The organism is Psychrobacillus sp. FJAT-21963, from assembly GCF_001420585.1.
In the GTDB taxonomy this organism is placed as follows: domain Bacteria; phylum Bacillota; class Bacilli; order Bacillales_A; family Planococcaceae; genus Psychrobacillus.
Genome location: NZ_LJIY01000001.1, coordinates 222,522 through 280,192 on the forward strand (window position 1 = coordinate 222,522; position 57,671 = coordinate 280,192).

The following is a 57,671-nucleotide window of genomic DNA, read 5'->3' on the forward strand; positions in this document are numbered from 1 at the left end:
ATAATTATTTTTTGAAAAGTATAGATGCATTATGACCACCAAAGCCTAAAGAATTGCTCATTGCGTATTGAATATTTGCTTCTCTAGCTTCATTTGGAACATAGTCTAAATCACATTCTGGATCAGGTGTTTCTAAATTCATCGTTGGTGGCAATATTCCTTCTTTTAAAGCTAACACAGTGAATATCGCTTCAACCCCACCAGCTGCCCCAAGCAAATGGCCTGTCATAGATTTAGTAGAACTCATTGCTAATTTGTATGCATGTTCACCGAAAACAGATTTCACAGCCATCGTTTCGAATTGATCATTATATGGTGTACTCGTTCCATGCGCATTAATATAATCAACTTGTTCAGGAGTAACTCCAGCATCTTCAAGTGCTTGTTGCATAGCACGAGCTGCCCCTTCTCCTTCTGGCGCTGGAGCAGTTATATGATGTGCATCACCAGTTGATCCATAACCAATAATTTCAGCATATATTTTTGCTCCGCGTGCTACTGCATGGTCATACTCTTCTAAAATGATAATCCCAGCACCTTCACCAATAACAAATCCATCACGGTTTGCATCAAATGGTCTAGAAGCAGTTTGTGGATCTGTATTTAATGTAAGTGCCGTGTTTGAACAAAATCCAGCTACAGACATATGTGTAATTGGGGATTCTGCACCGCCTGTTATCATTACATCTGCATCTCCACGTTCTATAACTTTAAATGCATCTCCAATGGAGTTTGTACCCGAAGCACACGCAGTTACAGTACAGGAATTAACAGCTTTAGCTCCAAAATGAATTGAAACTTGACCTGCTGCCATATCCGGAATCATCATAGGTACAAAAAACGGGCTAACACGTCGAGCACCTTTTTCTAAAAATACACGGAACTGTGCTTCGTATGTTTCCATACCACCAATACCAGAACCAATCCAAACCCCAGTTCGAAGGCCTAATTCCTCCGTAATTGTTAAATTAGCATCTTCTACAGCCATGATAGATGCTGCAAGCGCATAGTGTGTAAAGCGATCCATCTTACGTGCATCTTTTTTCTCAATATATTTCTCAATATCAAAGTCTTTTACTTCAGCTGCTACTTTTGCTGGGAACTGACTTGCGTCAAGTCGTGTAAGCATTCCTACACCCGATTTACCTTCTTTAATACCAGACCAAGTTGTTTCTATATCATTTCCAAGCGGAGTAACTGCCCCAATTCCTGTTACTACTACTCTACGTTTCGTCATGAATATTCATCCTTCCGAAGTTCATTTATTATTTTCCCCACTTTAATGTAATAGCACCCCAAGTTAATCCGCCACCAAAACCTACCATCACTATGATATCGTCATCTTTTATTTTCCCATTGTTAACTTCATCTTTTAATGACAGTGGAATAGATGCTGATGATGTATTTCCATACTTATGGATTGTTTTAGACATTTTTTCAACAGGGAGTCCTAATCTTTCTCTTGAAGCATCCATTATACGAATATTTGCTTGGTGTGGTATTAACATATCGATGTCTTCTTTTGTTAAACCGGCTTTCTCTGTTACATTAACTGCAGACTCACCCATTTGTCTAACGGCAAACTTATATACTTCTCTACCATTCATAGCAAGATAAGGTCCATCTTGGTATAAATGCTTACCACCACTACCATCTGCGCCAAGCTCGAATGACAAGATTCCTCGTCCTTCTGATACTTTACTCACAACTGCAGCTCCTGCTCCATCACCAAATAACACAGCTGTATTACGATCTTCCCAATCTGTTATCTTAGAAAGTTTTTCAACTCCTACTACTAACACATGTGAATATGCATTAGATTCTACGAATTGTTTTGCAGTAACCAACCCATATATAAATCCTGCACAAGCTGCAGACAGATCCATTGCCGCTGCATTTGTTGCACCTAGCTGATATTGCAACATGGAGGAAACACTTGGAAACGGTTGATCAGGTGTAACTGTTGCAACAAGAATAAGACCAATTTGCTCAGGAGATATTCCAGCATTCTCGATTGCTTCTTTTGCTGCTTTATACGCTAAATGAGAAGTGTTTTCTTCCTCTCCTGCAATTCTTCTTTCTTCTATACCAGTTCTAGTTCTAATCCATTCATCGGATGTATCTACTTTTTTCTCAAGGTCTGCATTAGTTAAAATATGCTCAGGTGAATAAGTTCCTAAACCAATTATTCCAGCATTCACGAAAGTTCCCCTTTTCTTATAATCTATTATTAGTACCTGGTAATAATAATACCGAATATATGAACATTTTTCAACAACATAGTTTGAAATCGTAAATATTCTTTTGAATTAGGAAGGGTTATGATATGATTAACGTAGTAAAAATAGCTTGAGGTGAATGAAATGAAATATATGATGACACTTGTATGGTCCGTAATACTAGTTTCTATGTTAAATTACGTAGTAAGCTCTGTACAAAACGTAGAATTTGATCTTAACAACGGCTTAATCATGTCAATCCCGGTTGCAATTTTGGTTATCCTTATTTCTGCAATCCTTCCAAATGAGCCAGTAGCAACACCAGAACATCATTAAGAAAAGCACAATAGTGCTTACCGTGTTTTTTAGAGGAGGCTCGTGACTATTTCACGAGCCTCCTCTTTTTTCGGTAGGTTTATGGCTATTGTCTATCCGTAACCCTCTTAAAAAACATAAGAATCAGTTAAAGGATATGAATTTCTATTTATTTTGTATGCTCCCGAAGATGCAAATTCGGAGCTATATTGCTACTAGACTATGGTGGTGTGAGGCAGCGCAATTCCAGGTTGTATGCGTTATAATGTCTTTAAACCAATAAAAACAGCTCCCAAAGTATGGGAGCTGTTTTCTTATTTAATCATTAATTGATTATCTTCAATGGTCGCTACAATTGTACTTCCTGGAAGAACCGTACCAGCGATTAATAATTTTGCAACAGCAGTTTCTAAATTTCTTTGTATAAAACGTTTCAAGGGTCTTGCTCCGAAAGCTGCGTCTGTACCTTCTTCCACGATCCACTTAATCACTTCATGATTTACTTGTAAATTGATCTCTTGTTCTTGAACACGATTTTGTAGCTGTTTTACATATTTTTCAGTGATTTTTTCAAAATGATGAATAGTTAAAGAATGGAACATGATAATGTCATCTAAGCGGTTTAATAACTCAGGTTTAAAATGGTCCCTTAAAGCTGCCATTACAAGACTTTCTTCTTCTTCCCCGATGACTCCAGTCGTATTTCCAAGATATTGTGAACCAATATTAGAAGTTAGGATAACTACCGTATTTGTAAAGTTAACTATTCTTCCTTGGCTATCTGTAATACGTCCATCATCCATTAGTTGTAATAATATATTAGCTACATCTGGATGAGCTTTTTCTATTTCATCTAATAGTACGACAGAGTATGGATTTCGACGAACTGCTTCAGTTAATTGGCCACCTTCTTCGTACCCAATATATCCTGGAGGTGCTCCAACTAAACGAGAAACACTATGTTTCTCCATATATTCAGACATATCGATACGTATAAAATGCTCTTCCGAATCAAACAGGTTCGCAGCCAACGATTTAGCAAGTTCCGTTTTCCCTACACCTGTTGGACCTAAAAATAAGAAGGAACCAATTGGCTTTTTAGGATCCTTTATCCCGGCTCTTGCACGCCAAACCGCTTCAGTTACTAATTGCACTGCTTGATCTTGTCCAACAACTCTTTCACCAAGTGTCTCTTTTAAACGAAGGAGTTTTTCTCTTTCTCCTTCGACCAATTTCGTTACTGGAATTCCTGTCCATCTTGATACAATAGAAGCAATTTCTTCTGAAGTGACTTCTTCACGTAACAAGCGAACATCAGATTGATCATTAATTTGTTGTTCATATTGTTGCAATTCTTTTTCTAATGAAGGTATTTTCCCATGCCGTAGCTCAGCTGCCTTGTTCAAATCATATTTATTTTCTGCTTCTTCCAGTTCTCTTCTAAATCGATCTAGTTCTTCTCTTTTTTGTTGAATGACCTGAATAGATTCTTTTTCCTCTTTCCATTTGTTTCGCATGTCACTTGTAGATTGTTCTAATTCTAATAGGTCTTGGCGTAACTGTTCAAGTCTTTTTTGACTTGCAGCATCTTTTTCTTTCATTAAGGCTTGTTCTTCAATTTGAAGCTGCATCATTTTTCGTGTCACTTCATCTAGCTCTTGGGGCATTGAATCAATTTCTGTTCGAATCATTGCACATGCTTCATCTACTAAATCGATTGCTTTGTCGGGTAAAAAACGTTCTGTAATGTATCTATTTGATAATTCCGCAGCAGCTACAATAGCTCTATCATGAATGCGCACACCATGATGTAATTCAAAGCGCTCTTTCAATCCACGTAAAATGGATACTGTATCTTCGACAGAAGGCTCTCGAACAAGCACTTGTTGAAATCTTCTTTCAAGTGCCGGATCCTTTTCAATATACAGGCGGTATTCATCTAAAGTGGTTGCTCCGATACAATGTAATTCTCCACGAGCAAGCATTGGTTTTAGCATGTTCCCCGCATCCATTGCACCGTCAGATTTTCCAGCACCTACTATTGTATGGATTTCATCTATAAATAATATAATTTGTCCATCACTTTCTTTAACTTGCTTTAAAACAGCTTGTAAACGCTCTTCAAATTCTCCACGATATTTTGCACCTGCTATTAAAGAACTCATATCTAGCTCAAAAATTTCTTTTTCTTTTAGTCCTTCCGGTACATCTTTTCGTACAATTCGTTGCGCCAAACCTTCCACAATTGCAGTTTTTCCAACACCTGGCTCTCCAATTAGGACAGGATTATTTTTTGTTTTTCTAGATAATATACGAATAACATCCCGTATTTCTTGATCTCTTCCGATAACAGGGTCCATTTTCCCTTCTTTTACTGCGGTAACTAAATTGCGTCCATAAGTTTCTAATGGACTTTTTTCATCCTGTTGTTTCATTTGCATACCCAACCATCTCCTTTTGAAATAGTTTGACCTTTTTTGACTAATGTAATTATAATATTTTCTTTTATTATTTGTAAAGAAAAGCGATTTTACCTATGTATATAGGGTTAATATGCTATTATTGTTATACAGTTGGAAAGGTTGTGATTATTAATGAGCGAGAATACTCCTTTGTTTGAAGGTATAAATTCATTATTTGACCAATTTGGTTCCATTATGAAAATTGAAAAGGATCGCCCTATTTTTAATGAAGGAGAAAGATCCGATGAAGTGTATTATATCGTTTCTGGATATGTTAGAATTACGAAGGATTCGGAGAGTGGGCGAATATTTACTTTAAAAATTACCGGACCTGAAAGTATTATCGGTGAAACATCCGTTTTTTGTGAAACTGTATATCATGCAGTATCTGCACACGCTATCGAGCCAACGCAAATATATGCTCTTTCAAGAACACAACTGGAAAATTTTTTAACGTCTTCCCCTCCCCTTATGAAAGAATGGATGAAAATTGTACAAATAAATCATTTAAAGAATGAAACGAGATTTAGAGATTTATTGTTACACGGAAAAAAAGGAGCACTCTTTTCTACTTTAATACGACTTTCCAATACGTATGGAATTCCTCAAAAAGATGGAAGTATCGTTATTGAACATCACTTAACTAATCAAGAATTAGCAAATTTTTGTGCAACTAGTCGAGAAGTTGTGAATCGAATGTTAAATGATTTAAAAAAATCAGGAATTGTTACTTTTAAAAAAGGTATTATAACCATTCACGATTTGGACTATTTACGTAAAGAAATTGAATGCGATAACTGTCCATTACATATATGCAGAATAGATTAAAATCAGCTGTCCAATAAGTCCCTAAAGTACTCCTGCGGGAAAGCGAGACAGTCCGAGACTCCGCATGGAGCGTAGTGAGGTCATTGAAAAAGTCTATAGAAATTTGACTTTACTAATTAATGTCGTCTGATAAATAAGAAAATCGTTGAAACGGCTCCCTTTCCGCGGGCGTTTCCTTAGCCTCCTCGCTGTGCTGCGGGGGCTTCGGCTAACGCTATTCCCGCAGGAGTGTCGCCTTTTTCAACGATTTTCAAAAAATACTAATTGAAAAAATTTAAGTGATAAAAATTTGCTATATTAATGGCATGATGGTTTTCTAATTGAAAAGCGGATAATAGTATTGATTGGAGTGGAAGGCGGCGACTCCAGCCGGAATAGCATGAGCTGAAGACCCTGGACTGAGTGTAGCGAGGGAAGCGGCTGAAGCCATGCCGGCGGAACGCGTCCGCCTGGAACGGAAATTAACGGGTCCAAAATAAAAATCGTGTAAGTGAACAACTTGTCGTTCACTTACTGTTATGAAATCTCATATAATATAACGCACTTTTTAAATATAAGCTCCAAAGAAAGAGGCTGCCCTTAAAAGTCATTATTATGACTTTCTGGACAGCTCCTTTTCTTATTATCTTATTCCCAATGCAATTTTAGCATATCGAGACATATTTTCTTTTGACCATGGTGGATTGAAAACTATATTTACTTCTGTTTCTTTTACTTCAGGTAATTCGCCAAGTGCTGTTTTCACTTGATCCACAATCATTGGACCCATTGGGCATCCAATGGAAGTAAGAGTCATTGTTACGGTTGCAAGCCCCTCATCTGTCAAATCAACGTCATATACTAAACCCAAATTGACAATATCAATACCGAGCTCAGGGTCAATAACGTTTTCTAGTGCACCCATCATACTGTCTTTCATATCTTGATCCATTTTTATAAAACCTCCCTGACACTTTATTTCATCATAACAAACTACGGTCTTTAAGCCAAATTGTTTGCTAGCCATTTCGTTACTTCAAGTAATCCTTTTCGGGTAACTGCATGCCCGGCTGATTTATCTTTTATAAATACTAAATTTTCATTTCCAAATTGTTTTACATAAGATTCAATAAAATATGCAGTCGGTTCAAAAGGAACCACCTGGTCTTTTACTCCGTGCCAAAAGAATAGGGGTTTATTTTCTAGATTCTTCATATGTATAGAAGCATCGAAAGTAGATAATGTTTGGAACATATTATCTTTTTCTTCCGAATTCAAAGGAATTTTAAATCCCTTTTGTTCAAATTGTTCGATTTGAGCCTTTGCTAATTGAACATATCCAGGTGTACCCATCATTATTGCTGCAGCATCAATCCATGGATAAGCTGTTAAGCATCCGAGTGTTGTAATACCTCCCATGGACGTGCCAGCAATCCCTATTTTTTGTTCGTTCCCATAGCCTCTATTATTTAATTCCTGTTTTAATTTTCCTACTTCTTCTATAGAAGTCAAAACAGTTTCCCAGAAGCGGAGACTTATTTCTACTTGATCTAAATTTTCATCTCTTTCGCCATGTAAATGTGCATCTGGCAATATCACTCGACAACCTGCATTTACTAGCTGGTAAGCATAATGTAAATTATGTTCCTTTGCACTTTCAAAACCATGTAAAAAGATTATAATTGGAGAATTAATCTTCGTCTGTTCGTTATATATATGAAGTAGAGTTATATTTCCCCAAGTTTCCGATTGTACAATCATTTAAGAACCGCCTCCCCTATTTAATATTATATTAACAAAGTAAATTGGAATTTACAAAAGAGCCGTTATTTCATTTTGACGTTTATTCATGAAAAGGATACACTTTACAATAGAAGGAAAGGAGAATTTTATATGCAACGTCACTTAATTGTGTTGGATCTAGATGGCACTTTACTAACAGATGAAAAAATAATATCAGATAAAACTAAAAAAACGATTTTACAAGCAAAAAACGAAGGTCATGAAGTAATGATTGCTACAGGTAGACCATATAGATCAAGTGAAATGTACTATAAAGAACTAGGATTAAATACTCCAATCGTTAATTTCAATGGTGCATTTGTTCATCATCCGATGGACACTTCTTGGAATACTGTACATAAACCAATTGATTTGAATGTTGTAAAAGAAGTAGTAGAGGCAGTTCAAAACTATTCGATAAAAAATATGCTGGCAGAAGTATTAGACGATGTATACTTACATCATCATGATGAAAAAATGATATCTGCGTTCGCTCTTGGTAATCCACATATTACAACGGGGGATTTACGTACCTTTTTAAAAACTGATCCTACAAGTTTATTGATTCACGCTGAAGACGATTCTGTCGACTTAGTACGTAAACATCTACAAGATGTACACGCAGAGGTAATCGATCAGCGTCGTTGGGGCGCACCTTGGGACGTTATTGAAATTATTCGTAACGGTTTAAACAAGGCTGTTGGATTAAAACATGTTTCTGAGTATTTAAATATTCCAAAAGAAAATATCATCGCATTTGGGGATGAGGACAATGATCTGGAAATGATTGAATATGCAGGGGTTGGTGTTGCGATGGGAAATGCTATATCCCCACTTCAGAATATTGCAAATGAAATTACATTAACGAATAATGAAGATGGTATCGCAGAATTTTTAAAAGATAGATTAAAATTAAATATCTAAAATTAGGGGGATGGAAATGAGATTATTTGCTGATAGTGCAAGTGACTTACCAAAATCTTTTTATGAGCTACATAATGTTGTATTAGCACCGCTTAGAGTGCATATTGATGATCAAGAATATGAAGATGTGATTGGTATTGATTCGAATGAGGTGTATGCAGCAATTCGCGCTGGGAAACAACCAAAAACCTCACAAGCCTCACCTGAACTTTTTCTAAGACTATTTGAAGAACTTGCAAAATCGGGTGAAGAAGGATTATACATTGCGTTCTCTTCAGAGTTATCTGGAACATATAGTACAGCAGTGATGATGCGTGAGCAGTTGTTAGAAACATATCCAGAGTTAAAATTAACTATTATTGACTCAAAATGTGCATCTCTCGGTTATGGACTCCTAGTAAAAGAAGCAGTGCGATTGAGAGATGAGGGCTTAGACCTATCAATGGTAGAAGAAAAAATTAGGTTTACAGCTAAACATATGGAGCATCTCTTTACAGTAGAAGACTTAGATTATATGGCACGAGGCGGAAGAGTTTCCAAAGCAAGTGCTTTTATTGGTGGGCTTCTTAATATTAAACCTCTTCTTCATGTGGAGGATGGTAAACTTGTACCAATTGAAAAAATTCGCGGACGTAAAAAAGTTATTAAGCGAATGATCGAAGTAATGGGTGAACGTGGTGAGACATTAGCTGCACAAACTATTGCAATTAGTCACTCAGATGACGAAGCAACAGCACTTGAACTAAAACAGTTAATAGAAGAACAGTTCCATCCAAAAAGTATTGAAATTCATCGCATTGGTTCTACTATTGGAGCTCATGTTGGTCCCGGTACATTGGCCTTATTCTTTTTAAACAAACTATCATAATAATTATTTTGACGAGATTCTAATTTATTTGGAATCTCGTCTTTTTCTTTCTTTCGAATAGTTTTGCTGATTCTTCACATAATAAATAAACGTGAAGAAATTCATGAATCTTTTTTCAATAAGGAGTGTAAAAATGGGTATTTTAAGTGGTAATCCTAAAGATGAACCATTACATTACGGTGAGGTATTCGGAATTTGGACAAATCTTGCTACCAACAACGGGTTAATAGCAGCCTACCAAACATTTTATAATCATACCGGTGATGATGACCTAAAAAAGTTAGTCGAAGAAGCTATTCAGGGTATGGAAGAGGAAAACAAGCAATTAGATAGAATACTAAAAGTAAATGCAATTGGTCTTCCCCCAGCTCCTCCAGCTCGCCCAGTTGCACGATTGGAAGACATTCCTGTAGGAGCTAGATTCAATGATCCAGAAATAAGTGCTTCATTAGCTATGAATGTTGCTGCTGGATTAGTTGCTTGTAGCCAGGCAATGGGAATGTCTATTAGAGAAGATATAGGAATGATGTATGGACAATTCCATGCAAATAAAGCTCAATTTGGAGCTAAAGTACTTAGACTAAACAAAAGTAGAGGTTGGTTAGTTCCACCTCCTTTACATGTAAACTTCCCAGAAAACAATTAAAGTAGTGAAATATAAAAGAAGTAGACATCATTAAATCTAGTCTACTTCTTTTTTTTATTTGCTATCCAATTTTCGTTGTTTTCCTTTTTTCCATACAATAACTAAAAACGCTATAAATAATAAATAGGCAATTGCCATAGCTATTATATAAGAAGTATTTAAACCTTTACGATCTGTTACTTGGTATAATTCCACAATTTCCCGATCCAGCACTAATCGATAATCCCCATTCTTAGCAGGACGAACTAAATCTTTCTCGAAGATACCTCGTAGCTCTACATTTTCTCCAACGACATCACTTGATAAATCAATTCGTTGAGTACTACTTGTATTGTTAACAACTACTATAAATGTTTCTTCATCTGAATATCGCTTAAATACTAAATAACCATCCTCATTTTTTAGTAGCTCTGTTTTTCCTGTCCGAAGTGTTTCTGACTTGTTCCGAATAGAGTTTATATCTTTGAAATACTCCATTATATCTTCATCCACGCGGAAATTCATAATTTGATGACTTTCTTGTTCAGTTTGACCGTTCATAGCGATTTCAGTACCATAGCTCATATATGGAACTCCAGGCATTGTAAGAATTGCCCCAATTGCTGTTTTAATACGAGTTGGCGGAAACATATTTTCAAGGGCACTATAATAAGTGAACCGTTCAGTGTTTAAGTGATCAATCATTAACAAATCGTTATACTCCGTAGAAGCAATTCCTTCTGACGGCATATCCGTATTTTTAAAAGCGTCTCTAAAGTTTATAAGTAAATCTTCCGAGTACTTTGTATCAAAATTTGCATCTGATTCTTCCAATGAAATAGCATAGATCGAACTATCAACTTCCTTTATTGCTGAAATCATATCGTTTATAAAAGAAGTAGGAGCACCATCTAATTGAGAAAACTTCACTCCATCAATATTATATTGTTGCGTAAAGTCTACAATCGTATCAATTAATGCCTTCTGAACTTCTGTATTGTTCAAGTCTACTTGCATAACGCCATCTTCTGCTTTTAGAATCCAATCCTTTTTAGCAGGGTCTGCATTCCAAATATGATTCTCACTGAAATTGTTTAAAGGAAATTCAATCATAATTTTCATTTCTTTTTTATGTGCTGACTTTATTAATTGTTGAAATTCCTCTTGGGTACCAAATCTTTGCTCAAGCTCATTGAAATCTAGTACACGCTTACCATCATATCTTTCCGTCGCAAAAACTGGACCAATTGAAATAATGGTAAAACCCATATCTTTAATATGGTCCATTTTTTCCATTACACCTAGAAAGTCTCCACCTGCAAAAGCATTTGGATCTTTTGGATTCACATTTAAATCATTTGTTGAAGTTTTATTAAAATAGCGATCCACATAAAGATCATAAATACTTTCATTATGTATAGAATTTGTTTCTTCAGCATTTATATTTTGAGATGTTGTTACCATTAAACCAAACATTAATATTCCGGTAACAAGCAACTTTTTAACATTCAAGTAAAGTCCTCCTCTGTTTAGAAAATCAGTAGACACCTTAAGCAGCAACTAGTATTCAAGATTTATTATTGCAATTTCTCACCAATGCTGTATTTAGCTCATTTGTATCTGAAGCTTGATGATTAAAATATATCAACGTTATTTTATCAAAGCTAAGTTTTAATCGCTATTGTTTATACGTATAAGTCCAAAATTTAAACAATAATTCGTCCAAACTGTGTCTTAAAATAGCAATAATTACTCTACACTCTCAAATTATGCTGTGGCATTTAAGGAAGAAATGATTCAGTAACCTAAATTCTGTTACGCTTATTATTCCTCCGCTTTCACAAATGTACAAGGGACGTGACTACGTCACGTCCCTCCCATTAAGTAATCTAGTTAATTACCACTAATAGCCACTACCAATATGTCATCTACTCTTTATTAACTAAATGAATAATACTTTCGTGAGTGTGATCTAATTCACTTCCTACTTTATCACCCATTTTTTGTTGTTTCGAGATAAAATAGGAAGCGATAACGAATAAAAGCATAAGTAGTATGACAAATAATAGTAAGGACATACCTAGCATTTTTCCGCCCACTTCCTTCTCTTTCATTACATTAAAAGGAGCTTCCTATATATGAAAGCTCCTTCTTTTTTATGCTAGAAAGTTTATGCCCATTGGTAATTTAAATCCTAGGAAAAGCGCGATGAAGAAAAATACAAAGACCAAGACAAGAAACGTTGTGTAAGGTTTTTCTTTTTTCTTTTTCGCTAATGTCATTTCCATCATTCCAATGACAAGTAACCCTGCTATAAATTTTAGTCCATACAGCATTCCTTGACCATAGTCCATACCTTTCATAAATAGCGCAATACCGGTTAATAAAATTAATAAATAATCTAAACGCAAAATCATTTGAACCACTTTTGGATTAGCTACTGCTAATGCAACGAAGAACAAGATTAGTGCTAGTACCCATGTTGTAATGTGTAAGTGTGTTGATGCTAAGAAATCCATTATTTCACCTCGACAATTTATTTACATTTCTATCTTACCATTTTTGCCGATTTTTTACTCGAATTTGTTTACTAGAGTTCCAATTCCTTCGATAGAAATTTTCACAATATCGCCTGATTTTAAAAATTTAGGAGGATTATAACCATTGCCAACCCCTGAAGGAGTTCCTGTTAAAATAATATCCCCTGGCTCTAGGGTAACTGTTTTAGAAATGTCAGAAATAATTTGTTCCACTGAATATACCATATCCGAGGTTTTTCCATTTTGACGAATTTCATCATTTACTTTCGTTACAACCGTTAGCTCTTGCGGATTTGGAATTTCATCTTTTGTTACAACATATGGTCCAATCGGGCATGAGCCTTCCAAACTTTTCCCCAAGAAATATTGTTGATGATTTTTTTGAATATCGCGTGCTGTAAGATCGTTGGCAATTGTATAACCAAATATATAATCAAATGCAAGCTTAGTCGGAATATCTTTTCCTTTTTTCCCAATGACAATAGCTAGCTCACCTTCGTAATCATAAGAGGAAGTTTTATCAGCATGTACAGAAAGAGTTTGTTCATCAGCAGCAATTGCCGTTGGAGCTTTAGTGAAAACAACAAACGTATTTGCTTCTCCACCCATTTCTTTTGCATGATCCGCATAGTTTTTACCAACTGCCATAATATTTTTTGGTGTCCGTGGAATAGGAGATAACCACTCGATTTCTGTAAATTGGCGTTTAAAGCCGTCTGGATTTTCACTTTGCATAGCTGCTTCTACTAGCTTTCTAATTTGTTCCATAAAATCTATCCCAAGACTAACACCTTCGACAATTGTCTTAGGGAAACTTGGTAACACTTGAAGGGTCTCTTGAATACTTAGTACATCCCAAACTGCTTCTTCTTTTTTTACTTTTGGTCCGAAGTAAATTTTATCATTTAATCGGTATGATAATAGTTTCATTATGTTGACACTCCTTCAAATAGTTTTGAATCATATTCCTAGTCTATTACAAATTTACTTTGTTTTCATCTTTTTGTGACAAATTATTTGGATAAGTCAGTTTTCTCCATAATGCTTCCACTGGACCTTGCTTATATTTCATAAACCATAGTTCGGCAAATACAAGCTGTAAGAGATATATGCCAATAGCCATCCAAGTACCTGTTTGAATGTCAATTCTTCCATATAAACCAAACCCATAAGAATAAAATATAGTTGTTGCAATGATCGATTGCATTAAATAGATGGTCATTGACATTCTACCTGCTTTGGCAAAAGGTGAGAATAACCTTTGCATTGCGGGAATTGTGCATAAAAGTGCAAGAATCCCACCATATGCAATTGCTTGCAATGGTCCGCCAAATGTATCTTGTACAGACATAGTAAACAGATTTGCCTCTTTCATAAAAGGTATCCATTTAATAACAGTACCACCTATCAGTGTTATAAGGATGGTCACAATCCAAAATACTTTCAATTCACGTGCACGTTCAATTAATTTTAGTTTTGCAGCGGCTGCCCCGATTAACAAAAACGGTACAATCGTAAAAAACATAACTAAAATGATTAATCCATATTGTGTCATATATAACCAATCTGCTAAACGTTGATCAAAAATTTCCAACCAAGAGCCTTGTGAGAACGCTTCTATAGAGGATTCAATTTCTTGAATTCCTGTAAAAATAATAAGACTATCCGAATCGAATTTTCCCATCCAATATAACAAACCATTTAATAAGCCATTCGGAATTATGAACAATACTGCACTGATGATAAATAACCAAATTGGCTTTAATCGAATTACCAATAAAAGGACAAATCCTGCAAGTGCGTAGGTGATTAATATATCCCCTGACCAAATAAGGAATGCGTGAATACATCCGATTAAAAGTAGCACAGACAGCCTACGAGCTGCTAACTTTGCAAAGGAAGTTCCACGTTCCTGTGATTTCATAAACTGCATGGATAGTCCGTAACCAAATAACATAGCAAATAACGGATATACACTGCCTTGCACAAAAATATCAATCCATTTATACGTTTCATAATCTCCAGGTAGATGAAACCAAGTATAAGGATTAATGTAGATATATGGAGAATGAAAGAACAACATATTCACAATGAAAATACCAAGTAGCGCAAACCCTCTCATTACATCAATCGAAATTACTCGTTCTTTCACTTCTGTTGGACGAATCAACAATTTTTTTCCCCCTATAAATTAACTGTTTTGTTTATATCAAATAAATAAAGTATTTTTTCCTTTATCTCTATTTTCATGATTGCTTCTATTGCTTGTGCATATAAAGATAATTGGATATTGTAACGATTTTTCATTTCTTCAAGTAGGACAGTATCATTAGATACTAAATGCTGGACACGATCTGTCTTATAATCTAATAACACCCAGCGTCCATCTTCTTCTTGAAAGAGACAGTCTACTACCCCTTGAATAATTTGACTATCGCCATCCTCATCTTCTAATGCATAAGTAAAAGGAAACTCGCGCATAATTTCTTTCGCATGTATTAATCTATTTGCTATTTCTGAGTGAAAGAATGGAACCATTTTCTTTGGATTGATGGCAGCTTGCTCAGCTCTTGTAAGAATTTCTCTTTGACCAAGTGTCTCCACAAATTCTTGTATTTGTTCTGCACTTTTTACATTGGTTAAATCTACATTTTGCATAAATGCGTGCACAGCTGTTCCTACTTCTGCTCCCGTCAATTTTTCTTCTTTTTGAAGGAAAAATGGTCTTTTTGCAACTCGATTCGTTTTGCCAAGTGTATGACCCATTTGGAAGTAATCTTCCTCTTCTCTTTCTTCTAACAGTTGTATCTTTTTAATTTCACTAACTGTTTGTTTAGAACGCTTATGTGTAGAAAGTTCAAAAGGATAAGCAGTTTCAAAACGATGCTGAATTGTCGGCAATATAGATGATATGTCTTTGTTCAAAAGTGTATCCAACGACACTTTTTCGGATGCTTCTACTTCTGAGCGAATCTTTAACTCATCTATACATTTAGTGACAAAGTTCCACTTTGAGTCACTTTCAACTATATTTACTTCATTTATGTCAGCAATTTGATTATAGTCCGCATGCCTTGCTACAGCAGGACCTATCCAGTCTAAATAACTTTTTGCCTTAGCCCGTATATATCCCGGTAGCATTTCTCCAGGTAAAATCGATTGAGCATCCTCCCATTTTGTTAGGGTCTTAGCCAAATCTTTTATAGTAGCAATTAGGAATAAATGCTCTTTAGCTCGAGTCATTGCTACATACAATACACGCATCTCTTCAGCTTTTAACTCCATTTGCTTCTTTTCTTTCATCGCCAAGAATGGTAATGAAGTAAAGGAAATACGTTTGTCAGGATCAATTGCTTTTACAGCGAGACCAAACGATTGATCAAATAAATAATTCTCATTAAAGTCCATCTGGTTAAAGGGTCTTCCCATTCCTCCTAAAAAGACAATTGGAAATTCTAATCCTTTTGAAGAATGAATCGTCATCATTCGAACGACATTCTCCTTTTCACTAATAGCTCGAGCTGCTCCTAAGTCATCTCCACGCTTCCTCATTCGATCGATAAAACGTAAAAATCGAAAGAGACCTCTAAATGAAGTCTTTTCATAATCCACTGCACGATCATGAAGGACACGCAAATTCGCTTGCCGCTGCTTTCCATTTGGCATGGAGCCAACAATTTCATAGTAATTGGTATCTAAATAAATGCGCCATATCAAGTCTGCTAGCGATCCTCTTCTACTTAAGTTTCTCCAATCTTCAAACTGGAGTAAAAATCGTTGTAGTTTCTCTTCTGTTTCAATAGAAATACCATCTTTCCCTGTTGACACAAAGACCTTTAGAGCTTCATAAAAAGGTTCTTTTGGAGCAGCCAACCGAATTAACGCAAGCTCTGTCTCCGTTAATCCTACAAATGGAGAACGAAGTACGGATGCTAGTGAAATATCTTGGTATGGATTATCAATCGTTCGAAGTGTATGTAACATTATCAGCACTTCTATTGCTTCAAAATAACCTTTGGAAAGCTCAGCATATAACGGAATTCCCGCTTCTTTGAATTGATCTGTTACTTCCTGTGACCATGTCATAGAACGCATTAAAATAACAATATCACTATATTGTACGGGACGATTTTTTTTCTTCCAAGGATCAAAAACAGTTGCACCAGAATCCATTAAATCATTAATTTTAGAGATAATATAACGTGCTTCAGCTTGCGATTTCTTTAAATCTTCTTCGGCAATCGCTACTTCGTCTTCTCCATCCTCCTCATCAACTTCCGCGCTTCCATCTTCTACTTCATACAGAAGAGCAAGTTCAACTGCAGCTTCTGCTTCATCATAAGGAGCCTGTGGTTTTAAAGAAGCTGAGTCATCATAATTGATCTCCCCAACACTTTCCCCCATAACTTGCTGGAAAATATAATTCGTTGCATGGAGTACTTCTTTTCTACTTCGGAAATTTGCATTTAAATCTATTTTTACTCCAGAATTAAGAGGAAGTGAATCAAAAGCTAAATATTTCCCTAAAAACAGCATTGGCTCTGCTAATCGGAAGCGGTAGATGGATTGTTTCACATCACCAACCATGAACATATTTCCCGTTTGCTCATTACCGCTTTTTACTAACTGTAAGATTGTTTCTTGAAGTCTATTTGTATCTTGATATTCATCTACCAATACTTCTTTAAAACGGGATTGATACTCTCTTGCAATTGCAGATGGCCCAATCTCCCCATTTTCTTGACGTTCGCTTAATATTTCTAAAGCATAATGCTCTAAATCGGAAAAATCGACAAGTCCTTTGTCATCTTTAGCTGCAGTGTAACGTTCTCCGTATGTGATTGCCAACTCAACGAGCGTTTTTAATTGAGGAGCCATCAATCTCATTTCATCTAATAAACGTTCAGGTGTTCTAGCGAAGTAATCTTCTTTTAAATCATTTACAATTTTCTTCACTTTATTTCGTTTTTCAGCGGCTTGTTTTTTTAATGCTTCGTCACAAGAATCTTTTCTGATAGTTGCAGCTTTTCCCCAGGAAATGTTTTGAAAATAGTAGTACACATCTTTCCATGAGCCAATTTTCATTAATGATATCGCTTCATTTATCATTCCTTGATCATTCATCGCTGTTTCAGCAAGAGGAGCAGGTCCATTTGGCAAATTCGCTAGTTTACGAATTTCTCCCGTTACAGCAATAGCCGATTCTAATTGATGAACAATGGAGAGCTTCAAAGGTTCAATAAAGGATAACTCATCTATCGTAATCAACTCATCTAATGTATATGCTTTTGGTATTTCTTGTAACCACTTTTTTGGTTCTGGATGTACTCTCGCATAGGTATATAACTTCTCAATCATTAATTCAATGGACTGGTCATCTCGATCAGATGTAAAGCTATCTGATAATCGATACATGGCTTCTGGATTGTCTACATGATATGCCTCTTCCAATACTTCCGCTAGAATGTCATCACGCATTAAGGCTGCTTCTGTTTCGTTAGCAATGCGAAAACCTGGATCAATATCTAGCATATAGGAATATTGACGTACTATATTTAAACAGAACGAATGAAGCGTTGAAATTTGGGCTTTATTTAATAGGCTAAGTTGTTTGCGCAAATGAGTCGATGATGGGTCTTCTGCAATAGCTTTTTCTAAAGCTTCTCCCATTCGATGACGCATTTCCGCAGCTGAAGCATTTGTAAAAGTCACAACAAGTAATTCGTCCACATTAATCGGGTTTTCTTTTGCAATCACTTTTTGAATAAGTCGGTCAATCAACACAGCTGTTTTCCCTGAACCTGCGGCAGCAGAGACAAGCACATCAGAACCACTAGCCCAAATAGCCTTCCATTGCTCAGGTGTCCATGTTAATTCTGCTGGCATATTAGGAATGTTCACTAGTCCCCATCTCCTCTCTAATTTTTTCAGCCACCACGTCAGGTTGCTCTACTTTAAGCAATCGTACTGGTTGTTCTGGATCTTGTGGGTCAAATTGACAAACACTCTGATACGAACAATATTGGCATGGCATTTTATCCTTGAGACGGTATGGATATACACGTGTATCCCCTGCATTCATACCATTTCCAGCCTGTTCATGTTTTTTACGCACAAATGATTGAAGTAGTTTCATATTTTCTGTATCTACTACTTTTGATGAGGATTTGGATAAGTTCCCATCTTTATTTATTCGAACTGGAATAACCTTTGAAAAGCCATCCATTTGCTCATCCATTTCCATAATGACTTCTGAATCGTCTATTAATAAGCCATTCATTTTATATGATTTATAAATTGCTTCTTCCAACTCAGCTTCTGCCATCTCTTTTTTAGATTGAATAAAAGGATTATGAAGATGTACATATAGCACTCCAGCAGGCTCAGCATCCTCTTGTAACCAACTTGGTGCATTCGCGATTGCAACATCTAAATAGGTTAACATCTGCAGTGATAAACCATGATACACTTCGTTCAAATCAATCCCTTTTTTAGAAGATTTATAATCGACAATTCGCACAAACATATTCCCATTTATGTTTGCAGCATCCACTCGGTCAATTCTGCCTCGTAATTGCATTTTTCGTCTATTTTTTAGTGGTATTTCTAATGCGGGCAATGCTTCTCCAGGACCGAATCCTGCTTCAACAGCTATAGGAACGAAGCTAGAAACATTCGAGTGTTTACTTAATGCAATAAGTGTAGAAGCTACAATTTGCTCTAATTTTCGTTGAATATATCGATATCGATTTGTACTTAACAAAAGCTGATGGACAAATACCGGTACGATGTGATCTACTGCTTGTTTAGCAAGCTTCATACATTGGGATTTTGATAAATCTCCCCACATAATATTTAAACGGTTTGTTTCATCTGATATCCATTTTAATGCCGCATGAAACAAATCACCCATTGCCGGCGGCTCCAAATGATATTCAGCCCGCTCCTCTAACTTCAATCCATATGATGCATAATGGGCAAATGGACAGCTGTAATATTTTTCTACTCTTGAAACGCTCGAAATAATTGTTTCTCCATAAAGAGCAGATGTCATATCCTGTGAAAGTCTTTCGGTTTTATTCCCATGTATCATAGGCCGTGTTATTCGTTTCATTAGTTTAGACCAATACGGATCATCCATATAATAGCTATACACTGCTTGCCAAACTTCCGATAACTTGCCTGTATTCAGTGCTTCACGCAACTGCATGACAACATACGGTAACGTAGTACGTGGATGACTAATGGTTGATAGATCAACAACAGCATTCGTTGAATCACTTGGATCCATAACTGCTAACTCTATCTCAAGATTATCAATCATTTGCTGAAGCTTCTTAATATACATGGAAGGAAGCAATGCCTTTCCTTCGCTATCTGCTATTGGATACGATACAAATAAATAGTTGGATGCTCCAGTAAAAGCTTTGTAGACTAAGTAATTTTCATCTAGCAAGCGCATTTTAGAACTTGGTGCAAGTTCAAATCCGATATGATTAAACCACTCCCGATCCATATCGGAAAGTAGTCCTTCATGATCCATACGTTTTGGATAGATCCCATCGTTTACACCGATAACAAAGGTAGCCTTCATATTCACAACTCGTCCTATGTCAACACTTGCAACGACTACTTGATCTAAGGTAGGAGGTATCCTTGAAAAGGCTAATTGATCAAAGCCTTCATCTAATATTTTGGAGGCCTCCTCCAGTGACATCTCTTTTTCTCCGAACATTAAAACGAATTGGTCTAACACATCCACCCATTCATTCCACGCCTGCTCATGTTCTGTAGCAAGCAATAATTGACCTTCTTCCTCTTCTGCCTGCTTTAATACTTGTAATTTATCGTAAACTTGTAATGTCTCCATAAAAGTATATAAAGCTGTAGCAATATCGATGCCGGTATTACTAACTGTCAATTGTTCGGAAAGAACCTTCAAAGGATTAACCACTATATCTCTCACAGCATGAATATCTGCTTGAGTACTTAATTCTTCATCTGTTTGTACTTTTGAATAAAATTCAAGACCTCGATACTTTTTATAAATCCAGCGTTTTTCATCAAACCATCTATCTCCGTATATTCCAAAAGATAAGACGAAATTCTCTAATCGATCTGCTCGCTCTCTCCATTCCCTTTTAGAAGCATTTAAAGGGAAAAATAAATCAGTTTTAATCGCTCTAAACATAGACTCATATTTCCAATCCGAGCGAATTATTTCCAAGGCAGATCTACTAAGTTCAATAAGTGGATGGTGTAGCATTGGTTTCTTACGACTAATAAAAACCGGAATATCATATTGAGCAAAAATAGTTTCTATTAGTCCCTCATAAGTTTCCGAATCTCTATGTAGAATAGCCATCTCTTTATATCGAACATCATTTTGCTGCATGAGAACACGAATATTCCTCGCAATGGCATGAACCTCTGCTCGTCGATTTGCAGCTTCTATTACATGAAGATTTCCTTCTGTCCCTATTACTTGTGGAGGAAGCTGGTCAAAATTTGCTTCTAAATGGGCTAATTCTACCGTTTCAAAACGTTTTTGTTCTGTTTGGTGCTCTGTCGGTTCAATTTCTACATTTTCTTTGTTTGCGATATCTAACAACTTTTGACAAGTATTAGCCGGTTGGAAAAACAAGGATTGCTCATCAAGAGCATCAGCTAGTGACTCCATTGGTAAAGCAATCGTAAGACGTTTTGTTTTTTTCATCAGCTCTTGGATTATTTCTAGTTCCCTAGGAGTAAACGAAGTGAATCCATCAATATAAATTTCGGAGGTTGCGAGAAGCGAAGAATCTTTAATTTTTTGCGCTAGCAACATCAAGTATCCTTCTCCGTCAATATAGCTCGTGCCTAACTTTTGCTCCATAAGTTCAAGCAACATGACTAGGTCTGATGATTTATCAATCAATGTTTGAGGTGCTTGTACATTTTCTAAATCATTTAACACATTAGACATTGTGTCATAATTTAAACAATAACGGTTGAATTCCTTTAAAAGCACCTCAATTTGATCGGTAAATCCTCTTTTTGTAGCTGCACGGTTAAACAACTTAAATTGTTCTTTATTTTCCTCTAGTAAACTGCGAATTAGCATACGATAACCAAATCCGCTAATTTCCTCTTTTGCGATTCCACCAGTTTCTTGTAGTACTCGCCAAGCTAATCGTTTAAAAGTCGTTACTTGTGCACGTATTAACCCTGGAAGTCCTGAATCAGCTGCAAGTGAATATTCACTAGAAAAAGACATTTGGTCCGGCACTATATAAAATAATGGTTCTCCGATAGAATCCTTTTGTAATATATCAATGATTTCTTGTTGCATAAACTTTGTTTTACCCGAACCAGTTCGTCCAGTTACAATTCGTAAAGACATAAGTGCACCTTCTTTCTTTAAATAAGGCTGTAGTTGTTAATGATTTATGATGTGCTAAATAGAATGTGTTTCAAAATCTTATATTGCAGAGACACGGATTGTACGCTTGCCGCACGCTACGCATGAGCCTCCGTAGGATGAGTTGCTCCTTCGTAGCTCCCACGTCCCTTACGGGGTCTCCTTCTTCGCGCTCCTGCGGCTTGTAAGGCGCACATCTTAAAAGTTTTTTCTAAACAGTAAGAAGTAATCAGGAGCTGCATTCAAAACAATTTATTATAGAATAGACTTCGACTTTTTCAATAGGGGTCACTGGCATTCACGCCTTGCCAGCCGCATGACGTGCCGTATGAGACAGATGTATGCGCCTTGAGCATACAGCGGCTCATGCGGACGTGCGGCCAGCGTGAATGCCAATAGTTGTTGATGTATCTGTTCAAAGATTTCAATTGGTTAAAAATAATCAGTAATTATTAACAGAGTCTAAAATAATAAAAAAAATTTCTTACCGCTTAGAAAATTAAAAAAACCGAATAATCTCTTACTACTATTGTACAAAACATACAGTAGAGTGTGAAATTATTCGGAGTCAAAATTTAAAGTTGCTCTGGAAAACGGCCAATATCTTATTTTTACTTCTCCAATGACTTCTTCTTGATCTATAAATTGGAAATAACGACTATCTAAACTGGATATCCGATTATCTCCTAACACAAATAACTTGTTTGAAGGAACTTTATTACTTCCAGTCAACTCTTCTAAATCGAAGTCTTCGGTAAAATTTTCTTCCGGATTCTGATATGCAGGATAAGACGCAAGAAATTTTTCTTCTACTTTTTTATTATTTACGTACAATTTATCATTTTCATACTTGATAGTATCACCTGGTAAACCAATGACACGTTTTACATAGTCTTCTTTTTGGTCGCTATGAAAGATCACAATATCCATGCGGTCTATATCAGAAAGCTTACTCACAAATACTTTATCTTTGTCATGAAGTGTAGGCATCATTGATTCCCCGACTACTTCATAGTTCGTTAAAATGAAAGAACGAACAATAAATACTACTAAAATTCCAATGAAAATGGCCACTAACCATTCCAGCAATTCTTTTTGTGTATTACTCAAATCTTTTCTCCTTTTTATTTCGTCTTTCATCGCGAATTGATTTAAAATCTGCATCTACTTTTTTATCAATTTTTTTCTCCACAGCTTTTCCAACAAACCATAGTATAACCATTATTCCAATCATTATTGCTGTTCTTAAGGGTTGTGTAATGAGCGCTTTAATATCGGAACCAATAAAGCTTACCACTAATATCATAATTAGTTTCCCTAAGACAACTGTCCATAAATACGTATTTTTTTTCATATTAGATAGACCCGCAACTATATTCACAAGTGCGGAGGGTGTAAATGGAAAACAAATAAGTAAAAATAATGGTCCGAAACCGTTTCTCTCTACCCATAATATTAATTTTTGAATCTTTTCATGCCTTGTAATAAAACCTAAAACTCTAGCTCGTCCGTATTTTCTAATAACTAAAAATACAGTATAAGCACCTGCAACCGAACCTGCCCAAGATAATAAAAATCCAAACAAAATTCCGTAGGCAGTCACATTCGCCACGATAAAAACTACTAAAGGTAGAAACGGCAAAAATGCTTCAAGAAAAGGTAGTAATAGCCCAAATAGTGGTCCAAGTGCTCGGTAATCTTGTGTTAAATTAGATAAAGTTTCGAATGATAACCAACTTGGCATGGTAACTCTCCTCTTCTATGTATATTTATACTCTTCCCAATTTTCAACTATATAAAACTTTATAGATATAGTATAATTTGTTCACTATCATAATTGAAGGTGGTGAAATTCGACATGAATAATAATTCATTCGTAAAGGGTTTAAAAGCCGGTACGAGTATTGCTATCGGCTATTTTCCAGTTGCATTAACATTTGGTTTATTGGCAAAAACCACTGGACTTTCCATTATTGAAGCAACAGCAATGAGTATTTTTGTTTACGCCGGCGCTGCTCAGTATATGTCACTGACGCTTATAGCAAAAGGTGTTGATCCTATTTTAATCGTTTTAAATACATTTGTCGTGAACATTCGACACTTTTTAATGACGGCTGCACTCAATGAAAAGATGCATAGTGAAAAAAGATGGGTCAAAGGAATATATGCATTTGGGATTACAGATGAATCTTTTTCCGTATTAGCAACTCAAAAAGATGAAAAAATACATACTTCTTTTGCATTTGGTGTTGCGCTTATCGCATATGGTAGTTGGGTTGTATTTACAGCGGTTGGACATGTTATAGGTGCCAATCTACCAGCATTTTTACAAGCGGCCATGTCGATTGCTCTATATGCAATGTTCGTTGGTCTTCTAGTACCCTCTATGCGAGGAAACCGCAAAGTAGTCATGCTGGCCCTCATTGCAGCTATTATAAACGGATTTTTTTACTGGACAGAATTATTATCGACAGGATGGGCTATTTTAGTCGCTACCCTAGCATCCTCTATTTTTGTAGAAATTATATATGCCAATCATCAAAAGAGGACTAGACTACGAGGAAAAAACTTAGCGAAAGGAGCATAATGGAATGGAAGCATGGTATTGGTGGATGCTATTAGGAATGGCTATTGTTACCTATATTCCGCGAGCATTTCCCTTAACTTTTTTAGAAGGCAAAGAATTACCTCCTGTTGTTTCAGGAGTATTACGTAATATTCCATTTGCAGTATTAGGAGCATTAATTTTCCCAGCTATTTTATATGTTCAAGAAGGTAATCTATTATTTGGAATTATTGGAGCCATTGTGGCATTCGCACTTGCCATTATTTTTTCAAATGTAATGGTTGTAGTATTAGTAACAATTGGTGTTTTAGCTGTATATAGTCTTATCTTTTAAATACTACTTGACTGCTAGGAATAAATTACTTAATATTGGAATTAGTTCTTATAAAATTTACATAAAAATATCACTTTCTTATCGAGAGAAACTGAGGGACAGGCCCAATGACGTTTCGGCAGCAGATTCAGAATGAAAACTGTGCCAATTCCTGCAAGCAATTTATGCTTGAAAGATGAGAAAAGAAGGTTTTTCGATCATACGAAGAGCTCTCTTTTTCTTATCATACAAGATAAGATTAGGAGGGTTCTTTTTTGTTATGAATAATAAATGTAAAAGGAGCAGATATAAGTGAGTTTCCTAGTAGAAAAAAGAGACTATCTCCATAAATTAATAGAAGACAACAAGAATGTATATATTCAAATAAGTCATCAAATACATGAAAACCCTGAGATCGGAAACGAAGAATTTTTTGCTAGTTCTACGCTAATTGATTTATTAGAAAGTGCAAATTTTCAAGTCGAAAAAGGAATAGCAGGGCATGAAACGTCTTTCTATGCGATTAAGGATAGCGGTATCGAGGGACCTACTGTTGCTTTTTTAGCAGAATACGACGCTTTACCTTCAATTGGACATGCCGACGGACATAACATTATTGGTACGGCAAGTGTGGCTGCTAGCATCTCTCTAGCAGAAATGCTGAACGAAACCGGTGGAAGAATAATCGTCCTTGGTACTCCCGCAGCAGAAGGTGGATCAAAAGGAAGTTCAAAAGGAAACTTTGTAAGGCTCGGTTATCTAGAAGATGTAGATGTGGCTTTAATAATTAGCCCTTCAAGCAAAACTACTTTAAGTTGCGAAACACTTGCTCTGGAATCATTAGATTTTCATTTTATTGGACAAGCTACTCACCCAACAGCAGCTTCTAATAAAACAATAAATGCATTGGAAGCTGTCGTTCAGTTTTTCAACGGAATCCATGCGCTTCGTTCACAATTACCATCTGATATTAGCATACATGGAATTATTACACATGGAGGTGACTCACCGAACATTATCCCTTTCTTTGCCTCTGCTCGTATTCATGTCAGCGCAAAGAATTGGAAAAAAACAGAGGAAATCTCCGAAAAAGTTCGATTCCTTGCTAACGGAGCAACACTTGTAACAGGAACTTCTGTAAAAATCGAACGTTTTCAAAATGAGGTGCAAGATTTTGTAGTAAATTCAGTGTTAGATGAGGTTATTCATTCGGAATTTGAAGCTATTGGAGAAGTCGTATACACAGAAAGTAAACATTACAATGACTCTACGGATGCTGGAAATATTAGCTACGTAGTACCAACTGCAAGACCATCCATTAAAATTGGACCAGATGATTTAGTCGCCCATACAATAGAATTCCGTGAAGCTGCCAAATCTAAAGCTGCGGATGAAGCACTAATCAAGGGAGCTAAAGTCTTAGCTACAACCGGTTATCGAATATTAACAGATGCAAAACTACTTCATCAAATCAGAAAAGAATTTAATGCATCCTTAGCTCGTAAAGCAAAAGCAGATGGTATGGGCGTTTGCGATTTGAAAGATTAATATTGTAATTTATATTCTTTATCTTTCGGATTATGAAGTGTGTTTCGACAACATAAAGATTAGTCGGATATGCGTTTGCTATACAATACGCATAAGCTTCCGCTGGATGAGTTGCTCTTTTCACTACTGGAGCCTGAAAACACCAGATGAAAATAAAACAATTCAATGAAAGACAATACATTCCAAAAGAAAAAATCCACCTCTTCTTAAGAGGTGGATTTTTTCTTTTTGTCTCGACTTTTCATATGTGTTGCATACCAAAAACCTAAAGTCAACGATGCTGCATCAATAATATAAATCCACCATCTATGCGTGTAACCAGCATAGACAGAAGCGGCAAATAGAGCAACAGTCAATAATAATGCCACATAATGATTAAAGGTAACACGTGTAAAAAGAATAACAAGTAATGCTGGAGTAAAAATGGCTAATGTAACTTGAGTTGATATTGATAAAGTTTCCATAGTCATCTCCTATCTTACTAATATTAAGCCTAGACGATAGTGATCATGTCTAAACAAAATATGTTGGCGTAAACGAAGTTCTCCGCTAATATCTAGTACTTCTAAGCGACAATGTGCAGCATTTATTTGAACTGCTTCATAAAACTCTTGTTCATTTGTTACTTTTTGTCCGTTTACTTTGACAATTTTCTCACCGATTAATAGACCCATTTTCTCTGCTGGTGAGTCAGCAAGGACTCCGGCTATCATAACACCGTCCGATTGGGGGGAGATAGCAAACGTTCCTGACATTTCTTTTTTATAAGCTATGTAAGAAATGACTAATCTTGTGATGGCTCCGAGAATTAATGCAAGTCCACTTACTAACGGCATAAAATAACCAACTGCCGCTACTACAGCCACGATAATTCCTAATTGCCAAACTTTTTTTCCAAGGCTAGGGAAAAATTCTACAGCGAGTGTTTTTCTGCTCTTTTGCTGAAATCCTATAACAAATGGAAATAAAACCAATGAGAATGTCGATTCTCCAAGTGTAAATTGCGGCCAATATGGAATATAGGAAGAAATCGCATCACCTGGAATGACTAATAAAATAGGTAGTATCCACAGCCGTTTTGTAACATATTCAATTGCTTCAATTCCTCTTGGTGTTTTTACTAGTTTAGGAGAAGCATTTTGTGCTCCGTGTTTTTGTATAAGAATTCCTTCTATGATTAATAGTAACCCTGCTAAGACTGCGATGGTCACGATAGATTTTTGGAAAAAATCCATACCAGTTAAATTCCACGGAAGAATATTAAATGACCAATCATACAGATTCATAATATATAACGTAACAGCTCCTAATGCCATTGCATAAATTGCAGAACCAAGCTGGTACATAAATAATAAAACAAACAAGATCATCCATGCGCTATAAACAAATAACCAAGAATTTGGTACGACTAGTCCTATCCCTACACTGATAATGGAAAGAATAATTGCCCAAACATAACCATCAAATAAATGCTTGGCTTCAGTCCACCCCCATAGAATTCTAGTACGGAAATGCTTTCTCTCTCTCTTGACACGAAAATAACCAATTAATATGGAGAAAAGAAGCGTAATATAAATTGCTGGGTGAAGGAAAAAACGTCCAATTCCTTTCGCCAATTCGATAATTATTTCTTCCACGATACGCATCCCCCTCTATTACAATACTCGTTCTATTATTGTAACAAACGAGGAGGCCTTTGCGTATAGGATTTTGGAATAATCTTATTTTTTCATTTCATGAACCAAATAACTGATACCCATTTGTAGCTGCTTATCATTTTCTTTTCTAGTTTTGTATTCCATCAGTGTTTTAGAAAGAGACTGGAATAGTGCATCATCTATATCGGAACTAGGCTCTAAACTTCTCTCTTGTCGATACTTTTCTACTCCATCCATCGTATCTTCATCAAAATAACCATCTTTGCGTCCAATATTATATCCTAAAGCACCTAGTACATTTTGAACATACTTTATTTCCTCTCCGAAATCTCCAACTCGGAATTCTCCGTGAGGATATTTAATATCCATTGTATATAGTTCCTCTGGCTCAACCTCCAAATCAGCTTGAATTCCTTTATGGTGAATCCATTCTTGTTTAGGAGTCAACCATTTATGGGTAGAGATTTTTAATTTTCCACCATTTGACAATGGATGAGATTCTTGTACAGTTCCCTTCCCGTAGCTTGTTTCACCAACAATCATCGCACGATTATTATCTTTTAAAGCACCAGCTAATACTTCACTAGCAGAGGCACTACCTCCATTTTGCAGTAAAACAGCTGGTATTTTATTTAGATAAGGCTTTTCCTTATTTTCTGTATTCAACATTTCTAAAACTCCATTTGCATCTTGCATATAAGCGAATGTTTTTCCATTTTCGAGTAGGGTACTGACAATGGATGACACACTATATAAATATCCACCTGGGTTTCCTCTTACATCGATCAGAAGACCATCTATTCCCCGATCTACTAATGCCTTTGTTTGTTTAGCCCATTCTTCTCCTGTTTTTTCTCCAAAAATAGCGATGGTCACAATACCAATTGAAAAATCCTCGACTTCATAAACTTCACTAGATACGGTGTGCATCGCAATTACTTCCCGCTTCATATGTAACTCTACATGGCGTTCTTCACTTGAACGATAAACAGTCATCTTAAGACTAGTTCCTTTTTCGCCACTTAACAATTTTACAAGTTCAGCCATGGACTTACCATCCAGTCTTTCTCCATTCACTCGAACAATCTCATCTTGTGGCTTTAACCCAGCCCTATAAGCAGGAGAATCTTTAAGAGGAGAGACAACTACGAATTTTCCACCTGATAGTGTTATTTCTACTCCTATCCCAACTCTCTCTTCGGCTAGTGAAGACTCTTGGGCTACCGCTTCTTCTTTAGTCAAATAACTGCTATGAGGATCTTCTAATGCCTCTGCCATCCCTCGAATTGCACCTTCCACAAGTATATTTTCTTTTTTGGCGAATACGGCCTCTTTTCTAATTAATTGAAAGGCTTCATCGATGACTTGATTGTTACTAATAGACGTAGTAGTTGTTGATTGATCATTCGCTGGTTTTACCATCCAAAAATAAAAGATTCCTAGTAAGATAACAAACAAAATAACATATAAAAAAATCCGACTTTTGCGCAAGCTATACCTCCTACTTTTCCACTAATATATGTGAGAAATGAAGAGTTTAATACTTGCCCAAAAATCGGAATTTATTTTAAATTACCTACTAAGTCTGTAAGCATTTGTTCGTCCATTGGACCAACGATTTTATTTTGGATTGTTCCAGTCGTATCAATCATATATGTAGTAGGAATTGTAATAGCTTGATACGTTTCACCTACTATACCCTCTTCATCAAGAGGTATGGGAAAACTTAGAGCGTAATCTTCTTGAAAAGCTTGCACTTTATCAAGTCCAGAATCTGAGCTAGTCAAATTAACCGCCAAGATTTCTACATTTTCTTGTTCAGCCTTATCCTCGTAATAGTTTTGCATATGTGGCATTTCAGCTTTACAAGGTGGACACCAAGTAGCCCAAAAGTTTAATACTACCTTTTTCCCTTTATAATCGGACAATGTCACTTCTTTACCATCAAGTGTCGTAAGTGTAAAGTCTGGTGCAGCATCCCCTTTTCCGGTACCATCATTTGCTGGATTGGTTGCAAGATCAGAACCTAATTGCTCATTTGAAATTGCTTCAGTTCTATCCGTATTACTTTTTACAAAGGTAATCGTTGCAATAGCCACTAAACTCGCAATTATCAATAACCCAAATATCTTTTTTTTCACTTTTGTTCCTCCACTCAATTTGTTAGACGTACAAGAGTTTAAGAATTCTATCGCTCCTATTATACGCATAAATGAAGTCAAATACTAATTAATTGTTCAAATCGATTTTACCTATGGAGGAATAAGAAAAACTCAAATTCTATCTTCTAATACTGTTTTCAATCGTTTCCGGTGGTAATTTGGACAGATATTCAATCAAAATAAAAAAAACGGCCGAAGCCGTTTTTTATAAGGAAATATATCTAAGTGGGTTAACTGAGTTTGCTGTCATACCTTCCCAGTTCCCTATATGAATTTCAAAATGTAAATGAGGGCCAGTGGAGTTACCAGTAGTACCGATTGCTCCAATATGCTCGCCTTTCGATACAACTTGTCCAACACTTACGTTAATTTTGCTTAAATGTGCATATAAAGAAGTGAATGTTTGACCATCTATTGAATGTGTCACCATAATAACATTTCCGTATGTGCTCAGTGGTGACGCATAAGAAACTACTCCATCAGCAGCAGATACAACAGGTGTACCTGTTGAGTTAGCAAAATCTACACCATAATGCATTTTACCTTTACCATAAATAGGATGTATACGATAACCGTATCCTGAAGTGAACGTTCCGTTCGCAGGTTTTGTCCATGCCCCAGAAGACACTTCCGGAATCGCTACGGAAGAACCACTTGATGATTGCTGACGTTTTCTTTCTTCAGCAGCTTTACGTTTCTTTTCTTCTGCAATCTTTCTAGCTCTTTCTGCTTGACGCTTTTGTTCTGCCACAATTTTATTTTGTACATCTGCACTTATATTTAATACTTCTTCATATTCCGTTTCCATCACTTGTTTTTGTTCAAGTAATTTCGATTGTTCTGCCTCTAATTGGTCCACTAAAGTTCCTTTAGAAGCTTTTTGTTTATCAAGAGAAGCTTTTAAATTTACGAGCTTATTTTTACTTTCTTCTTGCTCTTCTAACTTTTTCTCTAAACTAGCTCTTTCTTCTTCTAATTGTTTTTTATCATCTGCTTGTTCTTTTAAAATAGTACGATCCGCTTCCATCAATGTATTTACTGCTGAAAAACGGTCGATGAAATCAACGAAGCTATTAGCACCAAGCAATACGTCTAAATAGCTTACAGAACCACCACTAACTTGTACTGCACGGATACGTTCTTTTAAAAGCTTGTCACGTTCTTCAATTTTTCGTTCTAATTCTACAATAGAAGCCTTTAATTTTTCAATTTCATCAGTAGTGAGCTTAATCTCATTTAAAACATTAGAGATGTTCTTTTCAGTATCTAAAATTTCCGTGTCTAATGCCTGAATCTGAGCCATGATTTGGTCGATTTTAGACTCATTTTGATTTATTTTACCTTCTGTTTCTTTAATGTTTGAGTTAATAGATTCTTTCTTTTGCTCTAACTCTTTTTGTTGACCTTTTAAATCATTTAAAGAATTCGCTAGTGCACTCGGTCCTGTGAATAAAAGTGCTCCAGATGTTGCTATCGCTAAAACTCGTAGCGTCCACTTAGACTGTTTTCTCAAAACTTCTTGCTCCCTTCAAGCTTCCTTCTTATCTTATCTAACTCTTAAACCCGTAAAAACTTACGAACTGACATAAAACTACCCCAGATTCCGATTAAGACACCCATTAATAATATCAAGGCATTGACTTGATAAATGAATGGTGAAAAATCGAGTAGTTCAAATAAATTACCCTGTGCCAATTTTGGCCCTAGGACATTGTAAATATTATAGTAGAGTATTGTTATCAGTGTAATCGGAATAATAGCTCCTAATATACCAAGCCACATACCCTCTAAAATAAATGGAATTCGAATAAACCAGTTAGTAGCACCTACGAGCTTCATTATTTCAATGTCACGTCGTCTAGCAACAATGGTAATACGAATAGTATTAGAGATTAAGAACATTGCAGTAAATAACAATGCTAAAATTAACACTAATCCTATATTTCTACTTGTATTTAAGAAAGAAAAGAGTTTTTCAATTTTTCCTTCTCCATACTTCACTTCGAATGTGTTATCTAATTTATCAAGTTTCTTCGCAACCGCTGCTGTTTCTTGTGGATTTTCCGCTTTAGCATAAAACACATTATGTAATGGGTTTTGCTGTTCAAATAATCGTAAGTCTTCCCCAAAATCTAACACTAACTTGTTTAGTTCGTCTTCTTTTGGCGAAAAAGCAACTTCGGCTATTCCTGATGTATTTTTAATCTCTTCTTCTAATTTTGTAATAGCAGCTTCATCCGCTGTTAACTCTACGATTACTTTAATTTCAACATCTTTTTCAAGATCATCAGCGACTTTATTTAAATTCATCATAATCATGACGAAAACACCAACAAGTAATAAAGTTACTGTTACTGCACTAACCGAGGCAAAAGTCATCCAACCATTACGGCTTATACTCTTAAGGCTATCTCTGAAGTGTCTTCCTGCTGTTCTAGCTTTCATAACCGTAATCTCCTCCGTATACATCTCGGGTGATTAATCCACCCTCAACTGCGATAACACGGTGTCTTAATGTATTCACAATTTCTCTATTATGAGTTGCCATAATAATTGTTGTTCCACGTGAATTTATTTCTTCAAAAATATTCATGATCTCCCAAGAAGTATCAGGATCTAAATTTCCTGTCGGTTCATCCGCAATTACTAATTTAGGGGTATTCACAATGGAACGAGCAATCGACACACGTTGTTGCTCCCCACCTGAAAGCTCTGTTGGAAACATTCTAGCTTTATGTTTCAAACCAACAAGCTCAAGAACATCCATTACTTTTTTGCGAATAACTTTAGGTGTTTCTTCAATTACTTCTAATGCAAATGCAACATTTTCATACACATTTAAACGAGGTAGTAATTTAAAGTCTTGGAAGACTACCCCAATTTGTCTTCTTAAATATGGAACTTTACTATTTTTTAGAGTAGCTAAGTTAACTCCATTAATAATAATATCCCCTGAAGTTGGTCTTTCTTCTCGATACATCATTTTGATGAATGTCGATTTTCCTGCACCACTTGGCCCGACAACATAAACAAATTCACCTTGCTTAATTTCTACATCAATCCCATTTGCTGCAACAATACCGTTCGGATATTTTTTGTAGACTTTTACCATTTCTATCATTTTTAAACCACCTAATTATTTTGCTTTGTAAAATACGACATGCCTATTATAACATTAGATGCCTTTTCTTTTGTTACAGTTTCATTTCAATTTATAGGTAAATTTATGCAGTTTTGACACATTTCTTTGTTTCCTTTTTACGAATTAGGAGGATTTTCGTACATACAAATTACCTAATAATTTAACATTCTACATTTCTCTTCTCTTTTCCTTCTTTATTAACAAAAAAAATCAATTGCTTAAAAAAGCAATTGATTTTTGTAAAAAACATTAAATTGTTGACAGAAAACAGAACTTATAATTATTTCTTCTCAGCTAACCATGCCGCAACAGCTTCTGCGTCTTCTCCGGTAACAAGACCACCTGGCATTGCACCTCTACCGTTTTCAATTACATTTAAAATTTCATCATTAGATAAACGAGATCCTACATCATTAAGTGCTGGGAAGTTTCCTTGTCCCTCTAAGTTTCCGCCATGACAGCTTGTACATTTTGCATTTACAATTTTTTCGGGATCAACAGATGCGGTTTCAGTTTCAGTTTCAGTTGTACCTGTGTCGGCTGGTTCTGCTTCTTCATCTCCGCCGCCACATGCTGCTAACAATAAACCAGCACCAAGAATTGCAGCTAATAATTTTTTATTCATATTTTTTCCTCCCTTAACTAATATTGCTTTGCATTCTTAGTATACCAAAGTTAGTTCCTTTTAAAACCTTCCCCTAGCACCTCGTATGCACTTGAAACAATCACAAAGGCTTGTGGGTCATGGGTTTTGACAATTTGTTTCAGTTTTGTGAATTCGGTTTGATAGGCAACTACTAACAAAATTGGTCGTTCTTCCTCAGTGTATCCCCCAATTGCAGGAAGTTTTGTCACCCCTCTGTCTATTTCTTTATATATAGCATCCCTTATTTCCTCTTGTTTATTCGTAATAATGTAAATCATTTTAGATTGACTAAATCCAAGTTGAACTAAATCAATGGTCTTCGTCGTTACAAACAATCCAATCAATGCATAAAGTGCTTTTTCAATATCAAAAACGATGGCAGCACTAAGTACAATTAAACCATCAATTAATAACACACTTGTTCCAAGAGAAAATCCAGTATACTTTGTAATAATTTGAGCTGCTAAATCAGTACCTCCTGTAGATGCACCACCTCGAAACACGATTCCTAATCCAAGACCTACCGTGATTCCTCCAAACAAAGCACCTAACAGTGGATTCGTTGTCCATGGTTCCCAACTAGAAGATAATAAAACAACTGCTGGAAGTGTAAGAGTTCCTACTAAAGATTTGATGCCGAACTTAGCACCAAGAAAAAATAGACCAGCAATAAATAACGGGATATTAAATGAATATTGAACAATTCCTGGCTCCCAGCCAAAAACGCCTTTTAAAATGGTACTTATCCCACTTACTCCACCCGAAGCAACTTGATTTGGTAATAAAAAAACATTAAATCCAATTGCAATAATCGCCGCACCAATTATGACATATAAATAATCTCTTCCTTGTTCCCATAAAGGCGGAAGCTCTTTGTGTATTCTTTGATTTGTAGACATATTTTATCCTCTTTCGTTTCAAAATACTTATATAGCCCGAACTAGTATAACAACTGATGAGGACTTTGTGAACTTCAGCAAAGTGACGCGATAAATGGATAAAGTGATTGATTGTTTCGATGGAATTATTCAGCGTTCTCGTGTTTCTCTCATTATCTTAAGTATTATCCCTATGTTAAACGTTATACGGTCGTTTCCTTTTTAATCAAAAAAGATGCCAACATGGTGGGCATCCTAAGAGTGTAGACAAAATCAAATTTATAAAAGAGTTAGATCATTGTTTTCCGAAGCTTACCGCTCGCTTTCCGTGGGCGAGCGCCGAGCCGCTTCGTCGCTACGCTCCTGCAGGGTCTCGTCTAACTCGCTTTCCCACAGGAGTCGAGCGGACGCTTCTCCAAACATCTTAAGTAAATAGAAAAGGATGATAAAAATCAAAATAATTAACGAGACAATTAGCCAACTTCCTTTTTGTCATATTGCATCAAGGAAAGTAACCCAATCTAAGTGTAAGGCAATATTCATTGAGTAATTGTATTTTCCCCTATACTTAAGCTTTTATCAAAGTTCAACCGTTTCTTTACGCTTTCCAAATACTTGTTTATCTCATAATAGTGGCGAAGATGATCTGCTTCTTCTACATGTTTTTTTCTCTGAAGTTGAGAGAGAGTAGATATCATCAAATGCTGATTCAGCGTCAAATTTAGGAAGACTAAAATCGTGTTTGCGGAAGAAACCATCTTTAGTTTTTGGACGTGTGTATGGAAGTACAAGCATTATATTGATAGGAGCGGAGGCGGCGACTCCAGCGGGAAAAGCGGGACAGTCGAGACCCTGGACTGAGCTTTGCGAAGGAAGCGGCTCGGCCCCGCCCGCGGAAAGCGTCCGCCAGGAGCGGAATTTTTATCATTATTTTAATTGAAAAAAGACTGTAGACAAACTCAAAATCCTTAGAGTTTGTCTACAGTCTGCCCAACGTGATGGGCATCTTCTCTCATTTCTTAATTGATTGTGTTTCTTCGTATGTTTCATCGATATATTTTGCAATTGTCTTTTGTTCGTCCGTAATATTAACTAAAGTTGCATTAAGCTCTTCAACTGCAGCGGTGCTTTCTTCTATAATAGCTGCAAATTCGTTCGTACTCGTTTGGATAGCTTCACTATTTTCAGCAATTGCATCCACATCTTTTAAAAATTTTGATAGTTCATTTTGTAAAGATTGCATTGTCTCAAATAACTCGTTGAATGACTTATTCGACTTATCTGCCGTTTGTACTTGGGAATAAATTTGAGTAACACCTAATTCTAATTTACCCAATGCTGCTTCATTATATTTATTTACTTCGTTTAAGTTTGTATCTATTTTTTCTAGAGACTGATCTGTCACTCCAGCTAATTTCCTTATTTCTTCTGCAACTACTGCAAAACCTTTTCCTTGTTCTCCTGCTCTCGCAGCTTCAATAGATGCGTTTAATGCTAATAAATTGGTTTGCTCGGTTATTTTTCTAATAGTACTCGCAAATTCATTTGTTTCATTGATTTTATTGGAAAGATCGTTGAATGTTTTATTCAACTCAACAAAAAATACTGTAAATTGATCTATCTCATTTTTCATTTTATTCATTACTACGGATCCATCGGCTGCATTTTTTTCGGCTATTTCTGCTTGACGGACAATTGCGTTTAAATGACCAACCATTTCTTTTACAGAATCTGTTGTAGCCTCTGTATTCTTTACAATATCTACTACATGATCTGCTTGTCGTTGAGAGCCAATGCTTACTTCATCTACTGCCTGAAGCATCTCTTGCTGCGAATAGATAGAAGCATGTGTACTATTGCGTATTTGTTCCAAATTAGTTGTAATGATTGTCACGGCGGTTTGGAGATGTTGTTTATGTAATTCCTCGTCTTTTGCTTTCATTTCCGCATTACCTACTAAATTCTCAACATTAGTAAATAATGCTTTACTTTGCCTAACTTGTAGAAAAATACCTAAAGCCATTATAAATTGTACAAAAAAGACATTAATCGTTTTACCTTCAAAAATACCAGTTGTATCAAATAAAACATTTACGATCATTGCAAGAACAGAAAAAATATAGCCAAATAAAAATACTCCCTGGTTGTTGTGTAAACTGCTTAATATTAGTACAAAAAGTGCTAAAACAATTGAAGCGATACTGACTTCATAAAAATAAGATGTTCCCGTCGAAGTGATTGCACCTGAAATAATGACAATATACGGAAAAATAATTGCTAATTTGTTTGTTAATCTAGTAAGAAAATAAATCGCGACAGTTAAAATTAGTGGTACCCCAATGGAGATAATAACAGCGTTGTCTTGCTTTAACAAAATTTGCGCAATGAGACCTAAAGTTCCTGCCAGTCCATAAGCTAAAAATAAAATGAAGTTTTTCTTTTGTAAATCCTGTTTCTTAATGTCTACGATATTCATCCCGCTATCCTCCAAAATATTCAAATTAAAGACAAAAAAATACTCCAATGTTACCTAATTATAACATCGAAGTATGATTCGTCTATTAATTTATTTTTGATCGTAAATAGGCATGAATAAATTGGTCTAGTTCTCCATCCACTACAGCGTGAACGTTACCACTCTCTTCATTTGTACGATGATCTTTTACCATTGAATATGGGTGGAATACATAAGATCGAATTTGACTTCCCCATCCGATTTCCTTTTGTTCTCCACGGATTTCAGCAAGTTGTGCTTCTTGCTCTTCAATTTTCAATTGGTACAATTTAGATTTCAATAATTTCATTGCGTGTTCACGGTTTTTAATCTGTGAACGTTCGGTTTGACAAGTAACAACTGTGTTGGTTGGTAAATGTGTAATACGAACTGCAGAATCGGTAGTATTGATATGCTGACCACCTGCACCAGTGGCACGATAAGTATCAATTTTCAAATCTTCATTACGAATCTCAATTTCGATTTCGTCGTTAAACTCTGGCATTACTTCACATGAAACAAAAGATGTATGTCTACGGCCTGATGAGTCAAAAGGTGAAATACGTACAAGACGGTGTACACCCTTTTCTGCTTTTAAATAGCCATATGCATTATGTCCTTTTATTAGCAAAGTAACCGATTTAATACCTGCTTCATCGCCTGGTAAATAATCAATTGTTTCAACTTTAAAGCCATGTTTATCTGCCCAGCGCTGGTACATACGAAGTAAAATAGAACCCCAGTCTTGTGACTCTGTTCCACCAGCTCCTGGATGTAACTCTAGAATAGCATTATGCTTATCATATTCTTCACTTAATAGCATTTGCAATTCAAAGTCTCCAAGTTTACTACTGAAATCTTTTAGTTCAACACCAAGCTCTTCTTGTAATTCTTCATCTGGTTCTTCTTTAATTAATTCAAGCGTCATTTCTAGATTTTCTTGTGTGGATACAAGGTCTTTGTATTGCTCTACGATTCCTTTTAATCCATTCATCTCATTGATTACTTTCTGAGCACCTTGAGAGTCATCCCAAAAGTCCGGAAAAGTCATCATTTCTTCTAATTCTTGTATACGAACCTCTTTGTTTTCTAAGTCAAAGAGACCCCCTAAAGTCTTCCAATTTACCTGCTGTTCGATCTAATTCATTTCGTATCGCTGCTATTTCCACCATTTTATATTGCCTCCGACTTTCTTAAATTCTCTTACATTTACTCAGATTTCAAGCGCCTAGTCACTTTACGTAAAAAAGCAGACATAGACGCTTGAGTTATCGTTTATTACTGTACAGCTCCGTGACAGTTTTTAAACTTCTTCCCGCTTCCACAAGGACATAAATCATTTCGCCCGACCGCCGCTTCATTGCGAACAGGTTTTTTCTTTACAGCTTCTCCATCTTCTTTCGGATTCACTGCTTGACCTTTTGCTACTTCTTCGCGCTCGAGGTTATTGCGAATTTCTGCTTTCATTGCATATTTTGCAACGTCCTCTTGAATCGCTTCCACCATTGCCTCAAACATCGCAAAACCTTCACTTTGGTACTCACGTAGTGGATCGTTTTGTCCATAAGCTCGTAAGTGAATACCTTGACGAAGCTGATCCATTGCATCGATATGATCGATCCATTTCGAGTCTATCGAACGTAGTAACACTACTTTTTCGAATTCACGCATACGTTCAGCAGATAGATCTTCCTCTTTTGCATCATAGAAACGAATTACTTCTTCTTTAAGTTTATCGATGATTTCTTCCGAAGATAAACCCTCTAAACTTTGTTGTGAAATAATACCTTCTGGCAATAAATTCGCATTGATATAGTCTTCAATTCCTTTTAAATTCCACTCCGCTTTATTTTCAGAGTTTGTAAAGGATCCGACTAAGCGTTCAATTACTCCGAAAATCATTGATTCTACTAGTGCACGCATATTCTCTGTTTCTAATACTTCATTACGCTCTTTGTAGATGATCTCACGTTGCTGACGTAATACGTCATCATATTGCAATAGTCGTTTTCGTGAATCAAAGTTATTACCTTCTACACGTTTTTGCGCTGATTCTACTGCGCGAGAAACCATCTTAGATTGGATTGGTTGTGAATCATCCATGCCAAGCTTCGACATCATATTACGCATATTATCTGAACCAAAACGACGCATCAACTCGTCTTCCATTGATAGATAGAACTGTGTAATACCTGGATCTCCTTGACGCCCAGAACGTCCACGAAGCTGATTATCAATACGTCTAGACTCATGGCGTTCAGTACCGATAACTGCCAATCCACCGACTTCAATAACACCTTCGCCAAGTTTAATATCTGTACCACGACCAGCCATGTTCGTAGCAATTGTTACAGAGCCCATATGACCAGCTGTTGCAATTATTTCTGCTTCATGTTCATGATTTTTCGCATTTAATACATTATGCTTAATACCGTGTTTTGTTAACAAATTGGAAATAATTTCAGATGTTTCAATGGCTACAGTACCAATCAAAACAGGTTGGCCATTTTTATTTCTTTCGGCAATATCAGCTGCAACAGCTTCAAACTTGCCATTCATCGATGCGTATATTAAGTCTGCACGGTCGTCTCTCATAATTGGGCGATTCGTTGGAATAGCAATAACGTTCATATTGTAAATATTACGGAATTCCTCTTCCTCTGTTTTCGCTGTACCAGTCATACCTGATAATTTGTCGTACATACGGAAGAAATTTTGGAATGTAATGGTTGCCATTGTCATCGATTCATTTTGAATTTCTAAGCCTTCTTTTGCTTCGATTGCTTGATGAAGACCATCACTATAACGACGTCCTTTCATTAGACGTCCAGTAAATGAGTCAACGATAACAACTTCTTCATCTTGAACTACATAATCCACATCGAGGTGCATAGAGACATGTGCTTTTAATGATTGATTGACTGCGTGATTTAAACGAACATGTGTTAAATCAAACAAGTTTTCAATACCAAATGCTTTTTCTACTTTTTCAACACCAGTATCTGTTAACGTCACACCTTTTGTTGATTCTTCATACGTATAGTCTGTTTCTTTCGTTAAAGTCCGAACGAAAGCATTAGCTTGTTTATAAAGAAGAGCTGCCTTATTTGCTTGTCCAGAAATAATTAATGGCGTTCTTGCTTCATCAATTAAGATGGAGTCAACTTCATCTATTACTGCATAATGAAGTGGACGTTGAACTTTATCTTCCTTGTACAACACCATATTATCGCGTAAGTAGTCAAAACCTAGTTCATTATTAGTAGAGTATGTTATATCGCAAGCGTATGCTTCACGTTTTTCTTCTTTAGACAATGAATTTAAATTTAAGCCAACTGTCATCCCTAAAAACTCAAACAGTTGTCCCATTTCCGTCGCATCCCGACTTGATAAGTATTCGTTGACAGTTACAACGTGTGAGCCAAGTCCAGGAATGGCATTTAAATATACAGACATAGTAGAAGTAAGTGTTTTCCCTTCCCCTGTTTTCATCTCTGCAATATTTCCTTCATGAAGCGCAACAGAACCCATGATTTGCACGCGGAAAGGATACAATCCTAGAACACGTCTTGCACCTTCACGTACTACAGCAAATGCTTCTGGCAATAATCCATCTAATGTTTCTCCGTTTGCATAGCGTGTACGAAATTCGTCGGTTTTAGCACGTAATTCATCATCAGTCTTTGCTTCCATTTCTCCAGCTAAGGCTTCTACTTTATCAGCGACTTTTTCTAGTCGTTTAAGGTCACGTTTATTTAAATCGAATACTTTATTTAATACACCAAGCATCTATTTTTCACTTCCCATTTAGTCTTACTCCCCATTTTACCATTCGTTACATAGTGGTGCAAACAACATGTCGGTTCACAAAGAGGTTGTTTGCGCTAAAATTGGAGGAGTAAAGATTTTCTTTCACCTTTATATTAACATAAAAAAACTCTCCTCTTGCATGGAGGAGAGTTAGGATATTATCTAACTGGATGAAATCGCTTGTCGTTCGAAGTGCAAACGTTCTTGTTTGCGACGAGTAACCGCAGGTGCAAGTAACGAAGCATGATAGCATTTGTAAACAGTCAGATTAGTTTGTTTCAATTAAACCGTACTTACCATCTTTCCGTTTATACACAATGTTAGTTCCATTGGATTCTGCATCTGTAAAGATATAGAAATTATGGCCTAACATATTCATTTGTAATACAGCTTCTTCATGGTCCATCGGTTTAAGATCAAATTGCTTTGTACGAACAATATTGTATTCATCTTCTTCATTCTGTTCCACTGATGTATCAGGAGAGTCCACGCTAGCAAAATATGCTGCTACCCCTTCGCGTTCACGGAATTTACGGTTTACTTTTGTTTTGTACTTACGAATTTGACGTTCTAATTTATCAACTATTAAATCAATTGCTGCATACATATCCGCGTTTCGCTCTTCTGCACGAAGAGTTAGATTTTTCATAGGAATAGTTACTTCAACCTTCGTCTGCTTATCATTATACACCTTCAGATTTACATTGGCAGTAGCTTGGATCTCTTCGTTAAAGTATCGGGCAACTTTCTCAACTTTCCCTTCGACATATTCTCGAATTGCAGGAGTCACCTCAATATTTTCTCCACGAATGTTAAAGTTCAACATGTAAACTCCTCCTTTAATATAACGCTTATATTATTTTTCTACATACACCTTAAAATATCCTTCTTTTAAAAAGAAATTTTTAAGTTTTGTCGAACTTTGGAATAAGCTTTACTTCTTAAGTTCCAGTTCTTTTTTACGTCTGCTTTTTAGTTCACTGATGATTAAACTTTCACTAACCTCGTCGCCCATTAGCCTTATACCATATTCAAATCCTTCTTTTTGACGACGAGACCATATAAATTCACCAACAATCTGGATAGGCTCATCATCTAATTGAAATTGGAGTTCCACATGGATTAATTTATCAATGGCTATTAACAGCTCCGAATACATCTTTACCCCTTTTGGGCTAATATCAATCATTTTACAATTACCTTTTTTAGAAATTTCTTCAGGCGATGTTTCACTTGCGTCTTTTATTAATCGAAAAGTTGCCTTAAATGGTTCTTCGAACGTATACCTAAAATATTCGTTTCGTTTATAGAGCAATTTATTCACCCCTTTGACAAAATCTTATTACAAAATCTTTCCTTTATTATGGCGAAGGAAAAGTATATTTTCAAATAAATGTGATTTTACCCAAAATAAAAAAATACTCTACCGTAAATTATACGATAGAGCAATTATTTATATGTTTTATTTGTTTACAGCTACAGTTACTTCTGCCACTCGTTTAGCACCAACATAGCGTTTTCCCCAATAATATGGGTCACTCAACTTATCAACTTTTACACCTTTTGATGAGGAAGAATGAATAAATTTACCATCTCCTATGTATATACCAACATGTGAAACACCTTTGCCAGAAGTGTTAAAGAATACTAAATCACCCGATTTTAAATCCTCTTTACTAACTTTATCCCCTGAACTATGCATACCAGCAGAAGTTCTTGGAAGGTCGATTCCTAAATCATCAAAAACATAATTTACAAATCCGGAACAATCAAATCCAGCTTTAGTTGTCCCACCACCACGATATTTTATTCCTATTAAGTTTTTAGCTGTTGCTACTAGTTCATCTGAATTTACTGCAGTTGAAGCTTCAGTATTTCCTGCGAATGGTGCTGTAACTAAAAGTGTAGATAATAAGCATATAGTAATGATCTTTTTAGACGTGGATTTGAAATTCATGTTGTTCCCCCATGTGGCTAAAGTTTTCTGAAAAATTAACTAAATTCATCTTACCACTAAATATTCCATTTTAATTTTACATTTGTGTAACAATTGTGTTACAAAATTCTTTGTTTGTTAGTCCTAAAATCACAACTACAATACCCATAAGTCCTAAATAATATTGGATTTATCAAATAAAAAAGCCTAAAAAGTCATTTTGATGACCTTTTAGGCTTTTGTTACATTGCAAAACGAGAAGTAGATTCCTCTAATATAGTAGCTTGTTCACTAACTTCATTTATAAGTTCTGATAAGGATTCTATCGTTTGAACATTAGACGTAAGCAATTGTACCGTTCGCTCCATATGAGCCGTATTTTCTTCAATGGATTCAGTTAGTGCAAAAATTAGCTTCTCTGATGTATTTTTTTCTTGCTCAATTGTAATAATAGAGTCGGCCATATGCTCGTTTTGATTTTTTGATTCGCGAATAAAAGATACTATTTCATCTAATTTCTCATGTAATAATAGAAATGTCGCCGCATTATGCTTAGAAGTGGACAATCCTTCAGAAAATACTTTTTCCATTTCATTTCCTTGTAATGTAATCGAAGTAGAAATTTCATGAATCGTATTTGCTGTAGTAGAGACTTCATCAGCTAGTTTTTTCACTTCTTCAGCAACAACTGCAAATCCTTTACCATGTATCCCTGAACGTGCTGCTTCAATTCCAGCATTCAGTGCAAGTAAATTCGTTTGTTTTGAAATGGTTTGTACGATAGTAGTCATACGAGCAATTTCTTCCGTTCTTTCTTGTAATAGCTTTCGCTCTTTATCTGCCGCTTTAAATAAAGCACGTAATCTTCCAGCTTCAATTGCTGCTTTTTTCATTGTATCCGCACTTTCATCCGCTATTTGCACAGCTATTGATGCATGGTTATTCAATTCCACTGCTTTGTCAGTAACTTCTCCAAAAGTACGTGAGAATTCTTCTAAAAATGCTCTTATTCCAATAGAAGCATCTTTTTGTTCTATCATATTGTTAGTAGTTTCATGGATTGCTGTTTGCACAGTGTCAGTACTTGCCACCGTTTCATGCGAATAGTCTTTTAATATTGTACTATCTTTGCTTAGTTTTTCTGCAATTTGTTTAATGATATGTACCATGTCTTTCAAGTTCGTTTGCATTTCATTCATTGCAACAGAAACTTCACCAATCTCATCTTTTGTAGATATAGTGAGAGGTTTTATTTGTAAATTTCCAGTTGCTATTTCTTTCGCAGTGGAAGCTACTTTCACTAATTGTTCTTTTATTTGTCTATTTGTTAAGAATAACAAAGCTGCAGATAATACCCCAGCGATTAAGAAGGATGCGATAACCACTAAAATCATACTTTGTTGGCTTTGGTTCATTTGATGAATAATTGATTGTCGATTTTCCGATTCCAGCCTTCTTGTCTCATTGAGCATTTCTGTTAGTTGTAGTTGTTCCTCATTCATTGCCTTTAGTTGTCTACGCTTCGCTACATTATCCTTCTTTTCAACTGATTTTTTTAAGTTATTTTCATACGTCGTATACATGCCATTTAACGTTTTCGAAAAAGCATCCCAGTCTAAGTGTTGAATTTTTTCGCGGCTTGTTTGTGTAAGCTCTTCAAGACTTGCTTTTCTCGTTTCGTAGCCTTCTTCAAATTCTGGTAATGGATCTCCTGCATAATGCGAAATAGCAATATACAAACTCGCTACTTCAGCCTTCATAATATCAGCTTTTTCGACATTATGTGAGGAGATTTCCAACTGGTCTGATAATTCTTGATTATGTATAACTTGTATAATCAATATCACCGCCATCGCACCAAATAAGAAAAAAGAACTAAAAATAGCTATTAAATACTTCATTCGCAATGGAATACTAGACCACTTTTTCATAGGTATTCAGACCTCCTACTGAAAAATATAGCACGGGTATTACCTCAAAAGTATGCAATCTAGCAATCTTTACAATACTTTTACAAAAGAGTTTAGAAGACAAAACTGAATATTCTATATAGGATAGAGTAATTACACAGTGAAAGGAAGTAGGAACATGAATTTAGGACTAACCGATAAACGTGTCATCGTTATGGCATCCAGTAAAGGACTAGGCAAAGCGACGGCACTTCAATTTGCAAGAGAAGGCTCGAAAGTACTCATTTCAAGTCGAAACGAAGATGAACTTAAAAAGCTTCCGAGGAAATAAAACAGGTAAGTAACAATAATAATGTCTATTTTTCTGTATGCGATGTAACGTAGGAAAACGTCATAAATCGTCTCTTTGAGACAGCTAACGCTAAACTTGGCGGGGTGGATATTCTTATAAATAATGCAGATGGGCCTACTCCTGGTGGCTTTGGTCAAGTAAATAATGACGATTGGAAAGCTTCGTTCGCAAAAAATCTACTAAGCTATATTCGCACTATTCGATTAGCCCTCCCCTTCATGAAAGAACAAAATTTTGGCAGAATCGTCAATATTTCTTCCTCCTCTACAAAAGAAGTGCTAGACGGTCTTATCTTGTCGAATACATTCAGATTAGGGATGGTTGGACTTTCCAAAAGTATTGCTCGTGAATACGCAGCAAACAATATATTAATCAACACTGTCGGACCAGGTCGAATACAAACTGACCGTGTCACAGAGCTAGATCAAATAGCAGCAGACAAGAAAAATGTAACAATGGAGGAGATCCGAGAGGGGTATGAGCAAGTGATTCCCATTGGAAGATACGGCGAGCCAGAAGAATTTGCAAAAGTCATCGTATTTTTGTGTTCAGAAGCGAATACATATATGACAGGGCAAAATCTCGTGATAGATGGAGGTATGCTGAAGGCGTTGTGAGGGAGAAGATTAGAAATAACAGTTAGTTGCTATTAAGTGGACAATGTTTGCTTTACATGTAAATTGGCTGCCAATTATTTGCTAACTTGAAGGAATAGATTACCTTTATACAGAAAAGAGTGACTTCATGTAAATGAAGTCACTCTTTTGTTATTATTTAACGATTAATTTGATTTTGTTTTGGGATGGATCTTTTGTGATTAAAATTCCGTTTTCTTCAACTACATTGATATTGTTTGTTTTTAAATTTTCAACGGTTTCATTTAAGACTTCCTTGCTCGGATAAACCAATGAAAATGCTTCAAGACCGACTACGTTTTCTCCAGCTGGCGGTGCACCTACCCCAGCCCATGTGTTTAGTCCGATATGGTGATGGTATTTACCAGTCGACATGAAGAGTGCTCCTGGATAATTAGGTGTAACAACCTCAAATCCTAACAATCTATAAAACTTCTCTGTTTCACCTAATTCACTAACGTGTAAGTGAATATGTCCCATTACAGTACCTTCCGGTAAACCTTCCCACTTAGTACTCGCTCCAGCAGCTAAAATGCCTTGTGCATCTATTTGAAGCGTATCCATCGCTACAAATTCACCGTTCCATGTCCACTCAGTATCTGGACGGTCACTATAAATTTCGATGCCGTTTCCATCTGGATCATTTAAATACAATGCTTCACTCACTAAATGATCTCCTGCTCCAACTCGTTCATTAATTTCAATAAGATGCTTTAATACTGCACCCAAATCTGCACGAGTAGGTAATAATAGTGCAAAGTGATACAAACCAGTTGTTTTTTGTGTTTTAGGCAAACTATTTGCTCTTTGTTCAAGAGAAAGAAGAGCCGTTTTACCATCAGCTGTTAATAGTGCTTTATTTTCTTGCTTCTCTAGTATTTTAAAACCAATTATTTCTTGATAATAACTAAGTGAACGTTCTAAATCTGATACTTTTAATTCTACTAATTCTACGAAAGTGTAAGGTTTATTTTGATATTTCATTTCTATTACTCCTAACATTAGTTACTTATAGTAAGTTATTATATTTTAGTTAGTTAATAAAGTCAAGTAACTTAATCGGTAAATTTTGATATGTAGTGAATGGATGCTGTTACTCGCTACTTTCTCATCTTTACTCGCTATATAATCATTAGTATTCGCAACATTGAACTCTTTACTCACAAGTTCACAAGTTTAACCACGATACCTCACTCTGACTAGATTTCCAAACCATAAAAAAACCGCTAGATGATTTAACTAGCGGTTTCAATATTTTTATTTTGCCATTGGGACTTGAATGGACATTTGCTGACATTCGGTTAGTTTGCCAATGTCGAAATTTCCTCCACTCACGATTACTCCAACGTTACCAGCGGAGGATGGAATGTGGTGACTCAACACTGCCGCTACTGCTGCGGCTCCTGCACCTTCTATGAGCGTTTTTTCGCGTTCTAGCATAAAGAGAATTGCAGATGCAATCTCCTGCTCCGTCACTGTGATGATGTCGTCCACAAGGGAATGAATAATGTTCATTGTTAGCTTTCCAGGGACTTTCACGTTTATGCCCTCAGCAATCGTTTTGCCTTGGTATGGTAGTAAAGCTGCATTCTTTCCTTTATAAGCAACTGCAATTGCAGCTGAATTGATGGACTGAACACCAATGACACGAATATCTGGGCGAGACGATTTTACTGCAAGCAATGTGCCTGCAAGTAATCCCCCTCCCCCAGCAGGTACGACAATCGTGTCAAGTTCCGGTCGTTGTTGCAGCATTTCCATCGCTACCGTTGCCTGGCCTTCTATTACGGCTAAATCGTCAAATGGATGAATGAATGTTGCTCCAGTTCGAAGCTGTTCTTCTCTAGCCGCAACATATGCCTCATCAAAATTTTGTCCCACAAGCTTGACCGTTGCCCCATACCCTTTAGTGGCATCCACTTTTGCTACTGGAGTTCCGATTGGCATGAAAATCGTTACAGGAACATTTCGCGCTTTTCCAGCGTAAGCGACGCCTTGCGCATGATTTCCTGCTGAAGCTGCGATTAAACCTTTTGCGCATTCGGCTTCCGTAAGCTGTGAAACTTTATTCATTGCTCCTCGAATTTTAAATGAACCCGTTTTTTGCAAGTTTTCCATTTTTAGAAATACTTTTCTTCCACTGATTTCATTCAAAGTAGTCGACTTTTTACATGGTGTCCGATGAACGAACTCTGCTACTTTTTCAGTTGCCCGATATAAACCTACAGTGTCGTATGAATTCCCAACAAAACCATCTCCTAGTTTACTAATTTTAATAAAACAGATTACGCATTTTCAGTCTTAGACCGCCTTATGCTTTTTTAATTCGTAAGCTTTAATATGATCTTCGTATTGGAAGGTCAATGAAATTTCATCCCAACCATTTAAAAGCATTTTCTTTTGGTATGGATCGATATCGAATGAATAAACTACACCGTCTGCACCAGTAACTGTTTGTGCTTCTAAGTTTACTTCTACGTTGTATTCTTCATTACTTAAAAGTGCTTCTACCTCATCTACGGACAATTTTATAGGAAGAAGTCCATTTTTCATGCAGTTATTGTAGAAAATATCCGCGAAACTTGGAGCAATAACTACACGGAAGCCGTAATCTAAAATGGACCAAGGTGCATGCTCACGTGAAGATCCACATCCAAAGTTCTCATGTGCTACTAATATAGTAGATTCTTTATAACGCTCGTCATTTAAAACGAAATTTTGGATTGGATTTCCTTGTGCGTCAAAGCGCCAGTGGTAAAATAAATATTTGCCGAATCCTGTACGTTCAATTCTTTTTAAAAATTCTTTCGAAATGATTTGGTCCGTATCTACATTTTTTTGATTTAAAGGTGTTATAACACTTTTGATTTCATTAATAGGCTCCATGGGTTTTCCTCCTTACGCATTCACTAGTTGAAATTTGCGAATATCTACAATATGACCTTCGATAGCTGCAGCAGCTGCCATTGCAGGACTCATTAGATGAGTTCTTGACCCAGCACCTTGACGACCTTCAAAGTTTCGGTTAGATGTAGATGCACAATGTTCACCAGCTGGTACAACATCGTCATTCATCGCTAGACACATACTGCAACCAGATTCGCGCCATTCAAATCCTGCATCAAGGAATATTTTGTCGATGCCTTCTTGTTCTGCTTGTTTTTTCACTGTTTTTGATCCTGGGACGACGATTGCCTTCACATTCGGATGTACTTGACGGCCTTCAATCACATTGGCTGCTGCACGTAAATCGCTTAGGCGAGCATTTGTACAAGAACCGATAAATACATTGCTAATTTGAATTTCCTCTAAAGGCATTCCCTCTTGGAGACCCATATATGCTAGTGCTTTTTCATGCGCTTGTTGATCACTTGTTTCTGAAAAATCTTTTGTAAATGGAATGTGCTTAGAAACACCTGAGCCCATCGAAGGATTAGTTCCCCATGTTACAAAAGGTTCGATTTCATCTGCAGAGATTTCTACTGTTTTATCGTAAGTTGCCCCTTTGTCTGTAGCTAGAGCTATCCAACGAGCTGCTTCTTTTTCAAATGCTTCACCTGTTGGAACATGCTCACGTCCTCTAAGGAATTCAACGGTTGTTTCATCTGGGCTAATCAAACCTGCGCGTGCTCCTGCTTCAATTGACATATTACAAATGGTCATGCGCTCTTCCATCGACAATTTACGAATTGCCTCACCTGTATATTCCACGATATATCCAGTACCCATATCGATACCGAATTTTGAAATAATCGCTAGAATAATATCTTTAGCAGCCACGCCAAACCCAAGTTCACCTGTTACTTTGATTTCCATTGTTTTCGGTTTCGCTTGCCATAGTGTTTGCGTGGATAGAACATGCTCTACTTCACTTGTACCAATACCAAAGGCAATGGCACCAAAGGCACCATGAGTTGATGTATGACTATCCCCACATACTATAGTTTTACCTGGTTGTGTTAGACCAAGCTCTGGACCAATAATATGGACAATCCCTTGATCGGGATGATCCATATTGGCAAGAGGGACACCAAACTCTTCACAGTTTTGTTGAAGCGTGCTAATTTGTTTACGTGCAATAACATCCTTAATCTGCTCTCTGTTTCGTGTTGGAACGTTATGATCCATCGTTGCGAAGCAAAGATCCGGACGACGAACCTTACGATTATTTAGTCGTAGCCCTTCAAAAGCCTGAGGAGATGTCACTTCATGGAGCAAGTGTAAATCGATATAGAGAAGGTCTGGTTTACCCTCTTCCTCGTATACAATGTGTTCATCCCAAATTTTCTCAATAATCGTTTTTGCCATTTAGTCCCTCTCCTTTTGGTTAGACATAAGAAAACATTATGCTTTCAGATACAAATTCTGAGTCTAACTCTTCTAATACTTTTGCTGTCCATTCTGTTGTAGAAAGCGCTCGTTTTCCTTCTACTTGTAAATCACCTGTAAGATTTCCATCATTTAATACATTAAACACTGCTTCTTCCACTGCTGCTGCTTCTGTTTCAAGTTGGAATGCTTCACGAAGCATCATTGCCACAGAAAGAATCGTTGCCGCTGGATTCGCTTTGTTTTGCCCTGCAATATCAGGAGCTGATCCGTGTACTGGTTCATATAAACCGAAGCCATCCTCACGTGTACTTGCTGATGGTAGCATTCCTAGAGAACCAGTAATTACAGATGCCTCATCACTTAAAATATCACCAAACATATTTTCCGTAACGATGACATCGAAAGCTCCTGGCTTTGTAATTAATTTCATTGCTGTTGAATCAACAAGCATATGCTCTACATCTACGTCGGGATATCCTTGTTTTTTCTCTTCTACGATTTCACGCCATAATTTACTAGAATCAAGGACATTTGCTTTATCAACGGATGCTAGTTTACCTTTGCGACTTCTAGCAATTTGGAAAGCTGTATCGACGATACGCTCAATTTCCTTTCTTGTATAAACAAGCGTGTCAAGCGCATAGTCGTTTGTTTTCTTACGTGGTTCAGCGAAATACAGACCGCCTGTTAATTCACGAACGATTACTAAATCCACATCCTTTGCAACTTCTTTCTTAAGTGGAGATGCATCAAGTAATGCTGGAATAGCTTTTACAGGACGAATATTTGCATATAAACCGAAATGCTTACGGATTGCTAATAATCCTTTTTCAGGGCGTAAATGAGATGGATTCTGATCCCATTTCGGCCCACCTACTGCGCCTAAAAGGATGGCATCACTTTGACTACATGCATCAATTGTTTCTTGTGGAAGAGGATTTTCCTTCGCATCAATCGCCGCACCACCAATCAGCGCATATTGCAGATTAAACGTATGATTGAAGCGATGAGCAACTGCTTGAAGCACCTTTACGGCTGCTTGTGTTACTTCTGGACCAATTCCATCTCCCGGTAATACCGTTATCGTTTTTTCCATCCCATTCACTCCCATTTTTTATTGTGGTACTGCTATTTGCTCTTGATAGTGTGATTTAACTAATCGACGGTTTATAGCGTTCAAATATGCTTTTGCAGATGCTTCCAATACATCCTGAGATGCATTGCGCCCTGATGAAATAACACCATTAAAGCTTAGGTTAACGATTGCTTCGCCAAGTGCATCTCTTCCTTTAGAGACAGAAGATACACGATAATCAATAATATGAACTTCTCCGTTCACTAGCTTTTCTAATGTATTGAATATAGCTTCTACCGAACCAGCTCCAGTGGAAGAAACTACTTCCACTTCACCAGATGGTGTTTTAGCTTGAACCGTAGCAGTTGGAATATTAGAAGTACCGTACTGTACCTGTACGCTTTCTAATTCATAGACTTCCACTTCAGAAGTTTGTACTTGTTGATCTGTCAATAAAACAAATAAATCTTCCTCGGTAATCTCTTTTTTACTATCTGCTAATTTTTTAAATGCAACAAATGCAGCATTTAGCTTTTCATCACTTAATTGGAAGCCCATCTGTATTGCGCGATCAGAGAATGCATGACGACCAGAATGTTTACCAAGTACTAGTTCAGTTGCTACATCACCAATCAATTCTGGTGTAATAATTTCATATGTTTCTGGGTTTTTCAGCATACCATCTTGATGAATTCCTGATTCATGTGCAAATGCATTCTTCCCAACAACCGCTTTGTTTGGTTGGATCACAACCCCAGTTAACTTACTTACAAGCTGACTTGTACGTTTAGTTTCTTTTAAAACAATACCGGAATCTGCTTTGTAGTAATCATTTCGAATATGTAGTGCAACCGCAACTTCTTCAAGCGCTGCATTGCCTGCACGTTCTCCAATTCCGTTGATCGTACCTTCAACTTGTGTAGCGCCATTTTCAATGGCTGCAAGTGTGTTGGCAACTGCTAATCCTAGATCATCATGACAGTGAGCAGAAAGCTTCACTTTTTCAATACCAGTCACATTTTCACTCAAGTATCTGAATAAAGCCCCATATTCAATTGGAGAAGCATATCCTACAGTATCAGGAATATTAATCGTAGTAGCTCCCGCTTTAATTACTTCATTCATAATTCGTACTAGGAAATCACGGTCTGAACGTGTTGCATCTTCCGCTGACCACTGAACAAGTGGAAAATATTTTCTCGCAAGCTTTACGGATTCTACTGCAATTTCAATAACTTGCTCAGGTGTTTTGTTCAGCTTATATTGCATATGGATTGGGGATGTCGCGATAAATGTGTGTAGATGTGGCTGTACTCCACCTTTTAAAGCCTCCCAAGAAGTTTCAATATCACTTTTAATCGAACGAGCTAACCCTGTTACCGTTGAGTTTTTCACTGTGTCAGCAATTAGTTTAACTGCCTCAAAGTCTCCAGGAGAAGAAGCAGGAAACCCTGCCTCTATGATAGAAACTCCAAATTTCTCAAGCTGACGAGCTATTTCTAACTTTTCTCGCGTGTTTAGGTTAATCCCTGCAGATTGCTCTCCATCACGTAGCGTTGTGTCGAAAATATCAATTTTGACCACTCGTCACCACTTCTTTCTTGACTTGTTTTTTTCCTTCATTGATGAAAGGCATCATTTCACGAAGTTTTGCTCCAACAACTTCAATTTGATGTTCAGATTCTGCTTTTTTGATTGCGTTATATTTTGGACGATCTGTTTCGTTTTCTTTAATCCATTCTCTTGCAAATGTTCCATCTTGAATGTCCGTTAATACGTCTTTCATACGATCTTTTACAGAAGCATCAATGATGCGTGGACCTGAAACGAAGTCTCCCCACTCAGCTGTATCCGAGATGGAAGAACGCATTGTTGCCATTCCACCTTCGTACATTAAATCAACAATCAGTTTTAATTCGTGTAATGTTTCAAAGTAAGCAAGCTCTGGTTGATATCCTGCTTCTACTAAAGTTTCAAAACCAGCTTTTACTATTGCAGTTGTACTTCCACAAAGTACTGCTTGTTCTCCGAATAGATCTGTTTCTGTTTCTTCTTTGAATGTTGTTTCCAATACTCCAGCACGAGCAGCTCCAATTCCTTTTGCATATGCTAGAGCTAGATCTTTTGCTTGACCAGTTGCATCTTGATATACAGCGAATAAACCTGGTACCCCTGCTCCTGCTTCGTATGTTCTACGCACTAAATGACCTGGACCTTTTGGTGCTACAAGGAATACATCCACATCAGCTGGAGGTACGATTTGATCAAAATGTACGTTGAATCCGTGAGCGAATACTAATGATTTTCCAGCAGTTAATGCAGGCTGTATCTCTGCTTCATAAACAGCTTTTTGTCTTTCATCTGGTAATAAAATCATGATAACGTCTGCTTTTTCAGCTGCTTCTTTTACAGAATAAACTTCTAATCCGTCTTCTTTTGCTTGATCGAATGATTTTCCTGCACGAATACCAACAACTACGTTAAAACCTGAATCCTTTAAGTTTTGTGCATGTGCATGACCTTGTGATCCGTAACCGATGATTGCAATTGTTTTTTCCTGTAAAAGTCCTTCGTTGATATCTCCGTTGTAATACATTTTAGCCATTATAATTTCCTCCTCGAATTTGGGTTTTTATATTATTTAAAAGTTTATATACTGTATAACTAAGTATCAGACAAGCTTTGTTCACCAGTATTGCATTTTTACAGTATGGATAATTGTGGTGTGTTTGTTTTTTGGGTTTCACGAACAAACGCTGTAACACCTGTTCTTGTAAGCTCTTTAATACCATATGGTTTGAGCAGATCAATGAAAGCATCAATCTTTTCTGGGTTACCGGTTACTTGAAAGGTAACAACGTTTTTCCCCGTGTCGATTGTATAAGCTCGGAATGGTTCAATAATACTGTTTATCTCTGCTCTTACAGCAGGTGGCGCTACGACTTTCACGAGTGCCAACTCTCTCACAACAATTGATTTTTCTGTAATATCATTAACTTTCAACACATCTACTTGTTTTTGAAGCTGTTTTAAAAGCTGTTCTAGTTTTTGTTCATCTTGTACGTTTACGACAAACGTCATTTTAGAGATTTGCGGTTGTTCCGTATGCCCCACTGTAATACTTTCAATATTGAATTGACGCTTCATGAGTAGGCCAGTAACACGGTTTAAAACACCACTTTGATTGATCACTGTTACCGTAATAATTCTTTTCATTCTGGCTTCACTCCAATCATTTCATGTAGCCCTTTACCTGGAGCAACCATTGGATAGACACTTTCTTTTTGAACAACTCGACAATCAATTAGGACTGGCTCATCTGATGCAAGTGCTTCTTTTAATTGAACTTTTGCATCTTCATATGTTTCGATTTTGTAGCCTTTAATATCATAAGCAGCTGCTAATTTTACGAAATCAGGCTGAACTGGGATGAGAGATTGCGAGAAACGCTCTCCATGGAATGTCTCTTGCCATTGGCGTACCATTCCGAGTGCTTGATTGTTTAAGATAATAACTTTTACTGGGATTCTCATCTCTTGTAGTAGAGACAGTTCCTGAAGTGTCATTTGGAAACCTGCATCACCAACGATGGAAATTACTTTTGCTTCTGGTTTAGCAAGCTGTGCACCAATTGCTGCTGGGAAACCAAATCCCATTGTTCCAAGTCCACCAGATGTTACCCAGTTATGCGGATGATTGAATTTATAATACTGTGCAGTCCACATTTGATGCTGTCCTACATCAGTAGTTACAACTGCATCTCCATTTGTATACTCATGTACAAGCTCTAACACTTGCTGTGGTAAGAGCCCTCTTTCCTCACTCGCTTGATAATGAAATGGATATTCTGTTAGTGAAACACGTAAACTCTCTAACCACGTAGCAGTATTTCCATTTGACACATCTTGTGCAAGCAGTGCCTCCAAAGCTTCCTTTGCATCCGCAACAATTGGGATTTCTGTAGGAACGTTTTTCCCAATCTCCGCTGGATCTATATCGATATGAACCACTTTTGCATTCGTTGCAAAGTAGTTTAAGTTTCCTGTTAGACGGTCATCAAATCTTGCGCCTACATTAATCAGTAAGTCACAAGTTTGAATTGCCATATTGGCTGTGTAAGTCCCGTGCATCCCTGCCATTCCTAAAAACAACTCATGATCGCCTTCTATACTTCCAAGTCCTAGGAGTGTATTGGTTACAGGGATTTGATACTTCTCGGCAAACGCTGCTAATTGGTCTGATGCTTTGGCGAATAATACACCTGCACCTGCAAGTATCAATGGTTGTTTTGCAGTAGAAATAGCTTGGGCTGCCTTCTGTATTTGTAAAAAGTTAGGCGTTGTCGTCGGTTGATATCCTGGAAGATTTACTTCTAGGTTTACATCCTCTGATGAAACAAACATGCCTGTTGCCATATTTTTTGGAATATCTACGACGACTGGTCCTGGACGACCTGTGGAAGCAATATGAAAAGCTTCGTTAATAATTCTTGGTAAATCTGCTACATCTTTCACTTGGTAATTATGCTTTGTAATTGGTTGTGTAATCCCAATGATGTCCGCTTCTTGAAAAGCATCTGTTCCAATAACAGTAGTAGCAACTTGACCTGTGAAAACAACGAGTGGAATGGAGTCCATCATAGCATCAGCAATACCTGTCACTAAGTTCGTTGCACCCGGTCCAGAAGTAGCAATAACTACCCCTACTTTCCCTGATACTCTTGCATATCCTTCAGCTGCATGGATTGCACCTTGCTCGTGACGAGCTAGAATATGTTTGATAGGATTTCTGTATAATGCATCATAAATCGGTAAAACTGCACCACCTGGATAACCAAATACTACTTCAACCTGATGTTTTTTTAGTGTTTCGATTAAAACATCCGCTCCATCTAATTGCTTCGGAGCTGCAGGCATTTGAGCTTCTTCATAGGTTTGTTCTGCTTCTTCTACACTCAACTTCATCATAATTTCCTCCTTTTACTTAAATCGTCCAGTCCAACAAATTAGCATCTACATCTAGACTTCAGCGCCTAGCTCCTCGAGGTCAAATGTGAAACTTCTTCGTCCATCAAGATGGACTGTGAAGTTCCTCATTTGCTTGTCGGAGCTAAACAGGCGCTTCCGCTTTAGAAAAAAAAGAAAAGAATTTCTCCCACACAAAAAAACTATAGTTCTTTTGTATAGGGATGAAATTCTTTTCATGGTACCACCCTAGTTCGCAGCGCAACCGCTACCTCGCAGACAACCGACAAATTGCCGACCATCCATTTTTAACGAGAGTAGCTAATTTACTACACCCGGAAGTATCTAATTGGTTTCCCGTTCAACACTTCACTCCGAGGGGATGTCGCTAAAGGTTGTATTGCCGGGTCCCAGCACCACCGGCTCTCTGTGAATACAAGATTCCTTTAACTTTTACCTCATCATAGATTTAATCAATATTCGTTTAGATTTTCATTACTCCACCTGTACTCGCAGATGTTACGAGTTTCGAATATCTTGCTAAATAACCCTTTTTAATTTTTGGTTCAAATGGTTGTAAGTTTGATCTTCTTGTAGCTAATTCTTCTTCATTAACCTTTAACTCTATTGTTCTATTTGTTAGATCAATAGCGATAATGTCATCATTTTCAACTAATGCAATCGGTCCACCTTCGGCTGCTTCTGGAGAAATATGTCCAATGGAAATTCCTCTTGATGCACCTGAGAAACGTCCGTCCGTAATGAGTGCCACTTTAGTTCCTAATCCACGACCTTGAATCGCTGATGTTGGAGCAAGCATTTCTGGCATCCCAGGTCCACCTTTTGGACCTTCGTAGCGGATAACGACTACATGGCCTTCTTGAACAATCCCGTTATCTATCGCTTCTTGTGCTGCTTCTTGTGAATCGAACACAATTGCTTTTCCAGTAAATTCTTTAATGGAAGGATCAACTGCTCCTACTTTAATCACTCCACCATCTGGAGCAATGTTTCCAAACAACACGGACAAGCCGCCTACTGGACTATATGGATTTTCTTTTCTGCGTATGACTTGATCATTTTTAATTTCTGCATCCTTCACGTTCTCATAGAGAGATTGACCAGTTATCGTCATTCGATCTGGATGAACAGCACCAGGAATCTCGCAAAGTTCTTTTATAATTGCACTAACTCCTCCTGCAAGATGTACGTCGTGCATAGAGTAATCAGAGGCAGGCATAATTTTCGATAAATAAGGAATCCGTTTTGCTACTTCATTTATTTCTTTCACGTCATATTCGATTTCAG

The 57,671-nt window shown here is 36.7% G+C and carries 48 protein-coding genes, 1 pseudogene, 1 riboswitch and 1 other annotated feature (1 of these 51 only partly in view); of the genes and pseudogenes, 9 read left to right on the forward strand and 40 right to left on the reverse strand.

Translation table 11 applies throughout. The annotated features are described in order from the left end of the window. Positions 1-4 precede the first annotated feature (4 nt). Both fabF and AN959_RS01085 read right to left on the reverse strand, forming a co-directional pair. Positions 5-1,237 carry a beta-ketoacyl-ACP synthase II gene (gene fabF / locus AN959_RS01080; RefSeq protein WP_053590251.1) on the reverse strand — a complete coding sequence of 411 codons (1,233 nt, stop codon included), beginning with the start codon at positions 1,235-1,237 and terminating at the stop codon, positions 5-7. A 28-nt stretch (positions 1,238-1,265) separates the two neighbouring features. Continuing rightward, positions 1,266-2,201 carry a beta-ketoacyl-ACP synthase III gene (locus tag AN959_RS01085; protein WP_056827564.1) on the reverse strand — a complete coding sequence of 312 codons (936 nt, stop codon included), beginning with the start codon at positions 2,199-2,201 and terminating at the stop codon, positions 1,266-1,268. 162 nt (positions 2,202-2,363) lie between these two features. On the opposite strand from AN959_RS01085, the gene AN959_RS01090 reads away from it, so the two are divergent. Then, a complete protein-coding gene (locus AN959_RS01090) occupies positions 2,364-2,555 on the forward strand; it encodes a YjzD family protein (RefSeq protein WP_056827565.1) in 192 nt (63 codons plus the stop codon). A gap of 293 nt (positions 2,556-2,848) precedes the next feature. Here AN959_RS01090 and AN959_RS01095 read toward each other — a convergent pair whose 3' ends face one another. Next, the gene (locus tag AN959_RS01095) at positions 2,849-4,975 is read right to left on the reverse strand and encodes an ATP-dependent Clp protease ATP-binding subunit (protein ID WP_082460687.1); all 2,127 of its coding nucleotides are present in this window, start codon (positions 4,973-4,975) and stop codon (positions 2,849-2,851) included. A 153-nt stretch (positions 4,976-5,128) separates the two neighbouring features. On the opposite strand from AN959_RS01095, the gene AN959_RS01100 reads away from it, so the two are divergent. Further along, positions 5,129-5,824 carry a Crp/Fnr family transcriptional regulator gene (locus AN959_RS01100; RefSeq protein ID WP_056827566.1) on the forward strand — a complete coding sequence of 232 codons (696 nt, stop codon included), beginning with the start codon at positions 5,129-5,131 and terminating at the stop codon, positions 5,822-5,824. 622 nt (positions 5,825-6,446) lie between these two features. Here the strand turns inward: AN959_RS01100 and AN959_RS01105 are convergent. Continuing rightward, positions 6,447-6,755, reverse strand: a complete 309-nt coding sequence (locus AN959_RS01105; RefSeq protein WP_053590255.1) for a metal-sulfur cluster assembly factor — start codon at positions 6,753-6,755, stop codon at positions 6,447-6,449. Positions 6,756-6,805: 50 nt separating this feature from the next. Further along, positions 6,806-7,564, reverse strand: a complete 759-nt coding sequence (locus AN959_RS01110) for a prolyl oligopeptidase family serine peptidase (RefSeq protein ID WP_056827567.1) — start codon at positions 7,562-7,564, stop codon at positions 6,806-6,808. Between the two features lie 132 nt (positions 7,565-7,696). Between AN959_RS01110 and AN959_RS01115 the strand changes: the two genes are divergently transcribed. The 3 genes from AN959_RS01115 to AN959_RS01125 all read left to right on the forward strand — a co-directional run bounded on the left by AN959_RS01115 (position 7,697) and on the right by AN959_RS01125 (position 10,023). Then, complete coding sequence (locus AN959_RS01115) at positions 7,697-8,509, forward strand: Cof-type HAD-IIB family hydrolase (protein ID WP_056827568.1); 813 nt, start codon at positions 7,697-7,699, stop codon at positions 8,507-8,509. Positions 8,510-8,525: 16 nt separating this feature from the next. Beyond that, entirely contained in the window at positions 8,526-9,377 is an 852-nt protein-coding gene (locus AN959_RS01120; protein WP_056827569.1) for a DegV family protein, read from the forward strand. Between the two features lie 133 nt (positions 9,378-9,510). Then, positions 9,511-10,023 (forward strand): DUF3231 family protein, encoded by a 513-nt coding sequence (locus AN959_RS01125; RefSeq protein ID WP_056827570.1) that lies wholly within the window; start codon positions 9,511-9,513, stop codon positions 10,021-10,023. Positions 10,024-10,077: 54 nt separating this feature from the next. On the opposite strand, the gene AN959_RS01130 is transcribed toward AN959_RS01125, so the two are convergent. From AN959_RS01130 to AN959_RS01170, 9 genes are all read right to left on the reverse strand, one after another. Next, positions 10,078-11,514: an alpha-amylase family glycosyl hydrolase gene (locus AN959_RS01130; RefSeq protein WP_082460694.1), complete on the reverse strand. Its 1,437-nt coding sequence runs from the start codon at positions 11,512-11,514 to the stop codon at positions 10,078-10,080. Between the two features lie 416 nt (positions 11,515-11,930). Further along, positions 11,931-12,116, reverse strand: coding sequence for a hypothetical protein (locus tag AN959_RS01135; RefSeq protein WP_056827571.1), 186 nt, complete (start codon positions 12,114-12,116; stop codon positions 11,931-11,933). A 42-nt stretch (positions 12,117-12,158) separates the two neighbouring features. Then, positions 12,159-12,521, reverse strand: coding sequence for a DUF1516 family protein (locus AN959_RS01140; RefSeq protein ID WP_053590260.1), 363 nt, complete (start codon positions 12,519-12,521; stop codon positions 12,159-12,161). A 54-nt stretch (positions 12,522-12,575) separates the two neighbouring features. Continuing rightward, positions 12,576-13,472 (reverse strand): fumarylacetoacetate hydrolase family protein, encoded by an 897-nt coding sequence (locus AN959_RS01145; protein ID WP_056827572.1) that lies wholly within the window; start codon positions 13,470-13,472, stop codon positions 12,576-12,578. A 46-nt stretch (positions 13,473-13,518) separates the two neighbouring features. Continuing rightward, entirely contained in the window at positions 13,519-14,715 is a 1,197-nt protein-coding gene (locus AN959_RS01150) for a DUF418 domain-containing protein (protein WP_056827573.1), read from the reverse strand. An 11-nt stretch (positions 14,716-14,726) separates the two neighbouring features. Next, positions 14,727-18,428, reverse strand: a complete 3,702-nt coding sequence (gene addA, locus AN959_RS01155) for a helicase-exonuclease AddAB subunit AddA (protein WP_056829066.1) — start codon at positions 18,426-18,428, stop codon at positions 14,727-14,729. A 1-nt stretch (position 18,429) separates the two neighbouring features. After that, the gene (gene addB / locus AN959_RS01160; RefSeq protein WP_056827574.1) at positions 18,430-21,924 is read right to left on the reverse strand and encodes a helicase-exonuclease AddAB subunit AddB; all 3,495 of its coding nucleotides are present in this window, start codon (positions 21,922-21,924) and stop codon (positions 18,430-18,432) included. A gap of 576 nt (positions 21,925-22,500) precedes the next feature. Next, on the reverse strand, positions 22,501-23,052 hold the full coding sequence (gene lepB / locus AN959_RS01165; RefSeq protein ID WP_253278849.1) for a signal peptidase I: 552 nt from the start codon (positions 23,050-23,052) through the stop codon (positions 22,501-22,503). Then, positions 23,045-23,686 (reverse strand): TVP38/TMEM64 family protein, encoded by a 642-nt coding sequence (locus AN959_RS01170; RefSeq protein ID WP_056827575.1) that lies wholly within the window; start codon positions 23,684-23,686, stop codon positions 23,045-23,047. Before AN959_RS01170 ends, lepB begins: the two co-directional genes overlap by 8 nt. 114 nt (positions 23,687-23,800) lie before the next feature. Here AN959_RS01170 and AN959_RS01175 point away from each other — a divergent pair, with 114 nt between their 5' ends. The 3 genes from AN959_RS01175 (at position 23,801) to AN959_RS01185 (ending at position 26,369) form a co-directional block, all read left to right on the forward strand. After that, on the forward strand, positions 23,801-24,529 hold the full coding sequence (locus AN959_RS01175; RefSeq protein ID WP_056827576.1) for an AzlC family ABC transporter permease: 729 nt from the start codon (positions 23,801-23,803) through the stop codon (positions 24,527-24,529). 4 nt (positions 24,530-24,533) lie between these two features. Further along, entirely contained in the window at positions 24,534-24,842 is a 309-nt protein-coding gene (locus tag AN959_RS01180) for an AzlD domain-containing protein (RefSeq protein WP_056827577.1), read from the forward strand. Positions 24,843-24,917: 75 nt separating this feature from the next. Then, positions 24,918-25,024, forward strand: a riboswitch (SAM riboswitch). 109 nt (positions 25,025-25,133) lie between these two features. Next, complete coding sequence (locus tag AN959_RS01185; RefSeq protein ID WP_056827578.1) at positions 25,134-26,369, forward strand: M20 family metallopeptidase; 1,236 nt, start codon at positions 25,134-25,136, stop codon at positions 26,367-26,369. A 206-nt stretch (positions 26,370-26,575) separates the two neighbouring features. On the opposite strand, the gene AN959_RS01190 is transcribed toward AN959_RS01185, so the two are convergent. From AN959_RS01190 to AN959_RS01270, 16 genes are all read right to left on the reverse strand, one after another. Continuing rightward, positions 26,576-26,833 (reverse strand): CsbA family protein, encoded by a 258-nt coding sequence (locus AN959_RS01190; RefSeq protein WP_053590268.1) that lies wholly within the window; start codon positions 26,831-26,833, stop codon positions 26,576-26,578. A 9-nt stretch (positions 26,834-26,842) separates the two neighbouring features. Next, positions 26,843-28,015: a PDZ domain-containing protein gene (locus AN959_RS01195; RefSeq protein WP_253278850.1), complete on the reverse strand. Its 1,173-nt coding sequence runs from the start codon at positions 28,013-28,015 to the stop codon at positions 26,843-26,845. 75 nt (positions 28,016-28,090) lie between these two features. Then, complete coding sequence (locus AN959_RS01200) at positions 28,091-29,518, reverse strand: S41 family peptidase (protein ID WP_056827579.1); 1,428 nt, start codon at positions 29,516-29,518, stop codon at positions 28,091-28,093. A gap of 71 nt (positions 29,519-29,589) precedes the next feature. Next, entirely contained in the window at positions 29,590-30,168 is a 579-nt protein-coding gene (locus AN959_RS01205; RefSeq protein ID WP_056827581.1) for a peroxiredoxin, read from the reverse strand. 226 nt (positions 30,169-30,394) lie between these two features. Then, positions 30,395-31,702 (reverse strand): murein hydrolase activator EnvC, encoded by a 1,308-nt coding sequence (locus AN959_RS01210; protein WP_056827583.1) that lies wholly within the window; start codon positions 31,700-31,702, stop codon positions 30,395-30,397. Between the two features lie 44 nt (positions 31,703-31,746). Then, positions 31,747-32,634: a permease-like cell division protein FtsX gene (gene ftsX / locus AN959_RS01215; protein ID WP_056827585.1), complete on the reverse strand. Its 888-nt coding sequence runs from the start codon at positions 32,632-32,634 to the stop codon at positions 31,747-31,749. Next, positions 32,624-33,310 carry a cell division ATP-binding protein FtsE gene (ftsE, locus tag AN959_RS01220; RefSeq protein ID WP_053590273.1) on the reverse strand — a complete coding sequence of 229 codons (687 nt, stop codon included), beginning with the start codon at positions 33,308-33,310 and terminating at the stop codon, positions 32,624-32,626. Before ftsE ends, ftsX begins: the two co-directional genes overlap by 11 nt. Before the next feature lie 301 nt (positions 33,311-33,611). Further along, positions 33,612-33,956 carry a cytochrome c551 gene (cccB, locus tag AN959_RS01225; RefSeq protein WP_056827587.1) on the reverse strand — a complete coding sequence of 115 codons (345 nt, stop codon included), beginning with the start codon at positions 33,954-33,956 and terminating at the stop codon, positions 33,612-33,614. A gap of 50 nt (positions 33,957-34,006) precedes the next feature. Beyond that, on the reverse strand, positions 34,007-34,876 hold the full coding sequence (locus AN959_RS01230; protein WP_056827589.1) for a YitT family protein: 870 nt from the start codon (positions 34,874-34,876) through the stop codon (positions 34,007-34,009). Positions 34,877-35,867: 991 nt separating this feature from the next. After that, positions 35,868-37,331 (reverse strand): methyl-accepting chemotaxis protein, encoded by a 1,464-nt coding sequence (locus AN959_RS01240; protein WP_056827593.1) that lies wholly within the window; start codon positions 37,329-37,331, stop codon positions 35,868-35,870. 85 nt (positions 37,332-37,416) lie between these two features. Then, a protein-coding gene (gene prfB / locus AN959_RS01245; RefSeq protein WP_156350728.1) for a peptide chain release factor 2 occupies positions 37,417-38,518 on the reverse strand; the annotation gives its coding sequence in 2 pieces (ribosomal slippage) (positions 37,417-38,445 and positions 38,447-38,518; 1,101 coding nt in all). Positions 38,519-38,627: 109 nt separating this feature from the next. Continuing rightward, positions 38,628-41,138, reverse strand: coding sequence for a preprotein translocase subunit SecA (gene secA / locus AN959_RS01250; protein WP_053590277.1), 2,511 nt, complete (start codon positions 41,136-41,138; stop codon positions 38,628-38,630). 289 nt (positions 41,139-41,427) lie between these two features. Then, entirely contained in the window at positions 41,428-41,985 is a 558-nt protein-coding gene (hpf, locus tag AN959_RS01255; protein ID WP_053590278.1) for a ribosome hibernation-promoting factor, HPF/YfiA family, read from the reverse strand. A gap of 108 nt (positions 41,986-42,093) precedes the next feature. Further along, on the reverse strand, positions 42,094-42,474 hold the full coding sequence (locus AN959_RS01260) for a PilZ domain-containing protein (protein WP_056827595.1): 381 nt from the start codon (positions 42,472-42,474) through the stop codon (positions 42,094-42,096). A 147-nt stretch (positions 42,475-42,621) separates the two neighbouring features. Next, positions 42,622-43,116 carry a C40 family peptidase gene (locus tag AN959_RS01265; protein ID WP_056827597.1) on the reverse strand — a complete coding sequence of 165 codons (495 nt, stop codon included), beginning with the start codon at positions 43,114-43,116 and terminating at the stop codon, positions 42,622-42,624. Between the two features lie 221 nt (positions 43,117-43,337). Next, positions 43,338-45,026: a methyl-accepting chemotaxis protein gene (locus tag AN959_RS01270; protein ID WP_056827599.1), complete on the reverse strand. Its 1,689-nt coding sequence runs from the start codon at positions 45,024-45,026 to the stop codon at positions 43,338-43,340. A 157-nt stretch (positions 45,027-45,183) separates the two neighbouring features. Here AN959_RS01270 and AN959_RS01275 point away from each other — a divergent pair. Beyond that, a pseudogene (locus AN959_RS01275) lies at positions 45,184-45,974 on the forward strand (SDR family oxidoreductase). A 153-nt stretch (positions 45,975-46,127) separates the two neighbouring features. Here the strand turns inward: AN959_RS01275 and AN959_RS01280 are convergent. From AN959_RS01280 to ilvD, 10 genes are all read right to left on the reverse strand, one after another. Further along, positions 46,128-46,976 (reverse strand): VOC family protein, encoded by an 849-nt coding sequence (locus tag AN959_RS01280; protein WP_056827601.1) that lies wholly within the window; start codon positions 46,974-46,976, stop codon positions 46,128-46,130. A gap of 273 nt (positions 46,977-47,249) precedes the next feature. Next, complete coding sequence (locus AN959_RS01285) at positions 47,250-48,146, reverse strand: threonine/serine dehydratase (protein ID WP_056827603.1); 897 nt, start codon at positions 48,144-48,146, stop codon at positions 47,250-47,252. A 147-nt stretch (positions 48,147-48,293) separates the two neighbouring features. Further along, the gene (gene leuD / locus AN959_RS01290; protein WP_056827605.1) at positions 48,294-48,878 is read right to left on the reverse strand and encodes a 3-isopropylmalate dehydratase small subunit; all 585 of its coding nucleotides are present in this window, start codon (positions 48,876-48,878) and stop codon (positions 48,294-48,296) included. Between the two features lie 12 nt (positions 48,879-48,890). Next, complete coding sequence (gene leuC / locus AN959_RS01295; protein WP_056827607.1) at positions 48,891-50,300, reverse strand: 3-isopropylmalate dehydratase large subunit; 1,410 nt, start codon at positions 50,298-50,300, stop codon at positions 48,891-48,893. Between the two features lie 19 nt (positions 50,301-50,319). Continuing rightward, entirely contained in the window at positions 50,320-51,420 is a 1,101-nt protein-coding gene (leuB, locus tag AN959_RS01300; protein WP_056827609.1) for a 3-isopropylmalate dehydrogenase, read from the reverse strand. A gap of 18 nt (positions 51,421-51,438) precedes the next feature. Then, positions 51,439-52,983 carry a 2-isopropylmalate synthase gene (locus tag AN959_RS01305; RefSeq protein ID WP_056827611.1) on the reverse strand — a complete coding sequence of 515 codons (1,545 nt, stop codon included), beginning with the start codon at positions 52,981-52,983 and terminating at the stop codon, positions 51,439-51,441. Beyond that, the gene (ilvC, locus tag AN959_RS01310; RefSeq protein ID WP_056827613.1) at positions 52,970-54,004 is read right to left on the reverse strand and encodes a ketol-acid reductoisomerase; all 1,035 of its coding nucleotides are present in this window, start codon (positions 54,002-54,004) and stop codon (positions 52,970-52,972) included. The genes AN959_RS01305 and ilvC overlap by 14 nt, the downstream gene beginning before the upstream one ends. Before the next feature lie 98 nt (positions 54,005-54,102). Further along, positions 54,103-54,615 (reverse strand): acetolactate synthase small subunit, encoded by a 513-nt coding sequence (gene ilvN / locus AN959_RS01315; protein ID WP_053590288.1) that lies wholly within the window; start codon positions 54,613-54,615, stop codon positions 54,103-54,105. Then, positions 54,612-56,315 carry an acetolactate synthase large subunit gene (gene ilvB / locus AN959_RS01320; protein ID WP_056829074.1) on the reverse strand — a complete coding sequence of 568 codons (1,704 nt, stop codon included), beginning with the start codon at positions 56,313-56,315 and terminating at the stop codon, positions 54,612-54,614. Before ilvB ends, ilvN begins: the two co-directional genes overlap by 4 nt. 265 nt (positions 56,316-56,580) lie before the next feature. Further along, positions 56,581-56,837: a binding site (T-box leader), on the reverse strand. Positions 56,838-56,847: 10 nt separating this feature from the next. Further along, positions 56,848-57,671, reverse strand: the 3' end of a protein-coding gene (gene ilvD / locus AN959_RS01325; protein WP_056827614.1) for a dihydroxy-acid dehydratase. Its footprint extends 844 nt past the window's final position; only the last 824 of its 1,668 coding nucleotides appear in the window; the start codon falls outside the window, past its right edge — the gene reads right to left on this strand; it ends in the stop codon at positions 56,848-56,850.

Bases quoted from the DNA above. Each gene is read 5' to 3' on its own strand.
- fabF (WP_053590251.1), bottom strand. From the start codon at position 1,237: ATGACGAAACGTAGAGTAGTAGTAACAGGAATTGGGGCAGTTACTCCG.
- AN959_RS01090 (WP_056827565.1), top strand. From the start codon at position 2,364: ATGAAATATATGATGACACTTGTATGGTCCGTAATACTAGTTTCTATG.
- AN959_RS01095 (WP_082460687.1), bottom strand. From the start codon at position 4,975: ATGCAAATGAAACAACAGGATGAAAAAAGTCCATTAGAAACTTATGGA.
- AN959_RS01100 (WP_056827566.1), top strand. From the start codon at position 5,129: ATGAGCGAGAATACTCCTTTGTTTGAAGGTATAAATTCATTATTTGAC.
- AN959_RS01105 (WP_053590255.1), bottom strand. From the start codon at position 6,755: ATGGATCAAGATATGAAAGACAGTATGATGGGTGCACTAGAAAACGTT.
- AN959_RS01110 (WP_056827567.1), bottom strand. From the start codon at position 7,564: ATGATTGTACAATCGGAAACTTGGGGAAATATAACTCTACTTCATATA.
- AN959_RS01115 (WP_056827568.1), top strand. From the start codon at position 7,697: ATGCAACGTCACTTAATTGTGTTGGATCTAGATGGCACTTTACTAACA.
- AN959_RS01120 (WP_056827569.1), top strand. From the start codon at position 8,526: ATGAGATTATTTGCTGATAGTGCAAGTGACTTACCAAAATCTTTTTAT.
- AN959_RS01125 (WP_056827570.1), top strand. From the start codon at position 9,511: ATGGGTATTTTAAGTGGTAATCCTAAAGATGAACCATTACATTACGGT.
- AN959_RS01135 (WP_056827571.1), bottom strand. From the start codon at position 12,116: ATGAAAGAGAAGGAAGTGGGCGGAAAAATGCTAGGTATGTCCTTACTA.
- AN959_RS01140 (WP_053590260.1), bottom strand. From the start codon at position 12,521: ATGGATTTCTTAGCATCAACACACTTACACATTACAACATGGGTACTA.
- AN959_RS01145 (WP_056827572.1), bottom strand. From the start codon at position 13,472: ATGAAACTATTATCATACCGATTAAATGATAAAATTTACTTCGGACCA.
- addA (WP_056829066.1), bottom strand. From the start codon at position 18,428: ATGCCAGCAGAATTAACATGGACACCTGAGCAATGGAAGGCTATTTGG.
- addB (WP_056827574.1), bottom strand. From the start codon at position 21,924: ATGTCTTTACGAATTGTAACTGGACGAACTGGTTCGGGTAAAACAAAG.
- AN959_RS01170 (WP_056827575.1), bottom strand. From the start codon at position 23,686: ATGCCAAGTTGGTTATCATTCGAAACTTTATCTAATTTAACACAAGAT.
- AN959_RS01175 (WP_056827576.1), top strand. From the start codon at position 23,801: ATGAATAATAATTCATTCGTAAAGGGTTTAAAAGCCGGTACGAGTATT.
- AN959_RS01180 (WP_056827577.1), top strand. From the start codon at position 24,534: ATGGAAGCATGGTATTGGTGGATGCTATTAGGAATGGCTATTGTTACC.
- AN959_RS01190 (WP_053590268.1), bottom strand. From the start codon at position 26,833: ATGGAAACTTTATCAATATCAACTCAAGTTACATTAGCCATTTTTACT.
- AN959_RS01195 (WP_253278850.1), bottom strand. From the start codon at position 28,015: ATGCGTATCGTGGAAGAAATAATTATCGAATTGGCGAAAGGAATTGGA.
- ftsX (WP_056827585.1), bottom strand. From the start codon at position 32,634: ATGAAAGCTAGAACAGCAGGAAGACACTTCAGAGATAGCCTTAAGAGT.
- ftsE (WP_053590273.1), bottom strand. From the start codon at position 33,310: ATGATAGAAATGGTAAAAGTCTACAAAAAATATCCGAACGGTATTGTT.
- cccB (WP_056827587.1), bottom strand. From the start codon at position 33,956: ATGAATAAAAAATTATTAGCTGCAATTCTTGGTGCTGGTTTATTGTTA.
- AN959_RS01230 (WP_056827589.1), bottom strand. From the start codon at position 34,876: ATGTCTACAAATCAAAGAATACACAAAGAGCTTCCGCCTTTATGGGAA.
- AN959_RS01240 (WP_056827593.1), bottom strand. From the start codon at position 37,331: ATGAATATCGTAGACATTAAGAAACAGGATTTACAAAAGAAAAACTTC.
- secA (WP_053590277.1), bottom strand. From the start codon at position 41,138: ATGCTTGGTGTATTAAATAAAGTATTCGATTTAAATAAACGTGACCTT.
- hpf (WP_053590278.1), bottom strand. From the start codon at position 41,985: ATGTTGAACTTTAACATTCGTGGAGAAAATATTGAGGTGACTCCTGCA.
- AN959_RS01265 (WP_056827597.1), bottom strand. From the start codon at position 43,116: ATGAATTTCAAATCCACGTCTAAAAAGATCATTACTATATGCTTATTA.
- AN959_RS01270 (WP_056827599.1), bottom strand. From the start codon at position 45,026: ATGAAAAAGTGGTCTAGTATTCCATTGCGAATGAAGTATTTAATAGCT.
- AN959_RS01280 (WP_056827601.1), bottom strand. From the start codon at position 46,976: ATGAAATATCAAAATAAACCTTACACTTTCGTAGAATTAGTAGAATTA.
- leuD (WP_056827605.1), bottom strand. From the start codon at position 48,878: ATGGAGCCTATTAATGAAATCAAAAGTGTTATAACACCTTTAAATCAA.
- leuC (WP_056827607.1), bottom strand. From the start codon at position 50,300: ATGGCAAAAACGATTATTGAGAAAATTTGGGATGAACACATTGTATAC.
- leuB (WP_056827609.1), bottom strand. From the start codon at position 51,420: ATGGAAAAAACGATAACGGTATTACCGGGAGATGGAATTGGTCCAGAA.
- ilvC (WP_056827613.1), bottom strand. From the start codon at position 54,004: ATGGCTAAAATGTATTACAACGGAGATATCAACGAAGGACTTTTACAG.
- ilvN (WP_053590288.1), bottom strand. From the start codon at position 54,615: ATGAAAAGAATTATTACGGTAACAGTGATCAATCAAAGTGGTGTTTTA.
- ilvB (WP_056829074.1), bottom strand. From the start codon at position 56,315: ATGCCTGCAGCTCCGAAGCAATTAGATGGAGCGGATGTTTTAATCGAA.